This is a genomic window from Sporosarcina sp. GW1-11 (assembly GCF_033088395.1).
GTDB lineage: Bacteria > Bacillota > Bacilli > Bacillales_A > Planococcaceae > Sporosarcina.
The window spans coordinates 137,733-195,403 of sequence record NZ_JAPMIW010000001.1; the positions used below are offsets into that span (position 1 = coordinate 137,733).

General features: G+C 39.9%; 60 protein-coding genes and 1 other annotated feature (1 of these 61 only partly in view). Of the genes, 8 read left to right on the forward strand and 52 right to left on the reverse strand.

Annotated features, from left to right (window positions below; genetic code table 11):
- The 36 genes from ORD22_RS00685 to ORD22_RS00860 all read right to left on the reverse strand — a co-directional run.
- The coding region (locus tag ORD22_RS00685; RefSeq protein WP_317643913.1) for a uracil-xanthine permease family protein at positions 1-1,089 on the reverse strand (1,089 nt) is incomplete at its 3' end.
- A 21-nt stretch (positions 1,090-1,110) separates the two neighbouring features.
- Entirely contained in the window at positions 1,111-1,659 is a 549-nt protein-coding gene (pyrR, locus tag ORD22_RS00690; protein WP_317643914.1) for a bifunctional pyr operon transcriptional regulator/uracil phosphoribosyltransferase PyrR, read from the reverse strand.
- 255 nt (positions 1,660-1,914) lie between these two features.
- Positions 1,915-2,820 carry an RluA family pseudouridine synthase gene (locus tag ORD22_RS00695; RefSeq protein ID WP_317643915.1) on the reverse strand — a complete coding sequence of 302 codons (906 nt, stop codon included), beginning with the start codon at positions 2,818-2,820 and terminating at the stop codon, positions 1,915-1,917.
- A complete protein-coding gene (gene lspA, locus ORD22_RS00700) occupies positions 2,820-3,296 on the reverse strand; it encodes a signal peptidase II (protein ID WP_317643916.1) in 477 nt (158 codons plus the stop codon). Before lspA ends, ORD22_RS00695 begins: the two co-directional genes overlap by 1 nt.
- Positions 3,297-3,434: 138 nt before the next feature.
- A complete protein-coding gene (gene ileS, locus ORD22_RS00705; RefSeq protein WP_317643917.1) occupies positions 3,435-6,194 on the reverse strand; it encodes an isoleucine--tRNA ligase in 2,760 nt (919 codons plus the stop codon).
- Positions 6,195-6,266: 72 nt separating this feature from the next.
- Positions 6,267-6,483, reverse strand: a binding site (T-box leader).
- 38 nt (positions 6,484-6,521) lie between these two features.
- Positions 6,522-7,106 carry a DivIVA domain-containing protein gene (locus ORD22_RS00710; RefSeq protein WP_317643918.1) on the reverse strand — a complete coding sequence of 195 codons (585 nt, stop codon included), beginning with the start codon at positions 7,104-7,106 and terminating at the stop codon, positions 6,522-6,524.
- A gap of 102 nt (positions 7,107-7,208) precedes the next feature.
- Positions 7,209-7,985, reverse strand: coding sequence for a YlmH family RNA-binding protein (locus ORD22_RS00715; protein WP_317643920.1), 777 nt, complete (start codon positions 7,983-7,985; stop codon positions 7,209-7,211).
- Between the two features lie 75 nt (positions 7,986-8,060).
- Positions 8,061-8,345, reverse strand: a complete 285-nt coding sequence (locus ORD22_RS00720) for a YggT family protein (protein WP_317643921.1) — start codon at positions 8,343-8,345, stop codon at positions 8,061-8,063.
- A gap of 76 nt (positions 8,346-8,421) precedes the next feature.
- Positions 8,422-8,889, reverse strand: coding sequence for a cell division protein SepF (locus ORD22_RS00725; protein ID WP_317643922.1), 468 nt, complete (start codon positions 8,887-8,889; stop codon positions 8,422-8,424).
- Positions 8,886-9,596, reverse strand: a complete 711-nt coding sequence (locus ORD22_RS00730; protein ID WP_317643923.1) for a YggS family pyridoxal phosphate-dependent enzyme — start codon at positions 9,594-9,596, stop codon at positions 8,886-8,888. Before ORD22_RS00730 ends, ORD22_RS00725 begins: the two co-directional genes overlap by 4 nt.
- Positions 9,597-9,644: 48 nt before the next feature.
- On the reverse strand, positions 9,645-9,890 hold the full coding sequence (locus ORD22_RS00735) for a PRC-barrel domain-containing protein (protein ID WP_317643924.1): 246 nt from the start codon (positions 9,888-9,890) through the stop codon (positions 9,645-9,647).
- A 101-nt stretch (positions 9,891-9,991) separates the two neighbouring features.
- Positions 9,992-10,780, reverse strand: coding sequence for an RNA polymerase sporulation sigma factor SigG (gene sigG / locus ORD22_RS00740; protein ID WP_317643925.1), 789 nt, complete (start codon positions 10,778-10,780; stop codon positions 9,992-9,994).
- 103 nt (positions 10,781-10,883) lie between these two features.
- Positions 10,884-11,594 carry an RNA polymerase sporulation sigma factor SigE gene (gene sigE / locus ORD22_RS00745; protein ID WP_411567598.1) on the reverse strand — a complete coding sequence of 237 codons (711 nt, stop codon included), beginning with the start codon at positions 11,592-11,594 and terminating at the stop codon, positions 10,884-10,886.
- Positions 11,588-12,436 (reverse strand): sigma-E processing peptidase SpoIIGA, encoded by an 849-nt coding sequence (locus tag ORD22_RS00750; RefSeq protein WP_317643926.1) that lies wholly within the window; start codon positions 12,434-12,436, stop codon positions 11,588-11,590. Before ORD22_RS00750 ends, sigE begins: the two co-directional genes overlap by 7 nt.
- A 339-nt stretch (positions 12,437-12,775) precedes the next feature.
- On the reverse strand, positions 12,776-13,945 hold the full coding sequence (gene ftsZ, locus ORD22_RS00755) for a cell division protein FtsZ (RefSeq protein WP_317643927.1): 1,170 nt from the start codon (positions 13,943-13,945) through the stop codon (positions 12,776-12,778).
- A gap of 48 nt (positions 13,946-13,993) precedes the next feature.
- Positions 13,994-15,280: a cell division protein FtsA gene (gene ftsA, locus ORD22_RS00760; protein ID WP_317643929.1), complete on the reverse strand. Its 1,287-nt coding sequence runs from the start codon at positions 15,278-15,280 to the stop codon at positions 13,994-13,996.
- Positions 15,281-15,381: 101 nt separating this feature from the next.
- Positions 15,382-15,747, reverse strand: a complete 366-nt coding sequence (locus ORD22_RS00765) for a small basic family protein (RefSeq protein ID WP_317643930.1) — start codon at positions 15,745-15,747, stop codon at positions 15,382-15,384.
- Positions 15,748-15,751: 4 nt separating this feature from the next.
- The gene (locus tag ORD22_RS00770) at positions 15,752-16,471 is read right to left on the reverse strand and encodes a DUF881 domain-containing protein (protein WP_317643931.1); all 720 of its coding nucleotides are present in this window, start codon (positions 16,469-16,471) and stop codon (positions 15,752-15,754) included.
- Between the two features lie 19 nt (positions 16,472-16,490).
- Entirely contained in the window at positions 16,491-17,216 is a 726-nt protein-coding gene (locus ORD22_RS00775) for a DUF881 domain-containing protein (RefSeq protein WP_317643932.1), read from the reverse strand.
- A complete protein-coding gene (locus tag ORD22_RS00780) occupies positions 17,191-18,051 on the reverse strand; it encodes a cell division protein FtsQ/DivIB (protein WP_317643933.1) in 861 nt (286 codons plus the stop codon). Before ORD22_RS00780 ends, ORD22_RS00775 begins: the two co-directional genes overlap by 26 nt.
- A gap of 13 nt (positions 18,052-18,064) precedes the next feature.
- Entirely contained in the window at positions 18,065-19,147 is a 1,083-nt protein-coding gene (ftsW, locus tag ORD22_RS00785) for a putative lipid II flippase FtsW (protein ID WP_317643934.1), read from the reverse strand.
- Positions 19,148-19,210: 63 nt separating this feature from the next.
- Positions 19,211-20,560, reverse strand: coding sequence for a UDP-N-acetylmuramoyl-L-alanine--D-glutamate ligase (gene murD, locus ORD22_RS00790; RefSeq protein WP_317643935.1), 1,350 nt, complete (start codon positions 20,558-20,560; stop codon positions 19,211-19,213).
- Positions 20,561-21,532, reverse strand: coding sequence for a phospho-N-acetylmuramoyl-pentapeptide-transferase (mraY, locus tag ORD22_RS00795; protein ID WP_317643937.1), 972 nt, complete (start codon positions 21,530-21,532; stop codon positions 20,561-20,563). It abuts the gene before it with no gap.
- Between the two features lie 52 nt (positions 21,533-21,584).
- Entirely contained in the window at positions 21,585-23,480 is a 1,896-nt protein-coding gene (locus ORD22_RS00800) for a penicillin-binding transpeptidase domain-containing protein (RefSeq protein WP_317644189.1), read from the reverse strand.
- A 74-nt stretch (positions 23,481-23,554) separates the two neighbouring features.
- Complete coding sequence (locus ORD22_RS00805) at positions 23,555-25,744, reverse strand: penicillin-binding protein (protein WP_317643938.1); 2,190 nt, start codon at positions 25,742-25,744, stop codon at positions 23,555-23,557.
- 32 nt (positions 25,745-25,776) lie between these two features.
- Positions 25,777-26,145, reverse strand: coding sequence for a cell division protein FtsL (gene ftsL / locus ORD22_RS00810; protein ID WP_317643939.1), 369 nt, complete (start codon positions 26,143-26,145; stop codon positions 25,777-25,779).
- Positions 26,146-26,162: 17 nt separating this feature from the next.
- Positions 26,163-27,095 (reverse strand): 16S rRNA (cytosine(1402)-N(4))-methyltransferase RsmH, encoded by a 933-nt coding sequence (gene rsmH / locus ORD22_RS00815; RefSeq protein WP_317643940.1) that lies wholly within the window; start codon positions 27,093-27,095, stop codon positions 26,163-26,165.
- 17 nt (positions 27,096-27,112) lie between these two features.
- Positions 27,113-27,544, reverse strand: coding sequence for a division/cell wall cluster transcriptional repressor MraZ (gene mraZ, locus ORD22_RS00820; protein ID WP_317644190.1), 432 nt, complete (start codon positions 27,542-27,544; stop codon positions 27,113-27,115).
- Between the two features lie 369 nt (positions 27,545-27,913).
- A complete protein-coding gene (bshC, locus tag ORD22_RS00825) occupies positions 27,914-29,530 on the reverse strand; it encodes a bacillithiol biosynthesis cysteine-adding enzyme BshC (RefSeq protein ID WP_317643941.1) in 1,617 nt (538 codons plus the stop codon).
- Between the two features lie 96 nt (positions 29,531-29,626).
- The gene (locus ORD22_RS00830; RefSeq protein ID WP_317643942.1) at positions 29,627-29,998 is read right to left on the reverse strand and encodes a DUF3397 family protein; all 372 of its coding nucleotides are present in this window, start codon (positions 29,996-29,998) and stop codon (positions 29,627-29,629) included.
- Positions 29,995-30,894, reverse strand: coding sequence for a ketopantoate reductase family protein (locus tag ORD22_RS00835; protein ID WP_317643943.1), 900 nt, complete (start codon positions 30,892-30,894; stop codon positions 29,995-29,997). Before ORD22_RS00835 ends, ORD22_RS00830 begins: the two co-directional genes overlap by 4 nt.
- A 53-nt stretch (positions 30,895-30,947) precedes the next feature.
- Positions 30,948-32,450, reverse strand: a complete 1,503-nt coding sequence (locus tag ORD22_RS00840) for an acyl-CoA carboxylase subunit beta (RefSeq protein ID WP_411567605.1) — start codon at positions 32,448-32,450, stop codon at positions 30,948-30,950.
- A gap of 66 nt (positions 32,451-32,516) precedes the next feature.
- On the reverse strand, positions 32,517-32,732 hold the full coding sequence (locus ORD22_RS00845; protein WP_317643945.1) for an acetyl-CoA carboxylase biotin carboxyl carrier protein subunit: 216 nt from the start codon (positions 32,730-32,732) through the stop codon (positions 32,517-32,519).
- A gap of 136 nt (positions 32,733-32,868) precedes the next feature.
- Positions 32,869-33,630: an enoyl-CoA hydratase/isomerase family protein gene (locus ORD22_RS00850; protein ID WP_317643946.1), complete on the reverse strand. Its 762-nt coding sequence runs from the start codon at positions 33,628-33,630 to the stop codon at positions 32,869-32,871.
- Positions 33,631-33,736: 106 nt separating this feature from the next.
- Positions 33,737-33,910: a 50S ribosomal protein L32 gene (gene rpmF / locus ORD22_RS00855; RefSeq protein WP_317643947.1), complete on the reverse strand. Its 174-nt coding sequence runs from the start codon at positions 33,908-33,910 to the stop codon at positions 33,737-33,739.
- Between the two features lie 24 nt (positions 33,911-33,934).
- The gene (locus ORD22_RS00860) at positions 33,935-34,465 is read right to left on the reverse strand and encodes a YceD family protein (RefSeq protein ID WP_317643948.1); all 531 of its coding nucleotides are present in this window, start codon (positions 34,463-34,465) and stop codon (positions 33,935-33,937) included.
- Positions 34,466-34,591: 126 nt separating this feature from the next.
- On the opposite strand from ORD22_RS00860, the gene ORD22_RS00865 reads away from it, so the two are divergent.
- Positions 34,592-35,791 carry a nucleotidyltransferase gene (locus ORD22_RS00865; RefSeq protein WP_317643949.1) on the forward strand — a complete coding sequence of 400 codons (1,200 nt, stop codon included), beginning with the start codon at positions 34,592-34,594 and terminating at the stop codon, positions 35,789-35,791.
- A gap of 1 nt (position 35,792) precedes the next feature.
- Here ORD22_RS00865 and ORD22_RS00870 read toward each other — a convergent pair whose 3' ends face one another.
- Positions 35,793-36,839, reverse strand: coding sequence for a SepM family pheromone-processing serine protease (locus ORD22_RS00870; RefSeq protein WP_317643950.1), 1,047 nt, complete (start codon positions 36,837-36,839; stop codon positions 35,793-35,795).
- Between the two features lie 128 nt (positions 36,840-36,967).
- Between ORD22_RS00870 and ORD22_RS00875 the strand changes: the two genes are divergently transcribed.
- On the forward strand, positions 36,968-37,852 hold the full coding sequence (locus ORD22_RS00875; RefSeq protein WP_317643951.1) for a hypothetical protein: 885 nt from the start codon (positions 36,968-36,970) through the stop codon (positions 37,850-37,852).
- 88 nt (positions 37,853-37,940) lie between these two features.
- On the opposite strand, the gene coaD is transcribed toward ORD22_RS00875, so the two are convergent.
- From coaD to ORD22_RS00890, 3 genes are read right to left on the reverse strand one after another with little or no spacing between them, the layout of a single operon-like run.
- Complete coding sequence (gene coaD / locus ORD22_RS00880) at positions 37,941-38,423, reverse strand: pantetheine-phosphate adenylyltransferase (protein WP_317643952.1); 483 nt, start codon at positions 38,421-38,423, stop codon at positions 37,941-37,943.
- Between the two features lie 4 nt (positions 38,424-38,427).
- On the reverse strand, positions 38,428-38,952 hold the full coding sequence (rsmD, locus tag ORD22_RS00885; protein ID WP_317643953.1) for a 16S rRNA (guanine(966)-N(2))-methyltransferase RsmD: 525 nt from the start codon (positions 38,950-38,952) through the stop codon (positions 38,428-38,430).
- A 26-nt stretch (positions 38,953-38,978) separates the two neighbouring features.
- Entirely contained in the window at positions 38,979-40,421 is a 1,443-nt protein-coding gene (locus tag ORD22_RS00890; RefSeq protein ID WP_317643954.1) for a hypothetical protein, read from the reverse strand.
- Positions 40,422-40,492: 71 nt separating this feature from the next.
- On the opposite strand from ORD22_RS00890, the gene ORD22_RS00895 reads away from it, so the two are divergent.
- The gene (locus ORD22_RS00895) at positions 40,493-40,888 is read left to right on the forward strand and encodes a DUF7147 family protein (protein ID WP_317643955.1); all 396 of its coding nucleotides are present in this window, start codon (positions 40,493-40,495) and stop codon (positions 40,886-40,888) included.
- 14 nt (positions 40,889-40,902) lie between these two features.
- Here the strand turns inward: ORD22_RS00895 and ORD22_RS00900 are convergent, their stop codons facing one another.
- The gene (locus tag ORD22_RS00900) at positions 40,903-41,175 is read right to left on the reverse strand and encodes a YlbG family protein (protein WP_317643956.1); all 273 of its coding nucleotides are present in this window, start codon (positions 41,173-41,175) and stop codon (positions 40,903-40,905) included.
- 249 nt (positions 41,176-41,424) lie between these two features.
- Between ORD22_RS00900 and ORD22_RS00905 the strand changes: the two genes are divergently transcribed.
- Positions 41,425-42,303, forward strand: a complete 879-nt coding sequence (locus ORD22_RS00905; protein WP_317643957.1) for a glycerophosphodiester phosphodiesterase — start codon at positions 41,425-41,427, stop codon at positions 42,301-42,303.
- 37 nt (positions 42,304-42,340) lie between these two features.
- Here the strand turns inward: ORD22_RS00905 and ORD22_RS00910 are convergent, their stop codons facing one another.
- Positions 42,341-42,784: a YlbF/YmcA family competence regulator gene (locus ORD22_RS00910; protein WP_317643958.1), complete on the reverse strand. Its 444-nt coding sequence runs from the start codon at positions 42,782-42,784 to the stop codon at positions 42,341-42,343.
- 59 nt (positions 42,785-42,843) lie between these two features.
- Positions 42,844-44,262, reverse strand: a complete 1,419-nt coding sequence (locus ORD22_RS00915) for a UDP-N-acetylmuramoyl-L-alanyl-D-glutamate--2,6-diaminopimelate ligase (protein WP_317643959.1) — start codon at positions 44,260-44,262, stop codon at positions 42,844-42,846.
- A gap of 86 nt (positions 44,263-44,348) precedes the next feature.
- Between ORD22_RS00915 and ORD22_RS00920 the strand changes: the two genes are divergently transcribed.
- Complete coding sequence (locus tag ORD22_RS00920; RefSeq protein WP_317643960.1) at positions 44,349-45,104, forward strand: amino acid kinase family protein; 756 nt, start codon at positions 44,349-44,351, stop codon at positions 45,102-45,104.
- Here ORD22_RS00920 and ORD22_RS00925 read toward each other — a convergent pair.
- Positions 45,101-46,117: a CAP domain-containing protein gene (locus tag ORD22_RS00925; protein ID WP_317643961.1), complete on the reverse strand. Its 1,017-nt coding sequence runs from the start codon at positions 46,115-46,117 to the stop codon at positions 45,101-45,103. The two genes, ORD22_RS00920 and ORD22_RS00925, sit on opposite strands and share 4 nt — an antisense overlap.
- Positions 46,118-46,392: 275 nt before the next feature.
- Here ORD22_RS00925 and ORD22_RS00930 point away from each other — a divergent pair, with 275 nt between their 5' ends.
- Both ORD22_RS00930 and ytvI read left to right on the forward strand, forming a co-directional pair.
- Positions 46,393-46,752 carry a YugN family protein gene (locus tag ORD22_RS00930; RefSeq protein WP_317643962.1) on the forward strand — a complete coding sequence of 120 codons (360 nt, stop codon included), beginning with the start codon at positions 46,393-46,395 and terminating at the stop codon, positions 46,750-46,752.
- Positions 46,753-46,858: 106 nt separating this feature from the next.
- Positions 46,859-47,914 carry a sporulation integral membrane protein YtvI gene (ytvI, locus tag ORD22_RS00935; RefSeq protein WP_317643963.1) on the forward strand — a complete coding sequence of 352 codons (1,056 nt, stop codon included), beginning with the start codon at positions 46,859-46,861 and terminating at the stop codon, positions 47,912-47,914.
- Between the two features lie 51 nt (positions 47,915-47,965).
- Here ytvI and ORD22_RS00940 read toward each other — a convergent pair whose 3' ends face one another.
- From ORD22_RS00940 to cyoE, 7 genes are all read right to left on the reverse strand, one after another.
- The gene (locus ORD22_RS00940) at positions 47,966-48,427 is read right to left on the reverse strand and encodes a DUF420 domain-containing protein (protein WP_317643964.1); all 462 of its coding nucleotides are present in this window, start codon (positions 48,425-48,427) and stop codon (positions 47,966-47,968) included.
- A 25-nt stretch (positions 48,428-48,452) separates the two neighbouring features.
- Complete coding sequence (gene ctaG / locus ORD22_RS00945; protein WP_317643965.1) at positions 48,453-49,385, reverse strand: cytochrome c oxidase assembly factor CtaG; 933 nt, start codon at positions 49,383-49,385, stop codon at positions 48,453-48,455.
- A gap of 382 nt (positions 49,386-49,767) precedes the next feature.
- Complete coding sequence (locus ORD22_RS00950; protein WP_317643966.1) at positions 49,768-50,115, reverse strand: cytochrome C oxidase subunit IV family protein; 348 nt, start codon at positions 50,113-50,115, stop codon at positions 49,768-49,770.
- Between the two features lies 1 nt (position 50,116).
- On the reverse strand, positions 50,117-50,743 hold the full coding sequence (locus ORD22_RS00955) for a cytochrome (ubi)quinol oxidase subunit III (protein ID WP_317643967.1): 627 nt from the start codon (positions 50,741-50,743) through the stop codon (positions 50,117-50,119).
- A complete protein-coding gene (locus tag ORD22_RS00960) occupies positions 50,743-52,617 on the reverse strand; it encodes a cytochrome c oxidase subunit I (protein WP_317643968.1) in 1,875 nt (624 codons plus the stop codon). Before ORD22_RS00960 ends, ORD22_RS00955 begins: the two co-directional genes overlap by 1 nt.
- A 33-nt stretch (positions 52,618-52,650) precedes the next feature.
- Positions 52,651-53,718 (reverse strand): cytochrome c oxidase subunit II, encoded by a 1,068-nt coding sequence (gene coxB / locus ORD22_RS00965; RefSeq protein WP_317643969.1) that lies wholly within the window; start codon positions 53,716-53,718, stop codon positions 52,651-52,653.
- Between the two features lie 102 nt (positions 53,719-53,820).
- Positions 53,821-54,738 carry a heme o synthase gene (cyoE, locus tag ORD22_RS00970; protein WP_317643970.1) on the reverse strand — a complete coding sequence of 306 codons (918 nt, stop codon included), beginning with the start codon at positions 54,736-54,738 and terminating at the stop codon, positions 53,821-53,823.
- A 410-nt stretch (positions 54,739-55,148) separates the two neighbouring features.
- Here cyoE and ORD22_RS00975 point away from each other — a divergent pair, with 410 nt between their 5' ends.
- Positions 55,149-56,057: a COX15/CtaA family protein gene (locus ORD22_RS00975; RefSeq protein ID WP_317643971.1), complete on the forward strand. Its 909-nt coding sequence runs from the start codon at positions 55,149-55,151 to the stop codon at positions 56,055-56,057.
- A 106-nt stretch (positions 56,058-56,163) separates the two neighbouring features.
- Here the strand turns inward: ORD22_RS00975 and pyc are convergent, their stop codons facing one another.
- A protein-coding gene (gene pyc, locus ORD22_RS00980; protein WP_317643973.1) for a pyruvate carboxylase crosses the window boundary here: on the reverse strand, positions 56,164-57,671 show its 3' end. 1,939 nt of this gene lie beyond the right edge of the window; 1,508 of the gene's 3,447 nt are visible here — the last part of the coding sequence; its start codon lies beyond the right edge, outside the window; the stop codon is at positions 56,164-56,166.

Consider the following 57,671-nt stretch of genomic DNA (forward strand, 5'->3'; position numbering starts at 1 on the left):
ATCGATCAACATACGCATACCGGAAGAGGCGATAATTCCGAATAACAGAATTGATATACCGCCTAGTACCGCAGAAGGTATCGTTGCTATTATCGCCATAACTTTACCTAAGAACGAGAACATAATAGCGAACACAGCAGCACCTAAAATGACATACACACTATAAACACGCGTGATTGCAAGAACACCGATATTCTCTCCATACGTAGTCTTTGGTGGACCACCGACTAAACCACTGATTAAGGTTCCCAGTCCATCTCCAAGCAATGATCTATGAAGACCTGGACTATCTATGTAGTTTCGGTCTACCACTTTTCCAAGTACTAACTGATGTCCTATATGTTCTGCAATCGTAACAATAGCAATTGGTACCATAATGATCAACAACGTTGGTGTCACTACAAACGGATAATCAATGCCTGGAATAAGCATCTCCGGAACAGCAAACCATTTTGCTTCCACTACTTTACTAAAGTCAAGAATTCCAATGAAAGCTGAGTATACATAGCCTACAATAATTCCAATCAATACTGGCATCAAGCTAATAATTCCTTTAAAAAACATTAAGCAAAATACTGCAGATGCTAACGTGACCAATGCAGCTGAAAAGTGTAAGCCACTGTAGACCGTTTCTTTTCCTACAGTAATCGTACTAGCCATGCTAATTGCTGTTGGCGCAATTGCTAATCCGATGACCATAATGACTGGCCCTACAACAATTGGCGGTAAAATCTTCATAATCCAGTTAAATCCTGTTTTATAAATTAGTAGCGAAATAATCGCATAGACTAAAGCGACAAACATACTTCCTATCATCGCACTGCCAATACCGCCTGTTTGAGTAGCCATCTGTATTGGGATGATAAAGGCGAAAGACGATCCTAAATACGCTGGCACTTGAAACTTCGTTACTAATATAAATACGATTGTTGCGATGCCACTCGTCAATAACGCGATAGCCGGACTTAATCCAACAAGTTGTGGTACTAAAATTGTTGCACCAAACATCGCGAACATATGCTGTAGACTTAGCACTAACCAACGGACTGGTTGCGGTTTTTCATGTATATCTAATACTTTTTGACTCATCTGTTGTGCCCCCCGAGCTGCTTATAATGCGCGTGTATGGATCGTCACGCCATCTGTTCCATCCGTTTCGACCATGCTGACAACGACTCGCTCTTCACTTGACGTTGGAATGTTTTTTCCGACGAAATCCGGACGAATTGGTAATTCTCGATGCCCTCTATCCACTAGAACTGCAAGTTGGATTGAAGAAGGCCTTCCTAGATCCATTATCGCATCTAACGCTGCTCGAACTGTTCTTCCTGTATAAAGTACATCATCCACTAAAATCACTTTTTGATTGACAACATCATGTGTTATGTTGACTTGCTGTACTAAAGCTTCTTCTAGATTATTCTTTAGTTGAAGATCGTCTCGATAAAGTGTGATATCTAGTTCTCCAGTTTTGATGGGCTTTCCCTCAATTGATTCAATCTTATCCGCTAAGCGCTTCGCTAAAATAGTACCTCTAGTTTTAATGCCTACTAAAATACAATCATCAATGCCTCTATTTTTCTCAATGATTTCATGGGCAATCCTTGTTACAGCCCTCGCGATGGCTTGGTCATCTAGTATTGCTGCTTTTTCAGCCATATTCATGGTTCCCCTTTCCATTTATCTTTAATCTTTCTGTTTTCGGCTCAATCTATATTCACATAAAAAAAGCCCACCAGTCAGAGTTGACTGGTGGGCAGACATGCAGAAAAAAGCATACATCGATCCTAACCGCAGTAAGGCATCATGTAATTCCGTGCAACCTTCCCAGCCTCACAGGACTGACTTTAAAGGTATCGCTATTCAATTGCTTACATGAGTATACAGTTAGCCTATATTGTTTGTCAACGCTTATTATAGACGCAAGTCATTTAGTAATTGTTGATAATTTTCTGGCAATGGGGCTGTGAACTCCATATATTCATCTGTCACTGGATGTTGAAAACCGACTGTTCCTGCGTGCAGTACTTGACCGCCAAAGTCGATCGTTTTTCTTGGTCCATATTTCGGATCCCCAACTAACGGATAATTAATATACTTCATATGAACACGGATTTGATGCGTTCTTCCAGTTTCTAATCTACACTCCACTAATGTATACTCTCCAAAACGTTCGAGTACTTTAAAATGAGTAACTGCATGTTTCCCATCATCTACAACAGCCATCTTCTGTCGGTCACGCTTATCTCTACCAATGGGTGCATCAATCGTTCCATTGTCATGCGGTATATGGCCGTGAACGAGTGCCGTATACACACGCGTAACTGACTTTTCGACTAGTTGATTAACTAGTGATACATGGGCTTTGTCATTTTTGGCTACCATCAGTAATCCTGACGTATCTTTATCGATTCTGTGTACGATGCCTGGTCTCATGACACCATTAATACCTGAAAGATCTTTGACTTCATGCATTAATCCATTAACTAGCGTACCGTTTAGATGACCAGGTGACGGATGGACAACCATTCCAACTGGTTTATTAACGACTAGTATATCGGCATCTTCATAAACGATTTCCAAGTTAAGATCTTCTGCAACGATATCATATATTTCAGGCTCCGGTTGCTCTACAGAAATAATATCACCTGTCTTCACTTTCACATTTGGTTTAACCGGGCTATTATTTACTTGAATATGCTCATCCTTCACCCATTGCTGGATTTGTGTACGCGACCAATCCGGTTGTAATGTAGCGAGTGCTTTATCGATTCTGTTGCCTGTTAGTTCTTCTGTAATTTCAAATTCTACTCTTTCCATTATGACACCTTTTTCTTTTTCTTTTTCTCGTCGATCACTACATGCAATACGATGAGTATGACGGCAATTGTCAGTGCGGCATCGGCAATATTAAATATCGGAAAATCATAGCGGATTACTGGAATTAGGACACTGATGAAATCTACAACTTCACCTTTCCATAAACGATCGATAAAGTTACCGATCGCTCCGCCTAGCAATAACATTAAACTGATACCCAGTAGTCGGTCTTTCTTTCCTTCGGTATGGAAAAAGTAAAGAATAGCAATAATTACTACTACGGTTACGATATAGAAAAGCCACATCTTTCCTTCAAGCATCCCCCATGCAGCCCCTCGATTACGATGCGACAGCAAGCTCAAATAAGGATCCATTATAGAAATACGTTCACCTAGTTCCATGTTTTTCACTACTAGCCACTTGGTTAGCTGATCCAATCCGACGATCAGTGCGGCGATTGCATAATAAACGATCACTACGTGTACCTCCGTCCAGCGAATTTCTACTTAAGTTTACCACAAATCTTAAGTAGTATTATGTTTAATAATACTATGTAAAAGTAAAAACCATCATCATCCACGAATGAATGATGATGGTTGTGACATCAAGATTGCTTACGCATAGTGTTCTTTCACAACAGTTGCGCATCGTGTACAAAGTGCAGGATGTGTTTCATCTTCTCCAACAGTTGTCGAGATTGTCCAGCAACGTTCACACTTTTCTCCTTCTGCCGCTTCAACTAATACAGTTGCACAATCCAATTTCAGAGCATTTGGAAGCACTGCATTTTTACTTTCCTCAAACGCTGATACGATGAAGAATTGCGCAAAGTCGATATCTGATGCTTCAAGAACGCCTTGTTGGCCTTCAGGCAAGACAACCGTTACTTTTGCTTCCAATGACTTACCGATGACTTTCGCATTTCGCGCTTCTTCCAACGCTTTCAAAACATCATCGCGAATATCCATCAAATGATCAAAACGTTCGCGAAGTTTTTCAGCTACTTCACCTTTTTGATCAGCTTCTGGCATATCAGTCAATTGAACGCTATCTGCTTCCTTGACCGTTAGATACCCCCACATTTCGTCTGCAGTATGTGGCAAAATTGGTGTGACCAACTTCACTAATGTGATTAATGTATCATACATAACAGATTGCATCGCACGACGGTGTGGATGGTTAGCGTCTTCAATATAAACAACGTCTTTTGCGATATCCAAGTAGAACGAACTCAGTATACCCGTACAGAAGTTATTCACCGCATGGTAGACAGTAGCGAATTCGTAATTGTCATACGCTTGACGCACTTCTTCAATCAAATCTTGCAGTTTCACGTACACATACTGATCGACTGGGCGCATCGCTTCAAATGATACACGGTTTGTTGTAGGATCAAAGTCCGCTACGTTACCATGCAAGAATCTAAGCGTATTACGAACCTTACGATAAACTTCAGAAACTTGTTTGAAGTTTGAGTCAGATACGCGAACGTCTGCCGTATAATCTACAGATGATACCCATAGACGCACAATATCTGCACCTAATTGATTGATTACTTTTGATGGCACAATGACATTACCGAGTGATTTACTCATTTTACGACCATTTTTATCTAGTGTAAATCCATGGCTTAGAATTCCTTTATAAGGTGCGATCCCGTTAATCGCGACACTTGTTGTTAACGATGAGTTGAACCAGCCACGATATTGGTCAGATCCTTCTAAATAAAGGTCTGCTGGATAGACAAGGTCATCGCGCTCATCTAACACGCCCTGATGCGTTGTACCAGAGTCAAACCAAACATCCATGATGTCTGTTTCTTTCGTAAACTCGCCATTTGGGCTGCCCTCGTGCGTGAACCCTTCAGGCAATAATTCTTTAGCGGAACGTTCGAACCAAATATTAGAGCCATTTTCACGGAATAGTTCTGCTACATGACTGATTGTTTCGTCTGTCAAAATAGCTTCTCCGTTTTCCGCGTAAAATACTGGGATTGGAACTCCCCATACACGTTGTCGAGAAATACACCAATCTCCACGGTCACGAACCATATTGTATAGGCGCGTTTCACCCCATGATGGTGTGAACTCCGTCTTACGGATAGCGTCTAACAAATCACTTCTGAATAGTTCAATTGAAGCAAACCATTGAGCTGTTGCACGGTAAATTACCGGCTTTTTCGTACGCCAGTCATGCGGATAAGAGTGTGTAAAGAAGCTGAGCTTTTTAAGTGCGCCTACTTCCTCCAACTTTTCAGTGACTGCTTTGTTTGCATCTTCATAGAACAGCCCAGCAAAGTAAGGAGCTTCTTCAGTCATCACGCCACTGTCATTAATTGGCGATAGTGCATCGATACCGTATGCTTTACTTACGTAGAAGTCGTCTTCCCCGTGTCCAGGTGCTGTGTGAACACAGCCTGTACCTGCATCGGCTGTCACGTGTTCACCGAGCATAACAAGTGAATCGCGATCATAGAATGGGTGTTTAGCAACTATGCGGTCTAGATCTTCTCCAATCACTTCTTGCTCGATTGTATACTCTTCCCACTCTAGCTCTTTTGCTAAAAACTCCACTAAATCTTTTGCTACTAAAAGTTTTTCACCTTTGGCGTTCACTACTACATACACGAATTCCGGATGAACAGAAATTCCAAGGTTCGCTGGAATTGTCCAAGGCGTTGTCGTCCAAATGAGAATTTTTACATCTTCAGCAAGTACACCTTTACCATCACGAATCGGGAAGCTTACATAAATCGATGGCGATTTCTTATCGTGGTACTCGATTTCAGCTTCTGCTAAAGCAGACTCACTAGAAGGTGACCAGTATACCGGCTTCAATCCTTTATAGATATAGCCTTTTTTCGCCATCTCGCCAAATACTTGGATTTGTCGGGCTTCAAATGCAGGCTTTAATGTAATGTATGGATTATCCCAATCACCACGTACACCTAAACGTTTGAATTGCGTGCGCTGGTTGTCGATTTGTTGATGCGCATATTCTTCACACATTTCACGGAACTTCGCAACGCTCATTTCTTTACGATTGACACCTTTATTAACAAGTGCTTGCTCGATCGGTAAACCGTGTGTATCCCAACCCGGAACATACGGTGCGTGGAATCCTGACATCGACTTATAACGAATGATAAAATCTTTTAATACTTTATTAAGCGCGTGCCCCATATGCAAGTCACCATTTGCATAAGGCGGTCCATCATGAAGTATGAAAAACGGTCTTCCTTCTGTACGTTCTTGAACTTGTTGATAAATATTTTTTTCGTTCCATTTCTCTTGCATTTTAGGTTCATTATTCGGTAGATTCCCTCGCATAGGAAATTCCGTTTTCGGCATAAGTAGTGTATCTTTATATTCCATTCCAATTCCTCCTCAAAATAGTTGCTTGACTCATTATAGATTTCTTGAGAAAACAAAAAAATCCCTATCCCAAAAAGGGACGAGGACTATTCTCGCGGTACCACCCTACTTGCAATCATCTTAAACAATTGCCGCTTAGCCACTGATAACGGCAGTGTAACCGGGAGAATGTACATATCCATAATCCAGCTCAAGAGTGATTTTCGTCTCTAACTCACCACTAGGCTTCCACCATCCCTAGCTCGCTATAGGCTAATTCAGAAAGTACTCTCTCTTTCATCGCTTACTTATTAAGTAGTGTAAGTATAAAAACCTCACTTGAACTTGTCAAGTTTCTTCTTTTTCTTTCACTACATTCATTTCTTCTATTTCTTTCAAATCATCTACAGTAACTAAAGGCGCGTCCAATTCTTTCTCAGCAACCTTTTCAATACTTGATGTATCTAATTCATATTTCAATAAATCATCCCAGTCTTCTGTGTTAATCATGTCAAGTTGGGCTTCTACCATCATTTTAAAACGACTTTTGAAAATTTTCGATTGTTTTTTCAGAACTTCTACTTCTAAAGCAATTTTTCTTGCTTGTGCTAGAGCATCATTAACCAGTCGGTCTGCGTTCTTTTCCGATTCTTTAACAATTAGCTTAGATTCTTGAATTGCATTTTTACGCACATCTTCAGCAGCACTTTGCGCAATCAAAATAGATTGTTGCATCGTTTCTTCGATTGTTTTAAAGTGTGCAATTTTCGATTCCTTGTCTTCGATTACTTTTTCTAATTCTTCATTTTTCTTTATTACATTCTCATAGTCTTTCATGAGTTGTTGTAAAAATTCATTGACTTCGTTTTCATCGTAGCCACGAAATTTCGTGTTGAACGTTTTGTTATGTATATCCGTAGGGGTTAAAGCCATATAACGCTTTCTCCTTTCAGTCTAATCCATTTCAGGAAGATCATTATAGTCTATACTACTTGATTAAACACTACTTCTGTTATTTTATCAAGGTTTTCCCTATTAGACTAACGCACCAATCATCACGCGAATTTTGTCTTTTCTTGTGCGTCCTTCAATACTCAAAATTTTATAGCGTCCGTAACCTCTGATTGATAGCACATCCGCTTCTTCCACTTCAAAAGCTTGCTGATCTATCATTGCCCAATTTACTTTCACTTTCTCTCCTTTTATAAGAGAGGAAGCTTTCGCCCGCGAACTATTTGTTAACGATGCAACTACCGTGTCAATGCGTAATGAACTGATAATATGTATCTCTTCTGTCCACTCTTCTTGAATCTCTAGTATATCCTCTATACGCATCACAGGCGTAACAGATACTTTCACTTTGCCGACTTGTGTAAAGTTCACATGGATATATTCAGATACTTCTGTTGAGACTGCAAATTGAACTGCTTCTTCATGGAGGCGAATATCACCAAATCGTGAACGATCGATACCAACTGAAAGCAATGAACCGAGTAATTGCGAATGTTTCATCGTAACAAATTTCTGTGGATAGTGAACTTGATACAAACTAATTTGAAAATCATCCACTGTAGGTGTGTAGTAATCTGGATAAATTAATACACGTTCACGCTCCGAATTAGGAAATCCTCCTGAAGCCGTCATCGTCAAGTCTGAATTTCTAACGATGGACTCTGTAATGAATCGCTGACGCGGATCTAGGAACTCCGTCAGTTTAGGCGCATAGGTATCCTCTACTTCTTTCACCCAACTATTTACTTTTTCAATAAATGGTTGTTCTTCTTTTCGAAAATGCTGGAAAATCGATTCCATTGTATATATTCTCCTTATACAAAAAAATCCCCACCCCTGTGAGGATTTCCGTTTTCAGTTGAAAGTTTGCATGTATTACATTAGTCCTCTTATCATGAAATAAATCTGAACGATCCCTCTATTGATCAATTGCAAGGCAAATATTGCAGCGATAGGAGATATATCAATCATTCCTAGAGGCGGTATGAACTTTCGGAAAAAACCTAAATATGGTTCCGTCACCTTTGCCAAAAGCTGTCCGAATTTTGTTTCTCTTGTCGATGGTACCCAAGACATCAATATATATATAATCAAAAGGAAGGAATATATTTGAACTGCATTCCTAATAAATAAAAAGATATTAAATAATAACGCATCCATAATAGCATGTACACCTCATTCAAAGTTATCCAACTTCTACTTATGTAGAAGCTTCAGGTAGATGAAACCTTTTTTGTTATTCTGGTTGATATTCCGTAATTGATCCAGCCACTTCTACGTTTTCTGGTGCGCAGATGAATATATCTGTGCCCACTCGTTGTATATCTCCGCCGAGTGCATAGACAGTACCACTAAGAAAGTCTATGATGCGGAATCCTTGATCTCGTTCAATCCTTTGCAAGTTCACGACGACAGAACGCTTATTTTTAAGATGTTCTGCAATTTCTTGCGCTTCCGCATAAGAATGAGGTTCTACCAAAATCACCTTGGATGACTTTTGTATACTTTGCAAACTGATGACTGGCGCAGCTGGCTGTGGTTTGAAGTTCGGATTAGGAGTGCCAGCGTGTTTCTTGCCATTTGCTCTTTTTACTTCTTTACGAGCTGGAGGCTGACTGATACGTTTTTGTTTCGCTGGTGGCTCTTTACCAACTTCATCATCTTCCACCCAAAACATTTTTTCAAATCGTTTTTTGAGGCTCATTTACTTTCCTCTCTTTCTGTTCCGGCTAATGCAGTTCCAATGCGTATATGCGTCGCACCTTCTTCGATTGCGATTTCGAAATCATTCGACATCCCCATCGATAATTGCGTACAGGGTGCATAAGATAAGTTTTTAGCGGCAATTTGATCGCGTACTTCTCTCAACGAACGGAAAACATGACGAATGACCGATTCATCTCTCGTATTTGGTGCCATTGTCATCAATCCAATGACATGAACCTTTTCATAAGCTGCCAATTGTTCAAAGAACGCATCCGCTTCTTGCGGCGTAATTCCAGACTTTGACTCTTCACCTGATACATTGACTTGTACAAAGCAATCTACAGGCTTCGTAGCGCGCTTATTCACTTCTTTTGCAAGACTTAAACGATCTAAGGAATGGAGACAATCTACGCGATCAATTAGTTCTTTTACTTTACGCGTTTGCAAGTTCCCTATGAAGTGCCAGTTTGCTGCATCTTCAATAATTTCCTGCTTTTCAAGAAGACCTTCCAAGCGATTTTCGCCCAAATCTTTAACACCTATATTGAGTAACGATTGTGCTCTAGCTGCAGATACTTGTTTCGTTACCGCAATTAACGTAACTTCTTCAGGACTACGATGAACTTTTTCACAGGCAGTATTAATTTGTTGTTTTATAGTTTCTAACCGTTGTTCCAGTGGATTCACAATATCACTACTTTTCATATACTTTGCTTCATTGTAACAAGCAAAGCAGTAGATATCAACGATAAGTCACTCATTTAGCTGTTTATTCTGGATGAGGATGATATCCTTTCCAATAGTCATAACGTCTTGATAACCAACTTTTCGTACACCTTTCGATTTACTTTCAGAGAAAAAAGATCGTTCAATTTCACCGATATGAAGTTTTTCTATTTTACCTTTGCCAATATCAATTGTTGCATCTTGAACGAATCCGAGGAAGGATCCTTTTTTCAATTCAATTACTTCTTTTTTCTGTAAGCTGGAAAAACGCATAATTTCCCCTCCTTCTTTCATACTATGCAAAGGGTGTTTTATTGAGAACGCAAAAAAGCTACCACGAACACAGTCCTGTGTAGTGGTAGCGTATAATACATCTAATTATTCTTTTGCTCAATTCCTAATCGAATTTTTTCCATAGCATGTTTTTCGATTCTGGAAATTTGAGCTTGGGATATCCCTAGTTCTTTGGCGATTTCTGTTTGAGTCTGGCCTAGATAGAACCGTTTAGAGACGATCAGCTGCTGTCGCTCATTTAATCCTTCCACACTTTCTTTGATGGAAACGTAGTTCATCCAGCGGTCTTCAGAGACACGTTGATCGTGCAGTTGGTCCATCATGTAGATTGGATCTCCTCCATCGCTATTCATCGGTTCATGAAGCGACATAGGATCTTGTATCGCATCCAGTGCAAAGAGGATATCCTCTTCTGGGATGCCTGTCAGTTTTTCTAAGTCTGAGATGCGCGGCTCGCATTGATGCTCATTGACATATTGTTCTTTAGCTCGGATAGCTTTGTAAGCGATATCACGTAATGACCTGGATACACGAACAGCATGGTGATCTCGCAGATGGCGTTTTATTTCACCGATAATCATCGGTACAGCATAGGTGGAAAACCGAACATTATGTTTCAAATCAAAATTGTCTATCGCTTTCAACAAACCTATGCAACCTACTTGAAATAAATCATCAGCTTGTTCACCACGATAGTTAAAACGCTGAACTAAACTTAGCACAAGACGCAAATTCGCAAACACCAATTCATCTCTGGCAAATTCGTCGCCGCTTTGCAATCGGATGAAAGTTTCCTTCATCGCTTCGCTTGTCAATAATGGCAGCTCTGACGTGTTGACTCCACAAATTTCTACTCTGGAACGTACCATTGGCTTTTCCTCCGCATTCTATAGGTGAGTGTACACGTAGTTTGTCCTCAACTCTTTAGAATATGCGGTTTCACTAATCGCCAATTTCTGCCGATAAATAAACTTAAGAAATTGGTTGATTCAATCGATCACGTAAATCAGAGATGATTTTCTTTTCCAGTCTAGATATATACGACTGTGAAATACCTAGCAAATCTGCTACTTCTTTCTGCGTCATTTCAACCGTACCCATCAAGCCGAAGCGCTGTTCCATAATGTAACGCTCTCTTTCATCCAATCCTGAAATGGCATCAATCATATATTGTCTTTCGAGTTTCTTTTCTACATCATCTGTAATAATATCTTCATCTGTCCCTAAAATATCAGATAATAGCAATTCATTACCGTCAGCATCGGAGTTCAATGGCTCGTCAAATGAGATTTCCGAACGCATGCGGCTAGTTTTGCGTAAGTGCATCAAAATTTCATTTTCAATGCAACGCGAAGCATACGTAGCAAGCTTAATATTCTTATCTGCTTTGAACGTTTCGATTGCTTTGATCAATCCAATCGTACCGATGCTGATTAAATCCTCGATATTCGTATTCGTATTATCAAAACGTCTAGCGATGTAAACGACAAGCCGTAAATTCTTTTCGATTAGTGTATCTCTTGCATCGGGATCACCATTCATCAATGCTTGGATTGTGATGGCTTCTTGTTCTTTATCCAATGGTCGTGGAAGAGATTCATGCCCACCAATATAGAATGTACCATTTTTCCTTCTGAAGAAACTTGCTAAATAAGAAACCCATCTTTTCATTTCAGTTAACATGTAGCCATTCTCCTCTCTTCTTTCATAACTTCCATTGCACTCACTTGCAAAATAGCCGAAGCTCCTTGCGGATAATTATGCTGTTCTTTCGTCAGGACGATATAACCAGCAGGCAACGGCTGTTCGTCAACTAACCAACTTTCAAACTTTATGCCAACAGCCCACGCCGCACCTTGCACCGTTTGTAATCGAATGAGCCGCAAATCTTTTTGATACGGTGCAGGAAATTGCAATAAATTGGGCGAACTCCCCGACTTCCAATTTTCTAAAGCTACTAGAAAATCGCTAGGTAACTGCTCTTTCACGGCCTCCAATCCGATGAAGTGAACTGGATTACCTGACAGTGGTTCTACACAGTGATTACCCGTATCAATAAACACTTTTAACGGGATTGACCGTCCCCAAAGCTTCACTACAGAATCTAGTGTGTAACTGATTAACTTGTTCATCGTACGCGTATCCAACCATTTCACCTTCACGACATAAAGAGAGAGATAGGTGAGGCCTATAGCAAATAATAAAAATACGTTACTTTTGACAATAGATACATTTGTGTAGACTAGCGTTAGTAGCCCTCCTGCAAAAAAGGAGGCAATTACCATTACCAGTAGAGAACTTTTCCAATTCTCTATTGTTTGTCCAAAGGCTATATACGTCATTCCTAAAAAAGTAAAGATGATAGCTAGCATCGAGTATGGAAATAACGTAACAAAGAAGGCACCGACAAATGAAGCGCCCCACAACCTCCTTTTGCTCGTTTGATGATTACCTACTTTATTAGTGAATGACAGGATGGCGTAGTTAAAAAGCATATTGATTCCTATCATCAGTTCTCCATACATGTGCCGGCCTCCTTACGAACAGATTATCACAGCTGTCCTGAAAAACCTGTCAAGCTTTGTACGGTTTAACGCAAAACCTTCGACAAAGTTTGAAAACAAGTACAGAAAGTATAAACTTTGTAACTAGTTCGGCATTTGCGTTTCAGAGGGGACTCTTGCCTTATAGGCTTAGCTTGAACTTCTTCAACCTAGGATCACTATTTTTAATGCTAACGGAATACTACCTATTTCCCTTTAATTATGATCTAGGTCAAATTTCCCTCTCACTCTTTAAAAGAAATAAAAAAAGCTTTCCAGAAAGAGATGTCGATCTCTTCTTGGAAAACTTTGATTTGGCTTTTATTTACGACGTTGACGGTTACGCAAGAACGTTGGGATATCAAGTTGCTCATCGTGCTGAAGAGTTTGTTGTTGTCTTAGTTCAGGCTGCTCGTAACGCGGCTCTTCGTATCTGCTTTGAATTGGCGCTTGTTGTTGCTGGATTGGTCGACTCTCACGTTGACGCACATTTCCTGCAACACCAGGACCTCTATTTTGTCTAGCCGATGTTAACTGATCTTCGGTGAATCCCGTTGCGATAACTGTGACAATTATTTCGTCTTTCAGATCATCGTTAATTACTGAACCGAAAATCATATTTACATTTTCGTCTGATGCTGTTGCTACGATGTCAGCTGCCTCTTGAACTTCAAACAAACTGAGGTTCGATCCGCCTGTGATGTTCATCAAGACGCCTTTTGCTCCGTCGATTGATGTTTCAAGTAATGGACTGGAAATCGCTTTTTTCGCTGCTTCTGCCGCTCTGTTTTCTCCAGTTGACATACCGATTCCCATCAAAGCTGAACCTTTGTTGTACATGATTGTCTTAACGTCAGCAAAGTCCAAGTTGATCAATCCAGGTACTGCGATCAAATCAGAGATACCTTGAACACCTTGACGTAATACATTGTCAGCTTCTCTAAACGCTTCGAGCATTGGTGTGTTTTTGTCAACGATTTCAAGCAATTTGTCATTTGGAATGACGATTAACGTGTCAATTGCTTCTTTCATCGCCGCGATACCGCCAGCTGCTGAAGTAGATCTCTTTCTACCTTCGAAAGTGAATGGACGCGTTACAACACCTACTGTCAGTGCGCCAATATCTTTAGCGATTTGAGCGATTACAGGAGCTGCACCCGTACCAGTTCCTCCACCCATTCCTGCCGTAACGAAAACCATATCCGCTCCGCGCAATGCTTCTTCGATTTGTTCTTTACTTTCCTCTGCTGCTTTTTTACCAACTTCAGGATTTGCGCCAGCGCCTAACCCTCTAGTTAATTTTTCACCAATTTGTAATTTTACTTCAGCTGATGAAAGCTGTAGTGCTTGAGCATCTGTGTTAACCGCAATAAATTCAACACCTTGCACTCCATGTTCGATCATACGGTTTACAGCGTTGTTTCCACCGCCACCTACTCCAATTACTTTAATAACTGCTAGTGAATCTATATTCATATCAAATTCAAGCATCGGTTTTCCTCCTCTAATTTAACTGCAATTTCCAAGTGAAAATTACGCTTACTCAAAGAAATTGTCGAACATTTTCTTAGCTTTTTTCATAAATCCTTCACCTTTTTCTTTTTTAGGTTTTATAGATTTAGGCGTTGGCTCAGAAACTTCATAAGTCGATTCATTTGATTGCGGCAGACTAGCTTGTCCTTCCTCATAACCGAAAAACACATCTTCCATATAAGCATAACGAATCAAGCCGACCGCAGTGGAGTACATCGGCTCTCTGACACCTATATATTCTGGTGTGTATAGTCGAACTCTAGTCTTGAACACTTCACGAGCTAATTGTAACATCCCGTCAATCTTGGCAGTCCCACCTGTAATGACAATCCCGCCAGGTAACTCACGGATACCAGCCGCATATAGGTCTTCCAAGATCAGTTCAAATAACTCTTCCAGACGCGAACCGATAATATCAGAAATAAAGCGTTGACTATATTGGTCTTTCGCATCCGACCCGACTACAGGCACTTCGAATAATTCTTCATCCGATGCGTCTTCATAATAGGCATGTCCGTGTTGATGTTTAATCATTCTTGCTTGTTCAGTTGGAGTCTTCAATACAATTGATAAATCTTTCGTAATATGATCTCCACCAACTGGTAATACAGAAGTATTGATTAGACGATTTTCCGCAAATACGGAAACTGTCGTAGAACCTCCACCAATATCAATAAATGCTGTGCCATGATACATTTCATCTTCAGATAATGCGAATGTCCCCGCAGCCAATGGTTGCAAATAAATTTCGCGAATTTGAAGTCCTGCCTTTTCTACACATCGTAAAATGTTATGTAGTTGAGTTTTGGACGTCGTAATTAACGTCGCGTCCATTTCCAATCTTACACCCATCATACCACGTGGGTCTGTGATTTCATCATAATCATCTACAATAAATTGTTTAGGTACTAAATTAACAAATTCTCTTTCTTGCGGCACATTCATCACTTGTGAAGACTTCATGACTCTTTCCAAATCGTCATCTGTAATTTCTCGATTTTCTGAGTTTACAGCTACTACACCTTTAACATCTTGGAACTGCACACCATTTGCTGGAATGCCAAGCACTACCTCTTCAATTTTCAAGCCTGTCATTCGCTCTGCCTGTTCGATCGCTTTGCGAATCGATTGAACAGTGGCATCAATATCAATAATTGTTCCTTTACGAATACCTGCCGATTGCACATTCCCTACACCAATTACATGCAAGGAGTTATTATCCATCTCTCCAATTAACACTTTAATAGTGGATGACCCTATATCTAGTGATACATACTTAGTTGACTGACTCAATTATTGACACCTCCTTAATTAAACTAGTAACTTCCATTCTATTGTATTATGCACGCTTTGTCTAAATATTTTCAACACCCTCTTCTATTAAATATTAAATGTTACGTATTTGCATTAGGATTTTTGTTTCTCCCGGTCCATTTCGCAAGCAAAATTCGACGAATAACCGCAATATTATGAAACAATCTCACACCAAATGCGAAGACTGCAGCTAAATATAGATCTACGCCTAAATGCACACCGATGAACGCAAGTGCAGCTGCTAGAAGAATATTAAAGAAAAATCCTGATACAAATATTCGATCATCATATACTTGCTGAAGATAGGCTCTGATTCCACCAAATAGTGTATCAAATGCAGCAAGAATCGCAATAGTTATATAGTTATTATACTCTTGCGGTATCTGTATATCCGAGAGCAAACCTAGTGAAATGCCAAGGAGTAGCCCAAGTAAGGGTAGCCACATATTGTCATTGCTCCTTTGTTTGTTCTTTTAAAAACTGATTTTCAAAACCACCCGTCCAGCCTCGTAGCGCTACATCCTCGGTCGGTTTACTGATAGTAAGAATGAGGTCATCCAAATAAAATTCATCTTGTATCGTTGTTGACAACAAATGATTATACAATTTTTCACTGTCTTCGAGTGTAGCAGACACAATTTTGATTTTAAAAGGAGGTGTAGAGATAACTTCTCCACTCACTGTCAACTTACCGTTAATATCACGTATCCAGCTAAGTGTAGTAAAACGTTTACCGTCAATCTCTAGTTCATTCCCTTGATGCTGATTGATCACATTGATAAACCAAGTCAATAGCTCTGTAGAAACCGGCTTCAGTTCATAACCAAACGCAATACTCTCTGGTGACGGTGCAACTTCTACTACAAACCCTGGGCCCGTGATTGGCATAAAGCCCGCCTGTTTATATAGCTTGTCCAGTGTATTTTGTAAAACTTCCTCAGTGCTTTCATTCGTCAGCGCTGTGTAGGATGAAAGCGTTTGATCCACTTCACGAATTTCATCTAATAACTCAGAGTGGATCTTCTTCTCTTTAGATAATTCTTTACGGATAGCCCACAAATCTCGTGTATCGCGAGCAGGTTCTGTATTTATAGTATTATATTGTAAAGCTAATACAAAACCAACTATACATAGAATCATTGTGAACTTCCAGTTTATTTTCTCTTTCACTCTACCCCCCCTCTATTCATCAAACTTCGTCACGAATCGCTGTTAATTTTATTTCTTTCATTTCTTCCAACGTTACGACAATATTATCCCGTACCAATCCGTCAATCACGCTACCTTTTAAATGCATAGCAGGAGCCAAAACTTTCGGGTCACCTACTGCTTCTATTATAAAAGGAGCTGGAAAGGTTCTACCATCGATCATAATAACAGGGCCGGTACATTTTATGTAGGAATTAGAATTAATACGCTGTCCATTGATTGCTAAGCCTTGAGCGCCTGCAATTTTCAATTCATTGATGACACGTAACACATGACTTTCATGGACGATATAATCGTTTGGGTTTTGAACAGACGGATCGTAGTCAGCATCTTCGAGTGTCACTTTTACTCCTGCCCCAGTAGCTGGCATTACACCTAGTAGCAATCGCAAATCGCGAGCTTTTTCTACAAGAATTGCATTATTTTCTTCTTGATTGGAGAATTTCTTTTCAAATTCTTGAATCTTCTGCTGTTTTTCAAGCAATTCGTTCGTTAACTCTTTATTGCGTTCTTGTTGTGCGATTAAGTCTCCCCGATACTGCTCTTCCTGTAAAAATAAATCTGTTTGCACTTCATCTAATTCTTGCATATTACTACCAACTGTACGATAGGAAAACGCTAACATGAAACCGAGGACAAGAAAGACGAGCGAAAATAGTAATTGCTTACCACGTTTTTCTTTAGTTGCCTTCCGATTCTTGTTCACTTTCTCCCTCCTGTCCCATTTCTATTTCTATCTTTTTACCTTCAAGCTCTACAGGTTTCCCTCCAGGCCCGGCTTCCTCTAGAGGCTGCTGTTCAGGTTCTTTATAATAGTCCGTATACGTTTTAAAGTACACGCCTATTTCCATATCTAAGATACCTTTTTCTTCTTTCGGTAATTGAGCGATAATGTCTGGGTAATACGACATTTTATCTGCAAATCCAAGAATTGGAGCATGGACTTCATAACCATCATTCATAAACGCTTCTATTTTATCATCACCTTTATAACGAAGTTCTGATATTAACTCGAAGACAGAGTTGTCCATTTCTTGAAGTTGCTGAATCATGCGTTCAATAGCTTCTGGCTCTGTAAATCTAGATAGTATAGGTGCATGTAAAAGCGCTTCGGTATCTTTAGTTTCCATCCGTTCACCATTTTCTAACAACAAGTCATATTGCGTTTTATTCTCTATATACGCAACGGGCTTCCATTCTGTAACTTCAATCGACACATCGTTCCAATACTTCCTACTTACCGACACTTCTTTCACACCAGTGATATTCATTAAATTCCTTTCGATATCTCTTGTACGAAAACCCCAAAATGATTGTCCGGTGTATAGTCCACTCTGATTTTTATAAGACTCACTATCATTCAATGTCGTATTATTAATAGAAATGTCTTGAACGTCACTTAAAGGCGATTGGAAGTACAGCAACGCAAGAAGAACGAGCAAGAAGATCGCTACAAGCAAAAGAAACTTTTTATTAGCTTTTCTTTTTCGTTTCTTGCGCAAGGATGGAATTCGATCTTCAATATCAATCACTTTATCCATCTGCGTTCTCCTCCTATCCTATCTCTTTCCCTTTCGAGAAGTGTAAAATAGTCCCAACCGCTAACCACGTAGTCAGTAATGAGGAACCACCATAACTTATGAATGGCAACGTAACACCAGTCACTGGTAACAAACCTGACACAACACCCATATTTAAAAATGTTTGAAATATAATCATGGAGATCATACCTGATACAATTAAAAATGAATTCCAATTCGTTAAACGAATGGCAATTCCAAAAGAAGATGCTAACAATAGAACAAATAATAACACAATCGATGTTGCTCCGATAAAACCAATTTCTTCAGCAATGATAGAGAAAATAAAATCATTTTGCGGCTCAGGTAAATATAAGAACTTCTGTCTGCTATTACCAAGACCGTGACCAAATAATCCACCCGGTGCGATAGCAAATAACGATTGTATACTTTGAAAACCTGTACCGAGCGGATCGTTCCAAGGGTCAATATAGGACTTAATACGATCCAAACGGTAAGGTGCAGCTAAGATCAATCCGATAAATGATGCGAGACCTGAAACAAAAAGAAAGATAAAGAACGATAGCGGATAACCTGCTAAAAACAAAATAACAAAAGCAGAAACTATCATGATGACGGCTGAACCTAAATCCGGTTGCAACATGATTAGTGCTGATGGCAATAATATCAATGCGAAATGCTGCCATTGCCAAGACTTTCTCTTAACTTTCTTCATACCGCTCGCTAATTTCCCGAGTAACGCTACTTTTACGAACTCCGCCGGTTGCAAACTAATTGGGCCAAGTGCAATCCAGCTTTGAGAACCATTTCGAACAACGCCAATTCCCGGTATCAATACCGCCACCAACATCAAAATAGAACCAATATAGAAATACGTCCAAAATGTTGGACGAGACGTTAGAGGGCTTCTGTAAAGCACATACGCTATCGCTAATGAAATACCCATATAAACTGCTTGCTTGACAAAGAAAGGAGATGAATCTTGATAATGAACTTCACCCCAATAAGATCCTGCTGATTGAACAAACACTAATCCAATCAGCGACAATAGCAACGCAGATATCAAAAAGACCGCACGATATGTTCTCTCCAGCATTCGCATCCTTCCGCAAATTTATCAGTCGTTTTTCTAGTATACGCTTTACGTATTACAAGCTATTTACAATTTCATTACTGCATGAATAAATTGGTCTCCTCGTATTTCAAAACTTGGATATTGATCCCAACTTGCACAACTTGGCGATAATAAAATCACATCATCTTCACTGCTAGACTCATACGCTACTTTCACAGCATCCTCCATCGTAGTGGCAAGCAATGATTGTTCAACACCGCATGATTTAGCAAACTCAGTAAAACGCTCAGCGGTCTCTCCAATCGCTACGACGGTTCGTATATTGTTCATATGCGGTCGCAACTCTTCGAATGAGTGCCCACGTTCTAACCCACCCGCAATGAGAATAACCGGTTGTTTGAATGAAGATATAGCACTCTTAGTAGCCAATGTATTCGTTGCCTTCGAGTCATTATATATAGTACGTCCATTAAACTCACGTACAAATTGCATACGATGTCGCACGCCTGTGAATGAACTTAAAACATTTTCAATAGCGGTCTTTTTACATCCCGTAAGAATAGCTGCAGCAGTTGCCGCTAATATATTCTCCAAATTATGACGACCTGGCAATTTAATCTCCTTTGTCGAGATGAACGGTTCACCTAACCAGTAAATCCATTCTTCATCTGCTGAAATCCCTTCAACCACTTTGCCTTCTGTTGAAAAAGGAATCTTTTGAGCATGCATAGTCTCTACAGATGAACGAACGATTTCTTGATCATTATTGTAGATCAAGAAATCTTCTGCTGTTTGATTACGAGCAACTTGTAATTTAGCGTCCAAATACTCCGTAGTAGATCCATGGTAATCGAGATGCGCATCGTAAAGATTTGTAAAGATAGCTATATGCGGTTTAAAATTCTCTGTTCCAGCTAATTGGAATGACGATGCTTCAAGCACCATGACTTCGTCGTTTTTTGCTTTTTCCGCTACTGTGCAAGCGACCGTCCCGATATTACCCGCAATCAGTGGTTTTTTCTTACCTATATTTAGCATGTGATATAGCAGTGTCGTCGTAGTAGTTTTACCATTTGAACCTGTAATCGCAATAATGGACGCTTCACTAATCAGCCCCGCCAGTTCGACTTCTGTCCAAATACGAAGTCCTCGTTCTAGAGCTTGTGTAATTAATGAATTGCTATATGGAATTCCAGGATTCTTTACAATGATGTCAAATCCACGTTCTAATAAATCGCTCGGATGACCTCCACCAATAACTTCAATCCCTAGCGCCTGTAGCGTTGCCGCTTCCTCGTTTCCTTCGAGCGGTCTCGCATCATTAACTATTACTTCTGCTCCTAGACGATGAAGTAAACCCGCCGCAGCCATTCCACTCTTAGCTAAACCAACTACGAGTACACGTTTCCCTATAAACTGTTCTGTGTTCTTCATTTACATGACCTCCAAAAAGACCGGTACAAGAGCAGCCAATAATGCAACTCCCCAAAATACAATAACAACTTTCCATTCTGACCAACCTGATAATTCGAAATGATGATGAATTGGACTCATTTTAAAGACGCGCTTTCCAGTAAGTTTAAAACTGATCACTTGAATGATGACGGAAAGCGTTTCAACTACATAGACAATACCGATTACAAGCAATAACAACTCTTGTTTGATCAACACCGATAACATAGCAAGAGCTCCACCAAGCGCTAGTGAGCCAGTATCACCCATGAACACTTTAGCAGGTTTAATATTGAATAATAAAAATCCAAGCATCGAGCCTGATACAACAAAGGCAAACAATGCAATATCGTTTTGCTCATAGATTAAAGCGAAAACACCAAACGTCGCAAAGGCAATCGTCGAAGTGCCGCCAACCAATCCATCCAATCCATCTGTTAAATTGACCGCATTTGAAAAGCCTACAAGCCAAAATATTAAGAACGCCACATAAAATACGCCGAGATCCATACCAAAGTCTGTAAATGGAATAGTGACCGTTGTTTCAAATGGACCTAACTTCAGCAAGAAGAACGCAACAATGGCGATAATGATTTGCCCTATTAGTTTCTGCAAGGAAGTTAAACCTAAGTTCCGTTTTGCGATGATGATTATAAAGTCATCCAAAAAGCCAATAAACCCAAAACCTACTAATACAATCAACAGTACAATCGTATGAGTTGTCAGCGTATCATTTATGTAAGATAAAGTAAGTGTTGAAATCAATATGGATATAAGAAAGATCAGCCCGCCCATTGTCGGCGTACCCGCTTTTTTCTTATGCGCTTCTGGACCTTCTTCTCTAATACTTTGACCAAATTTCAACCTTCTAAGTAATGGGATGATCATCACCCCGACAATCGCTGAAACAAAGAATGCTACAGCGATTGTGGTGACTGTCGTACCGAGTGTCATGATAAGTTCTCCTTCTACTTTCAATTCCTTCACAGCGTATGCACTGTGTTTACTATTCTGAATAAAGATGAATGGTATCTTCCACGGTCATTAACGTGTGAGGCGCCGGTAATTGTCGAATGACTTTTTTACCTTTACCATGCCACTGCATCTTGAACGTGTAATTTTGAGCAAGCAATTCCTTTTCGGTCACGCCAAGTAAATCCGGCGAACGAAATGTAATCGCATCTCCCCATCTATATTCTTTTTCAAGCTGATCTTTTCTTCTTTCGATTTTTGCGATTGATGCTGTTTCTTCAATAATTCGTCCAACAATAGGCGCCGCGATGACTCCGCCGAATTGAATAGAATTTTTAGGACTATCTACCGCTACGTAGACTAATAGTTCCGGATCATCAGCTGGTGCAAATCCAATGAACGAGACGATATAGTCACCGTCTTTATAGCGGCCATCTACGACTTTTTGAGCCGTTCCAGTTTTCCCACCAATTCGCAATCCATCCGCAAATGCATTACGCCCCGACCCATTAGCAACAACAGATTCTAACGCATATCGTACTTGTTTAGATGTCTCTTCACTAATAACTCGTCTTTTTAATTCTGGTTCAAACTGCTGTATTGTCTTACCTTCCGAATCTTTGATCGCTTTTACGATATACGGCTTGTAAAGATTTCCGCCATTGATGGCGGCAGCTACAGCTTGAACTTGCTGAATTGGCGTAACTGAAATTCCTTGACCAAATGAAGTAGTTGCTTGCTCCACGGGACCGAAAGCTTCTTTAGAAAACAAAATCCCTTTCGCTTCCCCTGCAATACCCGATTCAGTCGTTGCACCAAAACCAAAGGAACGAATATAACGATCCAACTTTTCACTACCTAAGCGCTGACCCATCGTGATAAAACCTGGGTTACAAGAATTCTCTACCACTTCAAGGAAGGTTTGATCTTTATGTCCTTCACGTTTCCAACAACGTAAACGTGCATTTGCGACCATAGTATAGCCCGGATCATAAAAGCCTTCATTTTCTAAATTAATGACTTTCTCTTCCAAACTAGCAGCTAATGTGACAATTTTGAATGTAGATCCAGGTTCATAAGTCATCCAGACAGGCAAGTTTCGATTATAAATCGTTGAGTCTGTCAATTGATAATTTTCCGGATCAAAACCTGGTACAGATGCTAGTGATAATAACTCCCCTGTTTTCGGATTCATAATAATAGCTAGCGCTTGCGTAGCATCATACTTCTCCATCGCTTGGATCAGTTCACGTTCCACAATTTGTTGCATCTTCAAATCGATTGTTAGTAGAATAGAAGACCCTTCCTTGCCATGCTCAAACCCATCTTCGACATGTGGCAAAGGAATTCCCTTAGCATCCGTAAACAATCTAATTTTATCACCAACACCACTTAGAATCTCGTCATATGCATACTCAATCCCAGCTAACCCTTTCCCGTCATAGCCAGTAAAGCCGAGCAATCGTGCAAGCAAGTCATCATATGGATACTCTCTAACAAAATCAACACCTACATACAGACCCGCAACTTGTAATTTCGTAATTTCGTCTGCTTGTTCTTTTGTAATATTTTTAGCTTCAGGAGCTAGTTTCACCATATATTCTTTTTTCTTCATCTTTTCTTCCAATAATTCAGGAGAAATGTTGAGAATTTCAGCAATGGCAGGTATCGAACTAGATATGTCCGGATTTTGAGATGGCATGAAATACAGCGTAGGAGCTAATTTATTACCTACTACTAACTGGCCGTTACGATCCTTAATATCACCACGCATAGCCCCAAACGGTATTTCACGATCCCAATTCTCTTTCGCCTTTTCTTTTAACCATTCATGTTTAATGATTTGCACATGGAACAGTTTGCCTACAACGAGCAGCATGCTAATGAAGAATATAATAAAAGCTGCTCGTAAACGCTTCTTCGACTGCATATCAATGAAAGACCGCAATGACTCACTACCTTTGTTTTTCTACTAAGGTATGTATTTACTATGCACCCTATTCATTAGCCGCCAATGATTTGCTCTTCATCCTCTTCTAGTTGTTGCTCTCTAGATTTCTGTTCATTGTATTGCTCTTCCGGTGTGCGCATCTCAATAACGATTGGATCCGTTGCACTTACCTTCGTTCCTTTAGTTACACTTTGACCTGTGACGTAACCTTCTCCATTGATACGAATATCAAGCTTTGAAAGATGTTTGAAGGATAACACCATTTTTTTAGACCAACCACTGAAATCTGGAAGTGATGTTTCCCCTTCTGTTTTCAACAAGACGATTGCATTCTCAATAAGTTTGGTATCCGCTGCAGGCAACTGTTCAGTAACAAGCCCACCTTCACCGATGATTACAGTCTGAAGACCATCTTGATGAATCTTGTCCGTAACCGTTTCTGAATCCTCACCGACATAGTCGCCCACAATCACTACCGGCACTTCTGCTTCATCATCTGGTGCGATATGCAAATACTTTAAACTGTTTTCCATAATTGGATTAAAGACTTTAGACACTGGATCTGAACCTAATTCACCAGCCTTTAACTTTGGTTGTTGAACCGTTACATAGACCAATAATTGTGGATCATCAATCGGTGCCATTCCTAAGAATGAGTACAAATAGTTTCCGAAACCAGACATATAACCTCTGCCTTCTTTTTTCGGAATTTCTGCTGTACCTGTTTTCCCACCTACTTCATAGTTGGGAAGATGATATTTTTGTGCAGTACCGTTTTCGGAAGTAACTGTAGTAGCTAAGATTTCACGTACTTTTTTCGCTGTTTCTTCCGAGATAGGTTTTCCGCTTTCTACTGGTTCATGATTTTCTATTACTTTATCCGTATTTGGATCTATTATTTGATCAATGACATAAGGCTTCATCATGACACCATTATTTGCGATTGCTGAAGCCGCTTGAATCATTTGTAGTGGCGTCACTGTAGAACCTTGCCCGTACGAAGTAGTTAGTCGTTCCGCTGCGTAATTATCTAATACGACACCACTCGCTTCCTTCGGCAAATCAATACCTACAGGTTTGCCAAAGCCGAAATCATGAACGTATTCAATAAACTTCCGATCGCCTATTCTTTCTAATAAGTAAGCCATAGCTACGTTAGAAGAACGTTGTAGCCCTTCTAGAAATGTAATAGTTCCCCAACCGACTTGGTTCACATCCCGAATCGTTTGATCATATATTTTATAAGATCCCGATTTAAAATATGCATCTGGATCCCATTTACCTTCTTCCACCGCGGCTGCGAGAGTAAACATTTTCATCGGTGAACCTGGTTCAATCGTTTGTTCCACGGCATCATTAAGCCAGTTCTCCGTCAACCCTTCCCTTGTCATTGGATCAAATGTTGGTCGTTGACTCATAGCTAATATTTCACCAGTCTTTGGATTAGATACGAGAACTAACATTTTTGCTGGTTCATACTCTTCTTCTACTTGATCCATCGCTTCTTCAACGAAATTTTCAATTGTTTTATCAATAGTCAATTTGATTGTATGACCGTCTTTAGGTGCTTCCACTTGTTTACTTGCTGTCGGTAATACATAACCCCAACCATCAGATAGATAATTCACCTTGCCGTTAACACCTGTTAATTGCTTATCATACGTCTTTTCAAGCCCCATCTTCCCCTTAGTTTCGACTTTGCCGTCTTCCGTTTCAACCTTTTGAGCAAATCCAACTAAATATGAAGCAAAGCGTCCATTTGGATAAAATCGTTTCTTTCCTTCTACAAACAAAATACCCGATAATTTTTTACTATCGAGTTCTTCCTTCATTTTTAGTACTGTTTCATGATTCAAATCTTTTCCTGCACGACCGAACTCGATTTGCCATGCACCAGGGTTAGCATTTTTCATCTTATCGTAAATTTCTTTTTCTTTTAACGGTAAATACTTAGCCAATACCTTTGCAGTAGCTTTATAATCCACCACATGATATTTCCTTTTGCTGTTCTTACTAGCTTTTTCATTCAATACAGCAACTACGTGATAGCTTAGAGTGTCCGACGCAATCTCTTGATTATTTCGATCGACAATTGCCCCGCGATTCGCATGCAACTCTGCTTTTTTCTCATATTGACTCGCAGCAATTTTCGCCAGTTCTCTTCCGTCGACTTGGCCTGTCAGCTGAATAAAAAGAATTCTGCCGAATAATATAAAAAAGAGCCCTCCGAATACTACAAACATTAGAAAGGCTCCCCATTGAAAGCGAAACTTCTTCATCGTCCAGGCACGACCTTGACATTACTTTCATTAAGATTCAGGCCACTTTGTTGTGCTTTTTTCCAAATGCGTTCGTGTGTTGATTTATCACTCACTTGGATGGACAATTCCGTATTTTGTTTTACAGTCTTTTCAATTTCAGAATTCATCAATTGCACTTCTTTATTTACAGCGTTCAATTCAGAATGCGTCTGTAAAAGCATAGAAGAAGATCCAATTGTAAATGCTGCAAATAAAGTGAACAATATTTTTTCACCTTTCGAGAAACGTTTTTTGACACGACGAACTACCGGTTGCTCTGTTTCAGTCGGTTGAACGATTTCTGGTGTATATGAAGTGTATAGTTTCCTTTGTTCTAATCCCATGATTGGATTCCCCTTTTCTACATTTTCTCAACAATTCGTAGTTTTGCTGATCTAGCACGTTTATTATGCTCTATTTCTGCATCGGATGGAATGATTGGTTTTCTTGTAATGAGTTTTAAATCCGGTTCCATTCCTTCAGGTATGATTGGTAAGTTTGGTGGTAACTCAGGCATCGATGTCGCTTCTTTAAAAATCGTTTTACATAATCGATCTTCTAGTGAATGGAAAGTGATGACACTGATTCTACCTTTTGCACGCAGTAAAGTAATCGCATCGGTTAATGATTGCTCGGCTGCTCCGAGTTCATCATTCACTGCAATACGAATCGCTTGGAAGACGCGCTTCGCTGGATGGCCACCAGTTCTTCTTGCGGCCGCTGGAATGCCCATTTTAATAAGCTCCACTAACTCTGCTGTCGTTCGTATAGGCGCTTCCTCACGCGCTTGCTCAATTTTCCGAGCGATTTGCTTAGAAAATTTTTCTTCGCCATAGCGGAAGAATATTCTAACGAGGTCTGCATATGACCATTCATTGACTACTTCATATGCTGTTAATGACGCTGTTGTATCCATCCGCATATCAAGTGGTGCATCATGGTTATAACTAAAACCTCTTTCCGGCGTATCCAATTGTGGTGAAGAAACACCAAGGTCATATAGGATGCCGTCCACTTCTGTAATATCTAACTTTGCTAATTCACTTTTCAATTGTTTAAAATTCGCGTGGACAAAGTGTACTTGTGCCGCGTACTTTTCTAGTTTGCTCTGCGCCGCTTCAATTGCTGTCATGTCTTGATCGAAGCAAATTAATTTTCCATTGGACGAAAGAAGTTTGACAATTTCTTCACTATGACCTGCCCCACCAAGTGTGCAGTCTACGTAAATGCCATCTTCTTTTACATCTAAGCCTGTAACGGCCTCATGCAATAAAACTGTTGTATGGTTAAACAAAATTACACCGCCTGCTTTCAAAAATCAAAATCAATAAGGTTTTCTGCAATGTCATTAAACGATTCCTCTGATTCCTCGTAGTATGCTGCCCAAAGTTCTGCTGACCAGATCTCAATACGGCTAGATACACCAATAATCATACAATCCTTCTCAATCTTCGCGAACTCGAGTAAATTAGCAGGAATATTTACTCTCCCCTGCTTATCAAGACTCGCTTCTGTAGCTCCTGAGAAGAAAAATCGAGTAAATGCTCTCGCATCTCGTTTCGTGACCGGCAAAGCTTTCAATTTCTCTTCAAGCTTTTGCCATTCATCCAGCGGGTATCCGAATAAACAATTATCCAATCCACGGGTCAAAATAAAGCCTTCAGCCAATAGTTCCCGAAATTTAGAAGGAACTATAAGACGACCCTTCATATCAATTGAATGTTGATACTCACCCATGAACATATCCTTCACCCCACTGTATGAAATAATGTACCACATCCCCCCACTTTCCTCCACCCACTAGACTGTTTTTCTTTGCTTATTATTCAAAATGTGTCAATAGTACTTCTTTCTCTTTACCTTCGAGTAATTTCGCTTATTTTATTCATGATACCAAACGTTTCTCAGGCTTTTTTAAGTTGTTTTAGAACGCCGTTCGCATAAAAATGTCTTTCGTATCAGAAAGAGACATTCCTTAGTTAAATCCATCAAAAAACTCCCACTGAAATTAGTGGGAGTTCGTCTTATAATCAACACTTGTACTCTGATCGTATCTATCCGTCGCTACTAACTAATTAGTAGAGCACGTTAGTATTTTGATTTCATGTAACCTCATAAATAAACTAGCTGATGTGAGCCATCGAAGCGGTACGGTTGTTTCAGTAATTCGTCGATAAAACCTTCTCCGAATTGATTGATGAAAAAGTATGGTGAGTACAGCCGCTCTTGTAGGGAGCCGTCAGGGAGTAATTGCTCATTGAGCGTATTGTATCTATTGTTTTGCACCTGGTGTTTTAACAGGATCGACTGCTCCTTCTTTTTTTCCAAATAGTCGAATTGGCTCGTGTGGAACTGTAGATTTTTATCAAGCATTGGCAACATCCCAGGGTCTGTCGACTCCAAATGTTTTTGGATTTTTTCATACTGCACTTCGAGTTGTTGTTTAGTTTCCATAAGCATTTGATGAAACCGTTCATCGCGTTGCTCGTTTAACCACTTTTCCTGAACCCATGGCAATTGGTGTTCAAGCACTTGATTGACCGTTAACTCCGTCCGTTTCAACGCTTCTTGTGCTTGTCTCGTCACTAGCGTAATTGATAATCTTGGCACAATCACAGGCATGTTAATTCCTAGTGTGTGGAAGGCCTGTCGCAATAATGACCAATAAGCGATTTCTCCTGGTCCGCCGACGAATGCTAGTACCGGAAATACAAGATCTTGCATTAGCGGTCTAGTGGCTACGTTATTGCTTAGATGCCATGGTCGTTCCGCGGCAATCTTATGCATTTCTTGCTCTGCAAACGATAGTCCGGCCTGTTTATTGACAAACATGCCGCCGCTTCTTTTTAACAGCACCCTGCCTGTGTCATGAACATAAAACAAATTAGCGTCTGTTTTTTCAGATTCAATCGGCTTACCATATCCCATCGAATGCAATTGTTGTTCTGTAGCATAAATGCTTGTAGCCATAGCAGGAGCATTTTCAATCATTTGCGAGAAATACGCTGATTCCAATTGACGTAACGGCTGATATGCTGCATCTATCAACAGCAAGCCATATTCTGCGAATAATTTATTGATGAGGGACGTGAAGAAACCTGTGTACGTTTGCTGTTCTTCAACAGATTGCAATACACCATGCAATAACTTATGCGTGTAAGACGTTTCACCGTAACTTTTGAAAATCTTTCGAATATAAGCAGCCATTTCTTTTTGGTCATAGATCGTATCAGAAGCCATCGTTTTCAAGATGGTCGGTTGTTTAAATTGCTGTTTTATCGCTTTCCCTTGTTTCGCAGTATATGTATGATTAATTTCATTAATATCATGATCTTCTCCAGCAATCCAAAACACTGGCACTACCGGTTTCCCAAGCCTCTCTCTTTGTTGACGAGCTAATAAAATGACAGAGATCGCTTTATGAACAGAATATAGAGGGCCCGTTAAAACGCCTGCCTGCTGTCCGCCGATGACAACAAGAGCATCCGAAGAAAGTTCTTTTATATGTTGCGTAGCTAGTTTAGAAATTTCGAATGGTTGCATATATTGTTCAATAACTGAGGCTAGTTCTTCCCTTTGAAACGAACGCATTGCCAGTTCTTTCGCACGATTTTCATATCCTGCAGTGGTCACTTCATAATCAAAGAATTTATGAAAAAACAGCGAATCACGTGTATAAGCTTCCATTAATTTGTTCTTTTTGGGCAATTCAATTGTGTCCAGATGCATCTCACAAACTCCTTTATGTCGAATACTATCGCAAGTATATCATCTCATTCAGGCAGGTTGAATTGATACGCTTACGAAGCTTTAGGCCCCTTCATGTTATCGTATAATCTGTAGCGTAATACCGATTACGATTAACACAATATAAGCAACTGCCATAAGTAAAAAATATGCCCTCCATGTCTTCCGCAAAACGAGAAGCATGCGGAATTCCTTTGCTCTCGATCGTTCAATAGTCGCTAGTATAATCGCTACTACACAAAATACAGCTATTATATAAAAAACAAACCACTGATCCCAAATCGCACGAAGGAGAATTAAAACGGTCAGCACTAAAAAAGGAGTCGTTACATCAACCGCCAAGCCAAATCGTTTAGACTTTTTAATACGGATCTTTTTTGCAATAATCAATAATAAAACTAAAATTGCGAACGGAAATAATAATAATCCGCTAAATATTGTCACCATCATTCGTTATGTCCTCTCCCATTTATACCAAGTAGCATATTCTCAAGCATGTGCAAGATAGGAGCATGCCCTCCTTTTTGTTTAACTTTTCTCAAAACCGCGGTAATGATTGTTTCAATTTCCATCGTATTCCCTTTTAACCGATCGACTAGCATAGAGGATTGATTGAACGACGTCTTACGGCAAACCCTGGCAATATCATCATAAACGAGAACATCTTCTACTTCCGGAAAATTGCTAAGCAACTCTTCACATAGCTGTCGGAACAGCAAGTGAATTGGCGAATTGTCAAGCAATTGTCCATTTCTAACTTGCAAAATTGCCGTTAATGGATTAATTGCACAATTGATCAACACTTTTCTAAGAAGAAGCTTTTCCGCATCGTCCTGCGTCTGAATGGGGAAATTTTCCGATTCAATTGCTTGTAACCATTCGATCGTCGGTGCTATTTTTTCATTCGTAGCAATGATGATCGGGCCGATTCCATTATGGCGGACAGTATGTTCATCCACTCGCTGCGCGCCATGTTCAACCGTAGCAAAAGATACATGACCAAGTGTGTATTGATCAATAAGCGATAAATGACCAATACCATTTTGAATAAAGAGTAAATCAGGTTGTTTAGGTAATGTACTAATCGTTTGCAAAACGTTATGTAAAGCATCATATTTCACTGCAATGATCCATAGTGCATCGGTCGGCAATTCTTCAGGATTGACGACTGCCTGTACATGGAAATTATGTTCGGAATCCGTATCATCTTGTCTAATCAAGCGACTTCGCAACTGCCTAGCTTGCTCTTCTCGCCGTACCCAAAATGTTACATCCGCTTGATTCTGCGCTAGATAGGAACCGATTAGTAAACCTATCGAACCCGCACCTACAACTACAAACCGCATAATTTCACCCCTTAAAAAAGAGACCCCTCAAAGGCGTCTCTTGATTGATTCTATTATACAGGATATACGGGATGTTTTCTCGAAGTTTTCTTAATTTCTTTCGTTTCATAGTATGCAAATCTAGTAGCTAGTACACTACGAAGACTATGTGGCGCTACAATTTCATCAATGATCAACTCAGATGCCATTTTGTAAATATCGATTTCCTCTTTATATTCTTCATGTTTTTCTTTAATATACGCTATTTTCTCTTTCGGATCGGTAATCGCTTCGATTTTATTAGAGTAAACCGCATTGACTGCTGCCTCAGGACCCATGACAGCGATTTGCGCAGTCGGGAGTGCAATACAGACGTCCGGTTCAAATGCTGGACCTGCCATCGCGTACAACCCTGCACCGTATGCTTTACGAACGATTACTGAAATCTTCGGTACGGTAGCTGAGCTCATTGCCATAATCAACTTAGCACCATGTCGAATGATTCCTTGTCGCTCTACTTTCGTCCCGATCATAAAGCCAGGTACATCTGCCAAAAATAACAACGGAATGGAAAACGCATCACATAGCGTGATAAACTTCGTCACTTTATCCGCTGAATCGACGAATAGAACGCCACCTTTTACTTTCGGCTGATTCGCAATAATTCCGACTGGACGACCATCAATACGAGCAAGTGTAGTGATGACTTCTGCTGCAAATAGTCTTTTTATCTCAAACAAGCTGTTTTCATCAACCAATTGATCGATTGCTTCATACATATCAAACGGTGCATTTTGATTCTCCGGAATAATTTCTTCTAATGAGCGACCTTCTTTAGCATCCTTAGCTTTCGTGTGCTTACTCGGCGCTTCGTGATTCGCCGGGAAGTAGGATAAATAGCGACGCGCTTCAACGATTGCTTGCTCTTCATTTTCCACTAATACATCGCCACAGCCACTGACTGTACAATGCATACGTGCGCCACCCATTTCCTCAAGTGTCACTTTCTCCCCGATAACTTTTTCTGCCATTCTCGGTGATCCTAAATACATTGATGCATTTCCTTCAACCATAATAACGATGTCGCAAAATGCAGGAATATACGCACCACCTGCTGCAGACGGTCCGAATAACAGACAGACTTGTGGAATCATTCCAGATAATCGAACTTGATTATGGAAAATCCGGCCTGCCCCTCGGCGATTCGGGAACATTTCTAATTGATCTGTAATACGTGCGCCCGCGGAGTCTACTAAATATAATAAAGGAACACGTAGCTTTTCCGCTGTTTCTTGAATGCGAATAATTTTTTCGACTGTTCGCGCCCCCCACGAACCCGCTTTAACAGTTGAATCATTAGCCATAACACATACTGTCTGTCCGTCAATTTTACCCGTAGCTGTTACGACACCATCTGCCGGAAGATCATCCGCTTCGCAATTGGCAAACTTTCCGTCCTCTACATACTGTCCTTCGTCAAACAGCAAGCGTAAACGTTCTCTGACGAATAATTTACCTTGTTCTTCTAATTTCTGATGATATTTTTCAGCACCGCCAGCCAATACGCGAGTGGAGATTTCTTCTAACTTTTCATTATACGCTGTTTTTGTAGTATCATTTGTCAAGTACCCCTCCACCTTTCCTTACGACTGGATTGTAACCAACACATCTTCTTCGTTTACAAAATCGCCTTCCGTTCCATTGATTGACGTAACCGTACCATCTACTTCAGCTTCTAAAGGGATTTCCATTTTCATTGACTCTAAGATGATCACAACTTGCCCCTTTTTAACTTCATCTCCCACTTTAACATCTACTGAAAAAATAGTACCTGCCATCGCTGCTTTTACTTCTTGCATACAATCACTCCCCAAAATGTAATGGTTCGACTTTTGATAAAGGTGTTCTTACAGTAAGTGTAACTTATTTTTGAAACCGTTTACAAATGAAATACATAGCAGACCCCGACAGTATATGCGATTCGGGGTCTAAACTTTACTTTGTTTTAGTTAAAAATCGTTGTACCGCTTCATGATGGGCATCACTTTCCCATAGTACAGAACAAACACGCGCTTCTTCTTGCATCGCCTGCTCAAGATCATGTGCTTTCCACTTTCTCGTCGCGATGGATTTATAGGCACGATGTACGTTGCGATGAATGTTAAGCATAGGTGCTAAAAATTTTTCTAGTGCAGATTGAGCATCTCCATCATAGACTTCGGTAGCCCATCCGAGATCTTTCATTTCCATTGCTGAATAAACGCTCGCTCTACTAGTTAACTGAAGAAGTTGATCATGCGGTGCATTCTTCTCGAATAATAACACTGCACCTCCCCACCCCGATGTAATCGCCAATGTTCCTTGAATGAAGCCTGCTTTTGCATGTGTTGCCATTAATCGGTAATCACATGCAGTAGCTAACTCACAGCCTCCACCTACTGCTGCACCGTTCACTAAAGCAATGGTCGGCATCGGTAAAGTAGCGATTCGATAAAGAATACTCGCTCCTCTACTCAACATCGTAAACGCTTCTTCCGCTGTCTGGAAGCCGTGGAAGTCACTCAAATCTCCTCCAGAACAAAAGGCTAACTCCCCTTCACCTGTAATGACGGCAAATGAAATCTCTGGATCATCTTGGATTTGCTCTAGAAACTTCTCCAACCCTTCCATGATTTCATAGTTTACCGCATTTCGCATAGCAGGACGTTCGATTGTAAAATAGGCAATTGATTGATCGATCACGATAGAATAAGACACAAAAACTCCCCCTTTTTATGTAGCATACCATTTTTACAGAAAACAAAAAAGACTACCTTGAGCCATGGTCTCAAGGTAGTCTTCTAAACGTTATGCTAAATATAAATTATTCGCCTACAACGTCTTTTCCTTTGTAGTGTCCGCATGATTTGCAAACGTGGTGTGCCAACTTCATTTCGCCACAGTTGTCGCAAGTAGTCATACCTGGCGTTTCAAGTTTCAAATGAGTTCGACGCATATTTTTCTTCGTTTTAGAAGTTCTTCTCTTTGGTACTGCCATTGGGGGGCACCTCCTTATAAGGGTTTACTCTTTATCGGTTTCAAAAAAATTAGCCAATCCCGCTAAGCGAGGATCCACTGTTTCTTCTGCTTCTAGCCGTTGCGCTTCCAATTCTTCATCGGTTGTATAGGACCAACCTTTACCTTCTACCTGTTGCATCTCATCTGCTGATTCGCAAAATACTTGCAACGGAATTTCAAGTAAAATAAGTTCTTCCAATACAGGTATAAAATCAATTATTTCCCCTTCAACTGGATGAATTTCATCATCCGTTTGAAGCGTCTCCTTGTCCCAACTGAATTGCTCAACTGATTCTATAGAGAAGGGATAATTGACATCTTCCCACGTACGTGCACAAGGCAAAATCATTGAACCTTCTAGCCGAAGCTGGCATGTTAACTTTTTCTCACCAATTGAACATGTTCCGCTTACTCGAACAGGCTGAATTGCCCTAATTTCTTCATTCCGTTTTTTAACGGAATCTAAATTTACTACTTCGTCAAGCAGTAGCGGGCCTTGCCTATGTTTCCGTAATTGATGAATGGACCATTTCATGTCTATCACCTCAAGACAACAATGTTGATTATAGTATTTAAAATAAAGGATGTCAAGATATTTTCTTGTCACTTCAACAAGCTTAACGTTATAATTCATTATACGCAAGTACAAAGGAGGATTCCATTGCTAGCTACCGGAATTGTAGTCGAATATAATCCATTCCATAATGGACACTTATATCATTTACAACAAGCAAAAAAGCAAACAACTGCCGATATTATCATTGCTGTCATGAGCGGGCAATTTTTGCAAAGGGGTGAACCTGCTATTGTCGATAAATGGACACGAGCAGAAATGGCTCTCGCAAGCGGCGCTGATCTTGTCATCGAATTGCCATATGCATTTGCTACTGCACATGCGCCACAATTTGCAAAAGGCGCAATAGAACTTCTTGATGCACTTCAATGTGATTATTACTGCTTTGGCAGTGAGGAAGGTTCCATAGCCCCTTTTACCAATAGTTTAGAATTGATTCATTCGCAATCCAAAGTATATGAACAAACTATCCAAGATGCGATGCAAGAAGGACTTAGCTATCCACGAGCATTGCGCGCGGGCTATGACGTGATCTCACAGCATACTACTTTACCATTGGCTGATTTATCGGAACCAAATAATATTTTAGGTTTTCATTATATGCAAGCGGCACAGGAGATTCAATCCACGATGGTTCCCGTGACGATTGAGCGAACTGGTAGTCATTATCATGATACCTCACTACCTGCAGACTCAATAGCAAGCGCAACGAGTATTCGTAAAAAGCTTTTACAAAGTTATTCGACGCAAGATGTAGAGCTCTATATGCCGGCGTCTTCTTTTCATTTGCTAAAAGACTGGACGGCTCGACATGGTTTTCAAAATTGGGATCAACTCTATCCTCTATTGCGCTACACGATTCTTCGCGAAGAACCACAACGTCTGGCAGAAATTGCTGACGTGACAGAAGGTATTGAGTTCTCATTGTACAAAGCAGCAAAAGAACAAGCGACTTTTCAATGTTTCATGCAAGCTGTTAAATCTAAACGGTACACATGGACAAGAATTCAACGCATGCTGGTCCATATTTTAACCGGCTATCGTAAATCTACACGCGAGCAGATAAACAGTCCTTCTTATATTCGACTACTCGGTATGTCACAGTCAGGAAGAACGTATTTACGCAACGTAAAAAAACAAATGCAGTTACCGCTTGTTAGTAGAGTCGCTTCGTTATCCGACCCATCGCTACTAATGGATTGTAAAAGCACAGATATTTACCTATTCGGCATTCAATCTGCACCCGCTCCCGGTCTAGATTATCGCACGCCACCTATTATGCGGTAACTTATTTCTCTTGTAGCTTTTCTAAATAGCGCAAAGCATCATCTACTGTTTTGACGGGGACGATTTTCATGCGCGTATCAATTTTCTCAGCAGTCGCTTTTGCTTCTTCGTAATTCGATACAAGTTGGGGATTTTTCTTCTTTACTTCAGCAGGCAATTCATCGTCAGGCGCAAAGAAAATTTCAATGTCCTGACGATCAGCGGCCATCACTTTGAAGTCAATTCCACCAATGCGCCCAACTGTCCCATCCTCAAGAATTTCACCTGTTCCAGCGATATTATAACCCTTCGTTAGATCTTCGTCTAACAACCGATTCATCAACTCTAGCGTGAACATGAGACCTGCTGACGGGCCACCGATATCTTCCGTATGGATATCGACTTTCGGTTCAGTTTGTAAGGCGATTTGCTCTTCAAATTGAATACCTAGCCCTACACGATGATCAGTTCCAGGTAATTCCTTAAGTTGCAGCGCAATTTGCATCACTTGTTTTCCGCGCTTCACTTGTAAATCAACTTCTTGTCCTGCTAGCTTCGACCCAATTTCATCTATAAAGTCTTTGGTAGATGCCAACTGCTTTTGATCAATTGTTTGAATGACATCGCCCACTTGTAACTTCCCAGCAGCTGCACCGTCTGGCAACACACCTACTACAAATACCCCTTTGAAAATCTTTTCGATTGGCAAGTTCGTTTTGTCAAATGCTACTGAAATCGCATGCATCTTCGAATCAGTCATCAATTTCTTTTGACGTATAGCATATTCTTCATCACTCTCGCCATGTCGTCGAACCTTAGCAGCGGGTAACAATTTCATTTTATCTGTGAAATTTGAATAAGCATACGTGATAGGTGTTGCTTTTCCAATAGCAATTGTCATTAAACTAAATGTCCCTTGATCGTTTTCGTCTCCTCCCACTACTTCGACAAGCGGTGCTAAATCATACGCACCACCCGGACGCGAAATATACATATCTAACGGATAAAGTCCAAGAATCCCCACCAACACTAGCACGATCGTCAATATACCCCATTTACGCATTTTCATAAAAGCACACCTCCATTAATAGCCTGTACGAATCCAACATATATATTACGGTAGATTCCAATGAAGTACAAAAAATAGGAAGGGGAGCGAAGGATGCATAGCCATTTTTCTATTCGCCACATAGACCTATGATTAACGTGACGATCATTTGGGCATTAATTATTTTATTTATCATCCAGCCTGACGTTGCGCATGAAGGAGCTGTTTCTGGTGCTCAATTATTCCTCCATGCTTTATTACCTTATTTGTTGCCTTACATCATTTTGACACAATGGCTATTAAAAATGCCTACTAACCGACTGCAGAAGAGCCAATGGAGCAGATACATAAAAGCATATGTTCTCGGTTCGTTTGGAGGATTCCCAGTGGGAGCTGTTACGGTCAGTGAAATGAAAAGAAGTGGTGAACTGTCACCGAGAGAAAGTAGCTTATTGCTAGCCGCTTGTCATGCACCTGGTCCGATGTTCATCATCGGGTTTGTTGGCAATGAATTACTCGGAAGTGTAGCCAGTGGATGGAAACTGCTTATTGCTATTCATTTGGCGAATGTCGTGTTCTTTTTGTTATCTATCCTTTTTTTACAAGGTCAGCCCATGCAACAAACTCAGCAAGCGATTCCATTTGATCCGAGAACCTCACCGCTTTTAAGCTCGATTAAAGATAGTTCATCTGTCATTTTATTAGTTGCGACGACTGTAATTTTCTTTTCTTCATTGGGAAATGTCCTTTCCCATGTAGTTTCTGCTATTTTCCCTGTTGATATGGAAATTACAAAAACCTTGTTATTAGCCGTTTTTGAAATGACATCTGGCGTTCAAGCAGCTACAGAATATTTCAGCGGGGCTACAATCTACCCGTTACTGATTGCAGCCATCATCTCTATCAACGGCCTGAGCATCCACATGCAAGTCATGACGCTCGCAAAGGGTGCAAGCATAAGTATACTACCCTACATCGCCGGAAGAGCTTGGAACATCATTCTCGTGCCCCTACTGTTTCTATGGATGTATTAAGATTTCATCGATTGTCAAATAGAAAAATGGTTATGATAAACGTTCCATCATAACCACTACATAAGTATTGCGTATTTTATACATTTTATTACTTGCTAAACTTCTCCTTTAAGGCTTCGTTAACATGTGGCGGCACGAGTGTCGAGACATCTCCTCCATATTGAGCGACCTCTTTAACGATACTCGAACTTAAGAATGAATATTGACTTTTCGTCATAACGAAAAATGTCTCAATACTTTCATCAAGCACTCGGTTCATCGACGTAATTTGCATTTCATACTCAAAATCCGAAATCGCTCGTAAGCCACGAACGATCACCGATGCCTTGATTTCATGCGCGTAATCGATTAGTAAGCCTGATGATGAATCAATCGTAACATTTCCATATTGCGACGTGATTTTATGTATAAGGGCAATTCGCTCTTCCACTGTAAATAAAGGCTTTTTAGATGAATTATTCATCACCGCCACATGCACTTCCGGGAACGTCTTTGCTGCTCGTTGTATAATATCTAGATGACCATTCGTCACCGGATCAAAACTTCCTGGAACAATTGCGATTCTTGACATACCATTAACCTCTTTTCTCGTAAATAGTGATAGCTGTATTTCCATAGATTGCAGAGTTTACTCGTATAAAGGATTCATACGCATCAGGCAATACTACTTTTTTCTCATGCTCACAAACAATTGTCGCTTCTTCAGACAGTAATCCTTGGCTCACAAGATCTCTAATCCCATCATAGTATGCTACTTCTGCGTAGGGAGGATCTACGAATAACAAATCAATTACGACATTTTTTTGCTGTAGAATCGCAACGGCTTGCCGTGCATCTTTTCTTTCTATATGTACTTGATCATCCAGCCGACATTTTTCAACATTTGATTTAATGATAGCGCAAGCTTTAGCATTTTTCTCGAATACTACTGCTTGCTCCATGCCCCGTGATAATGCCTCGATTGCAATGGATCCACTGCCACCGAATAATTCGACGACAGTTCCACCATCAAAATACGGACCTATTCTGTTGAATAATGATTCCTTTACTTTATCCGACGTGGGTCTTGTAGATATGCCTGGTAAAGACTTAAGCGCCATACCTTTTCTGGAACCGGAAATGACTCTCACTCTTTTTCCATCTCCTTTATCAGCTTTTCAATTTGTTCGACTGCAATCGATTCATCGGTCTTCTCAATTAGCACTAAGAAAATACGCCTAAACCAATTTTCATCAAAATATAATGTTTGGTTGATCATTGTATACGGTTTTTCTCTATAGTCGAATTTTCGATCATCCATTACGTAGAACGGTTGAATTTTAGAAAACCGATAATTACGTTTCGGACTTTTAATATAGATCGATTGTTCATTCGATGTGACTTCGTAACCCATTTTCATCAACAACAAATCTGCCGGATAATAGCTTTTGCCATCCTGTATAACAACCTTCGCCTTTGGTACTAACTCGCCGTCAACTAGCACTTTTCGTGCATCCAATAATAAAAACGGATAGCTGTAACGCTGTTCACGCATCGTTTTTTGGAAATACTGTGATTCAAACCCTGTGATTCCTAACAGGAAGTTGTCCAGTTTCTCAGCGGATAATTTATGGCCGATTTCATAATGGACTTTTTGTCGAAATGTTTCATATTGCTCTTCTGTGAGAGATTCTTTCAGACGATTGTACACGCCTTGTTCCGCTTTTGTCCCTACTGCTTGGTCAGCGAGGAGCGACGCTAGCATACTGCTCATAGAAGGCTCATCAGCTAATAGGACGAAGCGTGATTGCACACTCATTCTAGCTACTTGTTTTACTACCTGATTCATATGCTCCGTCTTCTCTACAACAAAACGTTGCGTATATAAAGGCTGATTACGTGGCGATAGAACTACACTTACATGATCACCACCAACTCCTTCAATCATGCTTTCCATTTGATCAATCTGCTCTTTATCTATCCCTTCACCGTAGACTGTTAATTTATTGGATGAATACGCAATCGGAAGCGCTTGTGGCTGCCAATACAATTCATTGACGAAACCGACACCGCGATAAAGACGATACGATATGCGTTCTTTATCCGCTATTCCCACCTGTTCAAGGCCATTCACCCACATGCCGCCAATATTTTGTTCGTCTGTCATATGAAATACTGTGGTTAATGGCTTAGCACCTTTTAATAACACAAAAGGATTTTTAAATAATTTACGCCCTGTTAAAGGCTCTTTCTTCGGTAACTTATACGTGATAGACTGCTGACCACGTTCTCCTTCGTCAAAAGCGATACCGGATTCATTTAATCGGGAACAAGACTCGGATTCCTCCGTCAGACACCCTTGATCAATACTTCCTTTTGGCCAAATAATTTCATATCTGCCCGCAGACAAATTATAAAAGTGATGTCGGATATACAATCCATCCGCCCGATTGATGACTTCAATTTCTTGACGATAATTAGCTAGTTGCGCATTCTCCTCATTTGCATTTGCAAATTGACTATAATGTAAATAGATGAGTCCCCCATTCACTGCCGCCAAAAGAAATAAAATCCTCACTATAGCTTTCAAAGTACAACACCTCATCACATGGTATGATGGATACGAACCATTACTAATTGCTTGAAAGGAAGCGCTTGATTATGATCCAACAACGTTTTATCGAATTAGGGGAAGGTTATAGTGATATTTATGAGTTATTCGAAATAATGTCTACAAACTCCCATAGAATTTTTAAGGCTTATGTGTTCGCATTCGAAGATGGTGAAATTGAAAAAATTTCACTTGCAGTATCCTTAACACCTGCTACAGCAGATAGCAACTTTATGCCTATCTATATTTGTAGGGAAGGTATAAAATTAACAGCGAATAAACCATCCAAACGCTATGATTTGTTTATGGCACATGCGAAATCACTGGACTTACACCCCGTCCGAGTAGAAGTGAAACATTCTTCTCAATTTGCCGAGAATGAATTGTATTATCAGTACATCACCGGCATTTTACGATTGAATCACTTACTGCCACCACTTAAGTAATCAAAAAAATACGATTATAAACCTGTTTTATAATCGTATTCTTTCGCTTTGTCTGGCTTCGCATTTTCATACACTGTGCTAACAAAAGGACGCTCAGAAGGCAATACTTTTTTCACAGCAGATAAACGCTCTAATTTGCTTATCGTTCCTTCTACATCAGCCATATCACAATACAAGACGACATACTTCATTCTTTTAGAAATATAATGAACATGCCCAAATTTGCGCAATGATTTTGCTTGTTTTAAATGATGGAGATAGACAATAATTCCTTGCCGATCAATCATAATTCTCCCCCTCTTTCTTACTCCATACAATACCATATGTTAGAAAAGGCCTGCAACCTTGCATGGCGAATGTTCGTATTATATTATCATACGCTAGAAACGTCATTCTTTGTCGGACGAATATCATACGTCGAGTATTGCGTACCTTTCAATGAATAGGTTACACTAGGTTAGATATTTATATTCACTCCGTACACTGGGTGAAGAAAAGACAATGGGTAAGACCAGCTACTGAGGAGGTTTTTTAAAGTGGGCAGAAAAACAAAAGTTGCGTTAACAGTGGGAGCAGCAAGTGTTGCTGCATGGGCAGCGTCCAAAGTGGTTGTTAAACCAGAACCGCGGACTGAAAAGAAAGCGCTGCAATTTTCTGAAATAGCTGTAGTAGCAGATGTACATATTGCTGAAGACTCTTCCGTTCATTTGCTTTCATCGTATACAAATGTTGCCGATTTAGGTGTGCATGGATTTGCGGTAGATGTACAGCTTACAAAAGATGAAGAAATCCTACTAGTACCGAGCACAGACCTATTATATTCTATTGAAATTGCAGACTACACACTTGCTGAAATAAAAGATGAATATGAGATGGATGCTGAACAATTAGATTCTTCTACTACAGATAGTTCTTCACAAATTATTTCGTTACGAGAACTATTAGTTAAGTTTCCTCAGTTACTTATCATCATTTCTATGAGTGATTCACCTGATACGTATGAAGGTAGCTTGATTCCTTCGAAATTGTGGCGGCTACTAAAAGAGTTGGATGCAGCGGAGCGTGTTGTTGTGACTAGCATATACGACGAACAAATCGATCGGTTTAATTTGTATGCTCAAAACTCAGTTGCACTCGGTGCGGGTAGCGAAGAAATAAAAAAAGCCTATGTTGCATATAGTAGTGCCTTTGGTCATTTATATAAACCAACAGCTGATTTATTTTGTTTACCAGAAAAGTTCGGTGTATTCCCATTCGCTTCGGAAGGATTCGTCAATTTCCTAAAACAATTAAATATTGCCGTGTTTTATGAAGTATCAGAGACGTCTACTATGCAAAAGTTAACTAAGCTAGATATTGACGGGTTTATCACAAGTACACCTGACAAAGTATTAGCTTATTGTAACCAAAACTAAACCCTGCAAAAAAATGCAGGGTTTTTCTTTTGGAGATTTATGCCGAGCAGGAGCAGCTCCCTCCTGAGCCACATCCGCCGCCACATGAACTATTAGTAAACACACCGTCGCCAGCAGGTACCTTCACTGCTTCGGAAACAGATTGCCCAATCATTCTACCGATTTCATCTAACAGCGACTGGACATCGTTTTCCGCTAAACGTAGAGCAGCAACTTCCTCTCGCAAATCTAATGCTCTTTTTTGAAGGCGAATTTCCTTCATAATCACTTTATAATCCGGATGGTAACGTCCAAAACGTTGGACGTCTTCATATTGTTCTTTCATTTTATTAAACGTTATGATCTCTTTCCGTAGATCAGCATCTGAATACACACGGTCGTATGCGTCACGATAGGTTTTCACAACCTCAGAACGCAGCAGCATATCGGAAAGTTCTTCCGCCATATCGATGACACGCATCCATTCATCCGTCATCATCATAACTTGCCGCACCTCCTATCTGTACTATCATACCAAAAAACCTGTCCTTCGCCTATTCATTAAGATTTTTCATCGTGAAGATTTCGATAAATAAATGCCTGCTTTACTTCTTCCATATCACAAAACGGAAGTATGTTTTCACCTATATGTTGAGTCTGCTCATGACCTTTTCCCGCGACTAAAATAATGTCCCCATATTGCGCCTTACGAATCGCGTATTGAATAGCATATTTTCGATTAATTAACACATCAATAGGAGTTGGAAAGCCTGAAGTGCCCGATAAGATGTCCAAGATAATTTGTGCAGGTTCTTCCGAGCGTGGATTATCAGACGTCAAAATAACATGTGTACTATAGTGTGCAGCTACGGCACCCATTTGCGGTCTTTTCTCATGATCACGATCTCCCCCGCATCCGAATACGGTGCATACATTCTTTCCTTCCTCACGTAATGCTTCTAGAACGACTTGTAAAGCATCTGGTGTATGAGCATAATCTACGTAGACATCGATACCATACTGTGAATACTTCTCCATTCTTCCTGTAGGTAAATGTAAGGCAGAGACATGTTGTTGGATTTCGTAGAACGGATAACCGAGTGCCATTAATGCACAACATGCTGCTCTAGCATTCAAGTTATTATGATTTCCCGGTACATGTATCGCTAACTTTCCCTGCTCCCCATTGACATGATCATTACCAAAATACATCGGTGAAACATCCATCTCCTTGCCAATCTCATAGCAAAGCAAATCATCTTCATTCACAATCATCTTTTCGGCTAATAAGAATAACTGTTTTTTCGCATTGATATACTGTTGTTTTCCGCCATGTTCTTCATAATGGTCAATTCCGACGTTCAATAGAATACCAATTGCTATTGGACAATGCGCTAAGCGATTAGCACATAAACCTAATGATGAAGCTTCAAGAATAACATGCGTAACGTGTCGATCTACGCAATCGCGTAATAGTGGATGTAGTTTTTCCGCCGGCATCGTCGTCATAGAGTCTTCTATAGACGCGATGAATTTGCCGTTAATATAGATGCCTGTCGTTCCTATGACAGCTACACGTAAACCAGCAGCACGAAGCATCTGACCTATAAAATGACTGACTGTGGTCTTACCATTCGTTCCAGTAACAGCAATAATCGTTAATTCTTCGCCTGGATTACTAGACAACTTTGCACTTGCATAAGAAATAAATAATGAACTATCCGGTATCACGAGTACTGTGATTTCTTTTGGTATCCTCGAAAGATCTATAGACGTTCGATCCGTAACAATAGTATTTGCCCCTTTTTCGAGCGCTTCTTCAATAAACTGCATACCATCTTGCACTCTACCTTTCCTTGCGACAAATACATATCCTTTCCGGACTCTTGTAGATGATTCAGTCACACCATTGATGGCTTGTCGAATGGATCCTTGCAACACTGTACAGGGCCACTCTTTAATGAGTTCTGATAAAAGCAAGGTATCTCGCCCCTTCCCGAACATTTTATACACCACAGAATATAATGAAATGAAGCATAAAGTATCTTATGAAGGGTGTAAGAAGAATGTCACGAGAAAGTTGGGATTCTATGATTATCCAAAAGTTTGGTGGGATTGCGATGCAGAATCAGCAACAACGGGCGAAGTGCATTCAGCATATAAAGCAAGCTCTGTCGAAATATCGTGCAGTAGTCGTTGTTGTATCTGCAATGGGAAGAGGTCAGGATGCCTATTCGACTGATCAACTGCTTAAAGTTACGGACGCTTTCGCAAGCTCTGGGGAGGCGAGGGATTTAGCTGCCGCATGCGGTGAATTGATTTCATCTGCTGTATTGTCTGCAGAATTAACGAAAGCTGGAATTGACAACACGATTATCTATGGACAAAATACAGGCATTCGTACAACTGGCGATTTTTGTAACGCAACGATTGAGAAAATTAATACTTCTCATTTATTAGAAACGATGAAAAGTCATTCATGCCTAATCGTACCTGGATTTCAAGGAATGAATAAGCAAGGTCAATTTATGACATTAGGAAGAGGCGGCAGTGATTTGACCGCCATCGCTTTAGCCGATGCCCTACAAGCAAGCCATGTTGAATTTTATAAAGATGTACCTGCAGTTATGTCTGCCGATCCTCACAAAACTTCTTTATATAAGCGTTTTGACCGATTAACGTTTGATGAGTTTTTGCCGTTGCTAAATTGCGGTCGACCAATCATACAGAAAAAAGCCGCTATTTACGCAAAAAAAAACACGATACCTCTTCATATACGAGGCATCGCATCTGACGAGGAAGGTACGTGGATCCTTCCTTAGTCTTCTTCAATAATTTCTATCGTCTTATTTTGTGTGATGAAAGATTGCGTGTAGTATTTATTATACACACCAACGCCCATATGCGTAAAGGACGGATTCAATAGAACTTCCCTATGCTTCGGCGAATTTAGCCAACCATGAACCGTTTCAATCGCATCAATATAATTAAATGCTGTATTCTCAGCTGCTTTCGTGTTAGGTATTTCCGCTAGTTTCAGACGCTCTGCAAAAATCTCTATCGACGGTGCTGTATGTGAACTATACTTCTGAAAAATCATCTCTTGGCTATGCTCCCATGATAGCGTAGCCAATTTTTCATCATTTATTACTAAGGGGGCGTTATGCTCTTCCCGTAACTGATTAGTCAACTCAAAAGTCTGTCTTTCCATCGACCGGTCGACTTCAGTTTGAACGGTGGATGACGGCTTCGGAGCTTCAATCATTTCTCCTAAGTAAGCCATATCGTACGGTTGATGTTTCACTAGTGTACTCGGGCTAATAAAACGAACTCCTTCTAACTGTCCTTCCACTTGATCGATATATAACTGAACATATAAGTTCTGATACGGTATAAGCAATCGATTATTAATGTCTTCACTATTTAATGAAAATGTATAAATATTTTCTTTGATAGCCACATCGATTTCTGATTCGATTGGGGTAAAGCGATGAATCTCTTCTACACCTTGATGAATCGTAAACGGCGAGACATCAGCTTGCTTATCTGCTGTATAAATCTGATTCACTTTACCTTTTAGTACTCCTGCCATAAAGCGCGGTTTTTCTGTATACACCCACCATTCATATTGAAAACTTGAAGGCTCGATCCGTGTAGGTTTACCAAATGCCTCCTCCAGCTGTTGTGCTTTTTGACCAACGTAAATAGACATTCCTTCTTCAGGTCTAGGCATTCCTTCTCCACCTATCGATTGACCTTTTTCAGGCACTGCAATAGGTACACCGTGCTGAACCGGTGACTCAAGCGGCTTATTTTCACTTACATTATCATTCATAAAGTAAAATACTCCCATGACAATAGCTAACAGAAGAAGGATCTTCCAACCAACTCTCCACATGTACTCTCCCTCTCCTTTCTTTTTATCCATCAATACCCTCATTACTAGAATCATTCTTTCTATTATTGTACAGAATACGCTCTTTGTAGTCACCTTTATTACACTGCTTACGAAAGCGTTGACACAATGTTGTCATTGCAACTAAATTTGATTTGTTTTATGATATAATAGTATAAGTATTCGTCTGGACGAACATGAAGGGGGATTTACGAATGTATGTTGAAAATACAGGCATTAAAGGCCTTGTAGCAGATCTAAAAGTGATCGAAGAAGTTATGCTTAAGAATAATCTTGGACTTGATGGACAATGGGATTATGAGCGGGTAACTTTTGATAAGAAGTATGTTATCCGTGAAGGTACATATTACTTACGTATTTTTGGTGAATTAGTTGAAGGCGATATTGATGGCAGAAAAGCAACAGTTCGCTTGAAGCAACCTGTACTTGGTAAGTACTACTATCCATTCGGTGTTGAATATGGAGAAGATGAAGACTTCCCGGCTAGCTTAGTTAAAGACTGCGAACTAACTGCTAAAGCAGTATATGACGAGTTAAAGCTATATAGTTTGTAATTCATGTAAGAAAGCCGAAGAACTTATTGTTCTTCGGCTTTCTCCTTCTATTACTCCACTAATTTGGTTATAATAAATGAAGTATCTATGTGGAGGACGATAACTTTTGAAGTTTATTACAAAACGAAATTTATTAATTACTTTAACAATCATCATTTTAGTATTAATTGCATTTTTTATTTTACCAGTTTCAATTCCTATTATTTTAGCATTTTTAACAGCCCTTGCTTTAGATCCTTTAGTAAAATGGGTGCAGAAAAAGTTTAATTGGAAAAGAAAGCTTTCTGTTATTGTGAATTTTATCGTCTTCGTCAGTATAATTCTCTTTCTTTTTTTCTACACAGTTACTACTCTTATCGGTAAAATTGTTCATTTCACAAAAGAAATACCTACTTATTTAAATTCACTATCTAGTGTATGGATCAATACACAGAGTAAAATTTTTCAGTACACAGTAGGTATGCCAGAAGATATTATTACTATGCTTGAGAAAGAATTTAGTGAAATTATAGAATCCATCCGTATTTCATTAATTACTCTTCTTAGTTACGATCGGATTTTAGCTTTAATTTCAGATATACCTAACTTCCTCGTAAGCTTTATCGTGTTTATGATGGCTCTCTTCTTGTTTATGCTTGAACTACCGAACTTAAAATTGATGTTTTATCGTCACCTGACTGAAGTAACAGCACAAAAAGTACACTATATGGTTAGCAAATTAAACAATGTTATTTTAGGTTTTATCAAAGCCCAGTTGTTAGTAAGTTTGATTATTTTGGTCGTTTCATTTATCGGATTACTTTTAATCATTCCTAAATATGCAGTAGTGATGGCTTTGGTCATCTGGATTATCGATGTCATTCCTATTCTAGGTTCCATTATTATTTTAGCGCCTTGGTCGATCTACCAGTACGTTTCGGGTGATTTTGCGATGGGTACAAAACTTGCAATTTTAGCAATTATCCTATTGATCATCCGACGAACAATCGAACCTAAGGTAATGGGCTCTCAAATTGGATTGTCTCCACTACCTACATTAATCGCAATGTTTATCGGATTGAAACTTTTCGGTGTCCTCGGCTTTTTTATCGGCCCTATGCTAGTAATTCTATTCAATACGGCAAGAGAAGCCGAGATTATCAAATTAGATTTCAAAATATAATTTCAAAAGGGTAAATCACAATAATACGTGATTTACCCTTTTTGAATGATGTTAAAAACCCCATATCGCCTTAAAAACGGAAGTGGTTTCTCCGCCTTTGTAAAACACGTAAAGCAATAAATAAACCGCGACACCAGTGATAGCGGTGAAGAACCAGATCACACTCGTAACCGGACCTATTTTCCGATGCCGAACTAAATTATTTTTTAAGCCAGCTACGATTGTGATTACTCCAAATACAGCACCTGTCGTCGCAAGAATGATATGAAAAACTAGAAATACTGTATAATAAATCTTTAAATCATCCGGTCCACCAAATGCGGTGTTTCCTATAAAGACAGTTCTGGAAATATAAATGATAAAGAATAACACTGCAGATCCAGCAGCAGCAATCATCGTTTTTTGATGTGCTATGACTTTTTTTCGCTTGATTAAATACCAACCAATAGCCACTAAAATTGCAGACAATACGATAAATAATGTACTGATTGTCGGTAATAACGGAACTTCCATTACGTTTAACCCCTTTATTATTCATTCACCCGTGCATCGTTAATTTTTGACGCTTGAGTAAATCTTGACGAGTAATTTCATCAGCATTATCCTTCTCATACTGAGACCAGCTTAAGAAAATACGACCAATTATGACTACATAAATAATTTCTTGAATAACTTTCATCAAGATTCCGCCTAATTGTTGATCGTAAAGTGTTGGCATATCCGTAAACAGCTCAGGACCTGATATTCCAAGCCCCGACAGCCCCGCTAGTGTAGAGCTAGGCACACATAAAGCCATCGCTTTCAACCACGCCTCACCACTCGCATACGTTTCGTAAACAGGTACATCTACGAAAATAATTAAAGAACATGCTGGCGTAATCAGTAAGGCACTTAATATGACATAACCAATTTTCTTTAGACCATGAAGCTGCGGTTGGCCTTCCACTGTATTAATTACTGGCCACCATAGGTTAATAGCAGAAATGAAAAGAGTAACTGTGAAGATGCTATGTAGTGATAGGCTCAACTTCACTTGATCTAATATTAACGGGTAGTGATACATTGAAAACATAAGGGTAAATACTAATAAACTGATAATCGGTCTCGTAAAGAGCATAAATACTTTATTGAAAATCTTTTTAGCTAAAAGTTTTTCCCAAATCCAATTAGGTATTCCGACAATTAAAAACGGAGCGACAATTAGTAGCAACATCGCCATCTGAGCCATATGGACAGAGAATAAAATATGTCCCATCAAGTCCATTGGAGAACCTTTCACAATATATAACAAAACCATTGAAGCTAAGAAATAGCTAATCTGACGTTTAGTTACGGGTTCAGACCCTTCAAAACGATCTCTCCATTTGACCGTAATTAGATAATATAGAACAACTCCAAGTAAGATTGCTATTAAGAAATAAGGACTCCATAAAGCCCGAAAACCGAAAATACTTAAAGGCAAAACAATCACTCTCCTTTTGTGATGGTATTACTGCTTCCATGTTTTATGCAAGATTCTCTGCTGCGGCATTTCCTTTTGCTTTTGGAATAGTGAGTCATGGCACAGCAAATACCTAACAATAATCCACTCTTATCTAATTATACGAGCATAATTCCCATAACTCAATGTACGAACTTTGACAATTTCATTTTTAGGCGAAGTGTGATTATTTAGTGAAGCCATTGGGGCTTTTGCTTCAGTAGGAGACGCTTGGCCTATGGGCGTGGCTCACCGCGGGCCCTCCCGAACGCGTCCGCCTGGAACGCAGTGAAACGGTAGCTTTTCACTTCCCACTTCTTTACCCAAACAAAAAAGAGCTTATGGAATTAACCATAAGCTCCTTCTTATTTGCTTACCACCAAACGATTGTTACAAATGCCAGTGGGATCAAGAATCCTAATATCGCACCTGTGAACATGAACATTTGTGGAATGCCGTGTCCTTTTTCATTCATATGCATGAAGTAGTAAAGTTGAAGACCAACTTGTACTGCTGCAAAAAGGAATAATGTTGGAATTACAAAGAACTTTGAGAAACCGACAACATCCGATAGATGAGCTGCTACCATCGAAAATGAAATTAGAGTCAAGAAGATCATCAAAGAAAACATTGCCACTTGAGCACGCATAGCTTCTTTTGCACGGCGTTGCTGCAAAGACTGTTCAACTGGAGACCTTTTAATCACTTGAATTTCTGACATCTTAACCGATCACTCCCATCAAGTAGACTACAGTAAAGATGAATACCCAAACTACGTCAATGAAGTGCCAGTAGAGTGAAAATGTATAATACTTAGTTGCATTATACAAGTTCAGACCGCGCTTGGAGTTACGGAAAATCAGTAATGTTATCCAAACCAGACCGACTGCTACGTGGAATCCGTGTGTACCTACTAATGTGTAGAAAGCGGAACTGAACGCACTATTACTGAACGTAAATCCAAGTTGTACATAGTGAGAGAACTCATAAACTTCTAACATTAAGAATCCAAGTCCTAAAAATGCAGTTAGAGCTAACCATAATTGCATCTTCTTAAAATTGTAACTCTTCAAGTGATACATTGCGTAAACACTTGTCAATGAAGAAGTTAGAAGCAACATCGTCATCACGAAAACCAATGGTAATGTATATAACTCTTGTGTTGAGAAACCAAAGCCACTAGGACCTTTGTTTTTCAGAGCCATATACGTTGCAAATAAAGTAGCGAAGAGAATCGTTTCTCCACCTAGGAAGAGCCAAAAACCAACGAACTTGTTTTTCGCTTCCAGAGTAGCCTTCTCTGGATGAGCAGGCCATGTCTCAGGGGTGAATTTAGTATTCAAATCCATTAGCCACGACCCCCTTTATTCTTTACATCTTGTAGGATTTGCTCTTTAGTTACATAGTAACCAAGATCATCTTTCAATGAACGTGTAGACATACAAACAAATGTAAATGCTAGACCGAAGATTAATACTCCAAGTCCCCATGAAGTTTCTTGCTGGAACATCGCACCAAATCCTGCGATGAATAATCCAAGAGACATTAGCATAGGAATGATTGAACCGTGCGGCATATGAATATCCGTGATTGGCTCAGCTGGTGTAACCATTTCCTTACTACCTTCCATCTTCTCAATCCAAAGTGTATCTAAACCACGAACTAATGGAGTTGCAGGGAAGTTGTAGAATGGTGGTGGAGATGGAATCGCCCACTCAAGTGTACGTCCGTCACCCCATGGATCATTTCCAACACGCTCATTTTTAACAGTTGTAATAATGATATTGATCACCATTACGATAAATCCGATTGCCATTAATAGCGCACCAATTGTACTTACAAAGTTCGCCATATTCCAGCCTTGTCCGTCCATAAATGTCCAAACACGACGTGGCATTCCCCAGAAACCTAACCAGTGTTGAATTAGGAATGTTAAGTGGAAACCGATGAAGAAGAATACAAATGTAATTTTCCCTAAACCTTCATGTAACATCGTACCGAACATTTTTGGCCACCAGTAATGAAGTGCCGCAAAAATAGCTAGTACAACTCCACCAACGATTACGTAGTGGAAGTGAGCTACGATAAAGTATGAATCGTGTAACTGATAGTCAAGTGGTGCAGCACCTTGCATAACTCCAGTAACCCCACCCATAACGAATGAAGGAATGAAACCTAGAGCATACAACATTGGAGTTGTAACTTTAATGCTACCGCCCCAGATCGTGAGCAACCAGTTAAAGATTTTAACACCTGTTGGTACAGCAATCGCCATAGTTGCTACCGCGAAGATTGCGTTCGCTGTTGGTCCAAGACCTACTGTAAACATATGGTGAGCCCAAACCATAAATCCTAGGAAACCGATTAATACTGTAGCGAATACCATCGCTGTATAACCGAAAAGACGCTTCCGTGAGAATGTAGCAAAAACCTCAGAGAAAATACCGAATGCCGGTAAGATCAAGATATATACTTCAGGGTGACCGAAAATCCAGAAAATATGCTCCCAGATAATCGTGTTTCCGCCCATCGTATGGTCAAAGAAGTTACCACTGAACATACGGTCGAACGTCAAGAAAAACAAACCGATTGTCAATGGAGGGAATGCGAAAAGAATCATTGCGGATGCAACAAACGTAGTCCATGTAAACAATGGCATACGCATATATGTCATACCCGGCGCGCGCATGTTGATGATCGTAACAAGGAAGTTAATCCCTGCCATTAACGTACCACCACCAGCGATTTGCAAACCAATTGCATAGAAATCAATGCCATGACCTGGTGAATGAAGTGATAAAGATGCATAAGAAGTCCATCCAGCATCAGGAACTTCACCGAAAAGCCATGAGATGTTTAAGAATAATCCACCAAATACGAACATCCAAAAACCTAATGAGTTAATGAACGGGAATGCTACGTCACGTGCTCCAATTTGAAGCGGTACGATAGCGTTCATAAAACCAAATAGAATCGGCATTGCTGCCAAGAATATCATGGTTGTTCCGTGCATTGTGATTAAATCGTTGAAAAGACCTGCTGTTACGAGATCGTTGTTTGGCACCATCAACTGAAGACGAATGATCATCGCTTCAATACCACCTAGGACGAAGAAGAATAGTCCCCCAAGGAGATACAGAATTCCGATCTTCTTATGGTCGACTGTCGTCAGCCAATCCCAGAGTGTTGCGCCAAAGCCACTTTTTTGAGCAACTGAACTCACTGTGTTACCTCCTATTCGATTTCCGTATGAAAATTATTTTTCAACTTTTAAGCCTAATAAGTATTCAGCCAATGCATCCATTTCAGCATCAGAAATCTGATCTTCACTGAATGAAGGCATCGTGTTGCCTGGTTTATGTTTCTGTGTGTCTCGAATCCAATCTTTTAGGTTCTCTTCATTGTGCTCAAGGAATCCTGCTACGCGGTTACGATCACCGAATGTAGCTAAGTTCGGTCCTTGTGCACCAGTTTCACCTACACCTGAAACTGCGTGACAACCAATACAACTTTGAGCAAATACTTCTTCACCATCAGCATTTGCAACTACAGGATTATCTTGTGTTCCTTGCATAGCAACAACCCACTCGTCGAACTTATCTCTTGGTAAAGTTTTCACTTTAAAGTCCATCAATGCGTGAGAAGGTCCACATAGCTCAGCACATTTTCCGTAGAAAACGCCATCTTTCAATCCTTCAGACTCTTTCTCGAACGTCAGATAAAATTTGTTGACGTTTTCCACGTTCGTATCTAGCTTACCACCAACAGCTGGAATCCAGAATGAATGCTTAACGTCTGCTGCGATTAAGTTGAAATAAACTTTCTCGTCTGTAGGTACAACAAGTTCCTGTGCGGTAACAATTCCTAATTCAGGATACTCGAATTCCCACCAATACAATTTTGCTGTTACATCAATTACAAGGTTCTCAGCGTTTCCTTCATCATCGACTGCTCCCATCGCTTGCACATCACCTAGTTTATAAGTGTAGTAAACCGTTGGAACTGCAAGAATTAGAATTAATACGATTGGAATAAATGTCCACACCAATTCCAATATATGACTTCCTTCTACTTGCTCAGGCATATGATCTTCACCCAATTTGGAACGTCTGAAGCGCACTAGTGCCACTGTGTAGATTGCAACTACTACAATGATGACTAGCAACATGATTCCTGAAGCTAACAGCAGCAAGTTGAACTGGTCTTTAGCGACTTGTCCTGCTGGTTGGAATGTTGAAATTTCTTCTTGTCCACAACCCGCTAAGAACACTGCAAATACCGCTAATAAAGAAAAGAGACGCCACTTTTTGAGTCCTTTAATCATCGCTAACTAATACCTCTCTTTCTAAAAAAATGTTTTTCTACTCTGGAGGACTGCAAGCCTCTCTATGATGAATTCCCGTTTTAAAGAAAGAATTCCGAAATGTTAGATGAATATGGAGAAAATAATCATGGAGACAAACAAGATTGTCATGTAGTTCAGTGAATACACAAACATCGAAGTCGCCCATTTCAAATCTTCTTTAGCTTTAAATCCTTTTAGCGCTAGATAAAGCCATCCGATATTCAACAAAGTTGCAAACACTACAAACCCTGTACCTAGCTGTTGAAGCAAGAAAGGTAGTGGGAATAACAACAATACCCACATAAGCATGGACTTTTTCGTCCGCTCAAATCCTTTTACTACAGGTAGCATCGGGATGTTTGCTGCCCGATACTCCTCTGTTCTACGCATAGCCAACGCATAAAAATGAGGTGGCTGCCATATGAACATGATTAAAAACAATGCCCACGCTCCCATTGGCAGTGTAGGATCAACCGCTGCCCATCCGATAAGCGGTGGAACTGCTCCTGAAAAACTTCCTACTACTGTGTTGCTAACGTGTTGACGTTTTGACCACATGGAATAAAGAACGACATACGCTAAGACGCCGATAATCCCGAGCCAACCTGCAACTGCAGAAGCTGAGAATAAAAGAACTTCTCCTGTTATCAGAAATGTGATAGCTAACGTCAACACAGCAGGCGCTTTAAATCTTCCTGTTACTGTCGGTCTCGACTTCGTTCTCGACATGACTGGATCAATATCACGATCAATCAAGTTGTTTAATGCACCTGAAGCCGCAATGATCAATCCTGTACCCACGATTGCAAATATCAATAGATTGAAGTTATGGAGAAAACTTTTTCCAGTGAATTGAAATGCCAAAAAAAGACCGGTGAACGTAGTGATCAAATTCGAATTGACGATACCTATTTTGATAAGCGCCAAAAAGTCTTTCCATAATGAAATCGTCTCTACTTTTGGATTTGCAACTGTCGAAAGTGTTCGACCGTTTGACATAATAACCCTCCTTTCAAAGTTTTCAACAAAGACCCTAACACCTACTATATCGAAATTCGTCGGTAATTTCTAGACCATTTCTGAATTAATAGCTGTTTCATGCAACCTTTGCGTCTTTGACGTGCATCTTCTATATAGTAATGCATTTCGACTAGGCATTTGTGAAGTTAAAGAGGCTTTTTTATGAACAATTTGTGAAAAGCCTTACACCTTGCTGGTTTCTTACCTTTCAGCATTGTGTTTCTATGTTTTTTTCGCTATCATAAAACTTGCAATGAATGCCTAAAATAAATGGAATATGTATAGTCTCTGAGTAGATCACTTAGTAGCTGTCCCTCAGATTTTCAGGCAAAATAACATGTAAATTGACCGATTCTGTCGGTCATTTCATAGAAGAAGGTGTCTCATAGTTGCGATATAATAGGTTCTTAAAATGGTTTGGCGTCGCGTCCACTATTGGAATGCTTGCCATTTTACTTGGAGGAGCACTCGTTACGAAAACAGACAGCGGAATGGGTTGCGGTAGACATTGGCCAGGATGTAACGGACAATTGATACCTGATGAAATTACCGCTGAAGTACTCATTGAGTTCTCACATCGTCTAGTAACTGGCGGTGTCGGAATTTTCATTGTTGTATTAGCTGTATGGTCGTGGAAATCACTTGGTCATGTACGCGAAACTAAATTTTTATCATTTATGGCTGTGTTCTTTTTACTATTACAAGCATTAATTGGAGCAGCACAGGTTTTATGGGGTCAAGGTGACTTCATTCTAGCACTACATTTCGGGATCTCCCTCATTTCATTTGCGGCCGTATTTTTGCTGACACTATTAGTTTTTGAAGTCGATCAGAAATTCGATTCCGACAAGTTAAGAATTGGCAAGTCACTACGCAATCATACAATCGGCGTTACGATTTATTCGTATGTTGTAATTTATACAGGTGCACTCGTTCGTCACACCAATTCTGGACTAGTCTGTTCCGATTGGCCACTTTGCAGAAATAATGAATTCAGTTTACCACGTAATATGTACGAATGGATTCAAATGGGGCACCGTCTTGCTGCTGCGCTAATTTTAATATGGATCTTGATTATTACAATAAAGGTTATTAAAGAATATAAAGACCAGCGTGTCATTTACTGGGGTTGGATTAGCGCTCTTATATTAGTTCTCGCACAAGCGACAACTGGGATGATTGTCGTTCTAACAAAGTTAAATCTCTATATAGCATTGCTACATTCATTGTTCGTTACACTATTATTTGGGTTATTGACGTACTTAGTACTTCTAGTATCTCGTAGTCGGATAAAATGATTAGTGAGAGCGTACAATCACCAAGAAGAGTGATTGTACGCTCTTTACTATACCAAAACTACCTGAAACAGCTCCCGCCGCTACAACAAGCGACAGGAGCTGTTTTTTAATGCCCTAATTCAACGAGTAAATCACCAGTCGAGATGGAATCTCCAGCATTGACGTAAATTTCTTTCACAACTCCATCAAATGGCGCTTGAATAGTTGTTTCCATTTTCATAGCTTCTGTAATAAGCAAATGTTCTCCACGTTTGACTTTTGCGCCAAGTGACACAGCTACTTGCAATACTGTACCTGGCATCGTAGCCGCTATATGAGATTCATTTGTTGGATCCGCTTTAGGTTTTTTCACATCTTTCGTTTCGATATGAAGGTCTTCAATAACGACTTGACGGGACTGACCATTCAATTCGAAATAGAGTATACGTGTACCATTCGGATTCGGTTCGCCAATAGAAACAAGTTTAACGATTAACGTTTTTCCAACTTCAATCTCAATTTCAATTTCTTCATCCAATCGAAGACCATATAAAAATTGAGGTGTATCGATTACGGATACATCACCGAATTGCTTTTTCGTTTCGATATATTCTTCAAATACTTTCGGATAAAGAACATGAGCTAACACATCATGCATCGTAGCCGTTTTCTCCATCTTAACCGAAAGTTTTTTCAATACTTCTTCAAAATTAACTGGCTCTAAAAGTTCACCCGGACGTACAGTAATTGCTTTACGCCCCTTTAGAATAACATCTTGTAATTCTTTCGGGAAACCGCCATAAGGTTGTCCAATAGATCCTTCAAAAAACTCAATAACTGATTCAGGGAAATCAATTGTTTGCCCTCTAGAAATAACTGAATGTTCATCTAACTCATTTTGAACCATGAATAATGCCATATCTCCTACCACTTTTGAAGAAGGTGTTACTTTGACAATATCTCCAAACAAGAAGTTTACGCGGGAGTACATCTTCTTCACTTCTTCCCAGCGTTCACCAAGACCTACCGCTTTTGCTTGCTGTTGTAAGTTGGAATATTGACCACCTGGCATTTCATGTACATAAATCTCAGAATGCGGACTATTCATTCCACTTTCAAAAGGCTTGTAGTATTTGCGAACGTCTTCCCAATAATGAGAAAGTTTTTCCAACGACTCCGTATTGGCGCGAACATTTCTTTTATTGTCTGCCATCGCATACGCTAGAGAGTTAGCAGAAGGCTGTGACGTCATCCCCGCCATTGAACCAATCGCTGTATCGACAATATCTACTCCTGCTTCAATCGCTTTTGCATACATATAAATACCGTTACCGCTCGTATCATGTGTATGCAAGTGGATAGGCATATCCGTAGTTGCTTTAAGTTCTGAAACTAATCGATAAGCAGCTTCAGGTTTTAGCAAGCCAGCCATATCTTTAATCGCAAGAATATGTGCCCCTACCGCCTCAAGTTCCTTCGCCATCTCTTTATAGTAATTGACCGTATATTTCGCACGGCTGTCATCTAAAATATCACCTGTATAGCAAATCGTTGCTTCAGCAATCTTTCCTGATAAACGGGCTTCGTCAATCGCTACTTCCATCCCTTTGATCCAGTTTAAGCTATCAAAGATTC

Excerpts from the sequence above, each read along its gene's own strand:
- ORD22_RS00730 (WP_317643923.1), bottom strand. The coding sequence starts at position 9,596 with ATGAAAAGTAGTGATATTGTGAATCCACTGGAACAACGGTTAGAAACT.
- ORD22_RS00920 (WP_317643960.1), top strand. The coding sequence starts at position 44,349 with ATGTCACGAGAAAGTTGGGATTCTATGATTATCCAAAAGTTTGGTGGG.
- ORD22_RS00925 (WP_317643961.1), bottom strand. The coding sequence starts at position 46,117 with ATGAATGATAATGTAAGTGAAAATAAGCCGCTTGAGTCACCGGTTCAG.
- ORD22_RS00780 (WP_317643933.1), bottom strand. The coding sequence starts at position 18,051 with ATGGATAAAGTGATTGATATTGAAGATCGAATTCCATCCTTGCGCAAG.
- ORD22_RS00830 (WP_317643942.1), bottom strand. The coding sequence starts at position 29,998 with ATGATGGTGACAATATTTAGCGGATTATTATTATTTCCGTTCGCAATT.
- ORD22_RS00910 (WP_317643958.1), bottom strand. The coding sequence starts at position 42,784 with ATGATGATGACGGATGAATGGATGCGTGTCATCGATATGGCGGAAGAA.
- ORD22_RS00940 (WP_317643964.1), bottom strand. The coding sequence starts at position 48,427 with ATGGAAGTTCCGTTATTACCGACAATCAGTACATTATTTATCGTATTG.
- ORD22_RS00870 (WP_317643950.1), bottom strand. The coding sequence starts at position 36,839 with ATGAAAATGCGTAAATGGGGTATATTGACGATCGTGCTAGTGTTGGTG.
- ftsZ (WP_317643927.1), bottom strand. The coding sequence starts at position 13,945 with ATGCTTGAATTTGATATGAATATAGATTCACTAGCAGTTATTAAAGTA.
- mraZ (WP_317644190.1), bottom strand. The coding sequence starts at position 27,544 with ATGTTCATGGGTGAGTATCAACATTCAATTGATATGAAGGGTCGTCTT.
- ORD22_RS00765 (WP_317643930.1), bottom strand. The coding sequence starts at position 15,747 with ATGTGGCTACCCTTACTTGGGCTACTCCTTGGCATTTCACTAGGTTTG.
- ORD22_RS00835 (WP_317643943.1), bottom strand. The coding sequence starts at position 30,894 with ATGCGGTTTGTAGTTGTAGGTGCGGGTTCGATAGGTTTACTAATCGGT.
- ORD22_RS00845 (WP_317643945.1), bottom strand. The coding sequence starts at position 32,732 with ATGCAAGAAGTAAAAGCAGCGATGGCAGGTACTATTTTTTCAGTAGAT.
- ORD22_RS00930 (WP_317643962.1), top strand. The coding sequence starts at position 46,393 with ATGTATGTTGAAAATACAGGCATTAAAGGCCTTGTAGCAGATCTAAAA.
- ORD22_RS00735 (WP_317643924.1), bottom strand. The coding sequence starts at position 9,890 with ATGCGTTTTTCCAGCTTACAGAAAAAAGAAGTAATTGAATTGAAAAAA.
- ORD22_RS00800 (WP_317644189.1), bottom strand. The coding sequence starts at position 23,480 with ATGCAGTCGAAGAAGCGTTTACGAGCAGCTTTTATTATATTCTTCATT.
- mraY (WP_317643937.1), bottom strand. The coding sequence starts at position 21,532 with ATGACACTCGGTACGACAGTCACCACAATCGCTGTAGCATTCTTTGTT.
- coaD (WP_317643952.1), bottom strand. The coding sequence starts at position 38,423 with ATGTCAAGAATCGCAATTGTTCCAGGAAGTTTTGATCCGGTGACGAAT.
- ORD22_RS00950 (WP_317643966.1), bottom strand. The coding sequence starts at position 50,115 with ATGTCAGAAATTCAAGTGATTAAAAGGTCTCCAGTTGAACAGTCTTTG.
- ORD22_RS00710 (WP_317643918.1), bottom strand. The coding sequence starts at position 7,106 with ATGGCTTTAACCCCTACGGATATACATAACAAAACGTTCAACACGAAA.
- rsmD (WP_317643953.1), bottom strand. The coding sequence starts at position 38,952 with ATGGCGCTTAAGTCTTTACCAGGCATATCTACAAGACCCACGTCGGAT.
- ORD22_RS00895 (WP_317643955.1), top strand. The coding sequence starts at position 40,493 with ATGATCCAACAACGTTTTATCGAATTAGGGGAAGGTTATAGTGATATT.
- sigE (WP_411567598.1), bottom strand. The coding sequence starts at position 11,594 with ATGTTAACTGAAATGAAAAGATGGGTTTCTTATTTAGCAAGTTTCTTC.
- ORD22_RS00875 (WP_317643951.1), top strand. The coding sequence starts at position 36,968 with ATGATTAACGTGACGATCATTTGGGCATTAATTATTTTATTTATCATC.
- ORD22_RS00695 (WP_317643915.1), bottom strand. The coding sequence starts at position 2,820 with ATGGAAAGAGTAGAATTTGAAATTACAGAAGAACTAACAGGCAACAGA.
- bshC (WP_317643941.1), bottom strand. The coding sequence starts at position 29,530 with ATGCATCTGGACACAATTGAATTGCCCAAAAAGAACAAATTAATGGAA.
- ORD22_RS00955 (WP_317643967.1), bottom strand. The coding sequence starts at position 50,743 with ATGGATTTGAATACTAAATTCACCCCTGAGACATGGCCTGCTCATCCA.
- ORD22_RS00750 (WP_317643926.1), bottom strand. The coding sequence starts at position 12,436 with ATGTATGGAGAACTGATGATAGGAATCAATATGCTTTTTAACTACGCC.
- ORD22_RS00720 (WP_317643921.1), bottom strand. The coding sequence starts at position 8,345 with ATGGATGCGTTATTATTTAATATCTTTTTATTTATTAGGAATGCAGTT.
- ileS (WP_317643917.1), bottom strand. The coding sequence starts at position 6,194 with ATGGAATATAAAGATACACTACTTATGCCGAAAACGGAATTTCCTATG.
- ftsL (WP_317643939.1), bottom strand. The coding sequence starts at position 26,145 with ATGGGATTAGAACAAAGGAAACTATACACTTCATATACACCAGAAATC.
- pyrR (WP_317643914.1), bottom strand. The coding sequence starts at position 1,659 with ATGGCTGAAAAAGCAGCAATACTAGATGACCAAGCCATCGCGAGGGCT.
- cyoE (WP_317643970.1), bottom strand. The coding sequence starts at position 54,738 with ATGTCAAACGGTCGAACACTTTCGACAGTTGCAAATCCAAAAGTAGAG.
- ORD22_RS00715 (WP_317643920.1), bottom strand. The coding sequence starts at position 7,985 with ATGGAATCGATTTTCCAGCATTTTCGAAAAGAAGAACAACCATTTATT.
- rpmF (WP_317643947.1), bottom strand. The coding sequence starts at position 33,910 with ATGGCAGTACCAAAGAGAAGAACTTCTAAAACGAAGAAAAATATGCGT.
- ORD22_RS00725 (WP_317643922.1), bottom strand. The coding sequence starts at position 8,889 with ATGAGCCTCAAAAAACGATTTGAAAAAATGTTTTGGGTGGAAGATGAT.
- ORD22_RS00860 (WP_317643948.1), bottom strand. The coding sequence starts at position 34,465 with ATGAAATGGTCCATTCATCAATTACGGAAACATAGGCAAGGCCCGCTA.
- coxB (WP_317643969.1), bottom strand. The coding sequence starts at position 53,718 with ATGATTAAAGGACTCAAAAAGTGGCGTCTCTTTTCTTTATTAGCGGTA.
- ftsW (WP_317643934.1), bottom strand. The coding sequence starts at position 19,147 with ATGCTGGAGAGAACATATCGTGCGGTCTTTTTGATATCTGCGTTGCTA.
- murD (WP_317643935.1), bottom strand. The coding sequence starts at position 20,560 with ATGAAGAACACAGAACAGTTTATAGGGAAACGTGTACTCGTAGTTGGT.
- sigG (WP_317643925.1), bottom strand. The coding sequence starts at position 10,780 with ATGGTACGTTCCAGAGTAGAAATTTGTGGAGTCAACACGTCAGAGCTG.
- ORD22_RS00805 (WP_317643938.1), bottom strand. The coding sequence starts at position 25,744 with ATGTTTGTAGTATTCGGAGGGCTCTTTTTTATATTATTCGGCAGAATT.
- ORD22_RS00900 (WP_317643956.1), bottom strand. The coding sequence starts at position 41,175 with ATGATTGATCGGCAAGGAATTATTGTCTATCTCCATCATTTAAAACAA.